The organism is Streptomyces sp. SID12488 (assembly GCF_010548275.1).
In the GTDB taxonomy this organism is placed as follows: Bacteria; Actinomycetota; Actinomycetes; order Streptomycetales; family Streptomycetaceae; genus Streptomyces.
In genome coordinates this window covers 1-57,671 of the sequence record NZ_JAAGLT010000042.1, presented here as the reverse complement: position 1 = coordinate 57,671, position 57,671 = coordinate 1, and the positions used below count along the sequence as shown (strand labels likewise).

Here is a 57,671-nt window from a genome sequence, read left to right as displayed (position 1 = left end):
TCCGTCGGCCGCCGAGGGCAGGTCGTCCGTGCGCAGGGCGTTCGCGCTGGGGTCCGTGGGGGCCGATCCGAGCCAGGCGTTGGCGCCCGCCGTGCCGCCGGCCGCCGGTGCGGCCCGGGGCGAGAGCGGACAGAGCGAGAGCGGACAGAGCGAGAGCGGACAGAGCGGGAACGGACAGAGCGAGAGCGGCGGGGAGACCCCGTCACGACCGGACACCTCCTCGGGCGGAGCGGCAGGCACCGGGGCGGCCGTGACCACGAGCGGGACGACCGCGGAGGGGGAGGCCGAAGCGAGTACTGCACCGGCCGCCGCACCGGCCGCGCAGCCGGAAGCGGTGGGACGCGGGCGTACCCAGGTGGCGTCGGCCGCGGCCGGGGTCGGCGGGTTCGGGGCGTCCGGTGGGGCGGCGGCACGCGGGGACGGCGAACCGCCGTCCGGGAATCCCAAGAAGCCGCTGCTCGCCGCCGCTGCCATCGCGGGCTCCATCCTGCTCGTGGTGCCGGTGCTGATCCTGGCCACGGGCGGCTCCGACGAGAAGAAGGACAAGGCCGCGGTGTCCGCGACGGACGCCGTCCTCGGGGACGACCAACCGGGCGCGCCGCAGGGCGAGTACGCCCCGGCCTCACCCACGGCCGACGCAACCGGGAAGGCCTCCGCCACGCCGAGCGGGAAGGCGACGGAGAAGGCGAAGCCCGTCGGCGCGGACGACGCCGTGGGCGCGGCGCCGGCCCTGACCGACGTCCCGGTCGTCAGCGCCCCGAAGGCGCAGAAGACACCGAAGGCGTCGGCACCGAAGAAGTCGACGCAGAAGACGTCCGGCACGACGACCACCAACTCCGGCTCGGTACAGCGTCAGCCGGCCGGGCCCGCGGTCGGCACCGCGGCCTACGCGGTCCTGCAACTGGCCGACCGCAACCCGGGCAAACACGTCTGCTACCGGGCCTATGTGACCGGCATGGGCTGGCAGGGCACGCAGTGCGACGGCGCCACAGCGGGCTCGGAGGGGCAGAACCGGCCCATCAAGGCGCTCAACATCGCTGTGACCGGCACCAACCGTGTGGACGCCAGTCCGTGGATGCAGGGCACCGGATGGAAGGGGCAGGATTGGAAGGGCGCGGCCGTCGGCGTCAACCTGACCATCGGAACGGCCTCGGACTCGGCCCCGAACATGGGCGGATTCGCCATCAGCGTGGACGGGGCCAAGGGCACGATCTGCCAGACCGCGCACATCCGTAACGGTGGATGGCTGGAAAGGGCGTGCGACACCCCCGAGACCAAGAACAACTACATCTTCGGCGGCACCCTGAGCGCGGACCTCTGGCTCGAAGCCGTCCGGTTCACCGTGTGACACCTGCCTGAGAGACGAAAAGCGCCCGCCGGATCGGTTCTCCGGCGGGCGCTTCCGCTTCACAGGGTGGCTCGGTGCCGTCTCACAGGGCGGTCCGGTGCCGTGCGGGACGGTTCTCCGGCGGCAGATCCTCGGGGAGCAGCGTCGTGAGGTCGTCGAGACTGGGCGTCAGGACCCCGCCCAGCCGGCGGGCCTGACTGGTCATCATGGACTCCAGCAACTGGCGGGCGAGCCGGGCGTTGCCGAACGAGCGGTCCCGGGGGATCGCGTCCACATGGGCGCGCAGCGTCGCGAGGGTGTCGGTGCCGCACTCGTAACCGGACGCGGCGGCGTGCCGGGAGACGATGGTCACCAGTTCCTCCGTGCTGTAGTCCTCGAACTGCACGAACTTGGAGAACCGGGAGGTCAGTCCCGGGTTGGAGGCGAGGAAGCGCTCCATCTCCTCGGTGTATCCGGCGACGATGACCACGATCTCGTCGCGGTGGTCCTCCATCAGTTTCAGCAGGGTGTCGACTGCCTCGCGGCCGAAGTCGTTGGAGGATCCCTCGGGGGTGAGGGTGTAGGCCTCGTCGATGAACAGCACGCCGCCCAGCGCGCTGGTGAAGACCTCCTTGGTGCGCTGCGCGGTGTGCCCGACGTACTGGCCCACCAGGTCGGCCCGGGCCACCTCCACCAGGGTGGCGCGGGGCAGCACCCCCAGGGAGTGCAGAAGTCTCGCGTACAGCCGGGCCACCGTGGTCTTGCCGGTGCCGGGCGGACCGGTGAAGACCAGATGGTTGCTGATCCTGGGCGAGGGCAGGCCCGCCGCCAGCCGCTGCCGGGCGTTGGACAGCAGGTTGACCAGGTCGGAGACCTCGTGTTTCACCGCCCCGAGACCCACCATGGCCGTGAGTTCGTCCATGGGGTCGGCCGCGTCGTCCGCCTGCTGGGGAGATCCGTCCACGGCTGCCGCCGCCGCGTCTCCCACGTCCTGCGGCAGCAGCAGGCTCAGGTCGCTCTCGGCGGGGTCGGGCATGGACGCGAGCCGGAACGACTGCCGGTCCACCATCTCCTCGAACACCCCGCGGGCGGCCCGGCCGTTGCCGAAGGAGGCGTCACGGGTCATCCCCTCGAAGCGGACGGCCAGTGCCTCCCGGGTCAGCGGCCCGAGTTCGTACCGGTTGTGGGCGCACATGCTCTCGGTGATGGTGACGAGTTCGTCCACGGCGTAGTTGCCGAACTCGATGGTCCGGGTGAACCGGGAGGCGAGGCCCGGGTTGGCGGACAGGAACGACTCCATCTGCTCGGAGTATCCGGCCGCGACCACGACCACGTCGTCGCGGTGGTCCTCCATCAGTTTCAGCAGGGTGTCGACGGCCTCGCGCCCGAAGTCGTTGGAGGATCCTCCCTCGGGGGTGAGGGTGTAGGCCTCGTCGATGAAGAGCACGCCGCCCAGCGCGCTGGTGAAGGCCTCGGTGGTCTTGATGGCCGTACCGCCGATGATCTGGGCCACCAGGTCGGCCCGGGCGACCTCGACCAGATGCCCGCTGCGCAGCACGCCCAGGTCCGCCAGGATGCTCCCGTACAGCCGGGCGACGGTGGTCTTACCGGTGCCTGGGGGGCCGGCGAAGATGAGATGCCGGCTCATCGAGGGCACCGGCATGCCGAGCCGGCGCCGGCGTTCCGCCAGCTGGTTGAGGTTGACCAGGGTGCTCACCTGGTGCTTGACGTTGGCCAGACCGACGAGCGACTCCAGCGCGGCCAGCGGGCCCTCCGGCTCGGGCTCCTTCCCGGCCGGCCCGCCCGGTGCTCCGCTCCCGCCCTCGGCCGTCTCGCCCCAGCTGTCCGGCGCGCCGTTGTCCGCGCTGGTCAGGAAGTCCACCGAGAGCCGGTCGCCGGAGCCGCCCTGCCGCAGCCCCGCCCCCCGGTTGCCGCGCACCACGCACCGAGTGACGGAGACGGGCTCGTCGCTGTCGACCCGTATCCCGTCGCCCGTGCTGCCGGTGACCTCGCAGCCGGTGAGCGTGGCCCGCCCGCCGCGCGACACCTGGATCCCATGGGCCTTCGAACCGCTCACCCTGACCCGGTCCAGCGTGGTCTCCGCGCCGTCCCGGACGCTCACGCCCGCGTCGGCGCTGTCGCTGATCTCGCAGTCCCGCAGGGTGCCCCGGCCGTGCTCGCCGACGAGTACGCCCGAGCGGGCGGAGGACCGCATCACCGTGTCGCTGACCTCGGGGTCGGCGTCGTCGTCGATGCTCATGGCGCAGCCGCCCGCGGACTCGATCTCGCAGTGCTCCAGGCGCCCGCGGCCGTCGTCGCCGAACTCGATGCCGTGGCCGCCCGCTCCCGTGATCCGGGCGCGGCGCAACAGCGGGTTGGCGGAGGAGCGGACGGAGATGCCGACCCCGGCCGCGTCCAGTACGTCGAGACGTTCGAACTCGGCGGTGGAGTCGTCCGCCAGGAGCACCGCCCCCGAGGCGTCGGCGCAGTCGCTGACGACCGTGTCCCGCAGCAGCGGGGCACTGCCCTCGACGACCCGGACGGCGGGCTGCGCCGAGCTGTGGAACTCGCATCCCTCCAGGGTTCCGCGCGAGCGGTCGAGGACGAGCAGTCCGCTGTGCTTGGTGCGCCGGGTGACACAGCGGCGCAGTAGCGGGTCGGCCCCGCCGGAGATGACGATGGCGCTCTGGGTGATGGACTCGAACGTGGTGTCCTCGATCTCCGGGCGGGAGACGCTGGTCACGAGCAGGCCCACCGAGGTGTGGTGGACGGTGGACCGTACGACCCGGGTCGAGCTGTGGCCCTCCAGGGCGATGGCGGGCTTGTCGGTGCCGGAGATGTCGCAGCCCTCCACGGTGCCCCTGGCCTCACCGCTGGCGAGGACGCCGTTGGCGCGCGCGCCGCGGATCCGGCAGTCGCGGATCAGGGGACGGGCGGTCTCGCCGATGACCACCGCGGAGGTGCCGAAGTTCTGGAACACGCAGTCCTCGATGACGCTCTCGGCGTCCGAGGAGTCGACGATCCCGGCGCCGCCCGGGTTGCTGATCTCGCAGCCGCGGGCGGCCAGCGAGCCCGTGCCGCGCACCAGCAGGGCCGTCCACCCCGAGCCGGTCACGGAGCAACCGTCGAGGGCGGCCTGGCCGGCCGGTACGTCCACGACCGCCAGTTCCTTGTCCCGTCCGCGCAGGGTCAGACCGCTGAGCATGACGGCGTCGGCCATGAGGCTGACGGCGGTGCCGGCGCGGGGGGAGATCTCGACAGCTCCGCGCTCGCCCTCGGCGACGATCGTGACCCGGTTCCTGATCACGAGGTTCTCGGCGTAGCGCCCGGGGCGTACCCGGATCACCGCCCCGGTGCGCGCCTGGGCCAGTGCCTCACCGATCGTCTGGAAGGTGTCCGTCCGTTCCGGGCAGACCGTGAGTATTTGCCGTGCCACGCGCCTCGAACCTCCTCGTTTTTCTGAGTTTTTGCCCTGGTCTGTGCGCAATTGGAGTATGTCATGCGCATAACAGATGTATGATGCGAAGCATCATGAAATACAGGTTTGTGCGTCCCGTGCTGGCTGCCGCCGTGGTCCTGCCGTTCATCTGCGTGCCCGCCGTCGCGGAGGCGGCCGACGGTCCGGGCGTCACGCTGCTGCCGCCACTGCCGCTGCGGCTCGGTGCGGACAGTCCGTGCACCGCGGCTTCGAAGGAGACCGCCACCGCCGCGGCGTGGTCCCAGATCACCCTCGGGCTGTCGCGGGCCCAGCGGATCTCCCGGGGGGCCGGGGTGACGGTCGCGGTGGTCGACACCGGTGTCTCCACCGGCGTACCCAGCCTGTCCGGGCGGGTGACGGCCCTCGGCGGGGCCGACGAGGACTGTGTGGGACACGGCACCTTCGCCGCCGGTCTCATCGCGGCCGCCCCGGAGACGGGCAGTGGTATCACCGGCGTGGCCCCGGAGGCCAGGATCGTCGCCCTGCGGGGGACCGACGACCGAGGTGTGCCCTCGGTGCAGCGCGTCGCCCTCGGAATCCGTACGGCGGCGGACCGGGGCGCGCGGGTCATCTACGTCGGTCACGCCCTGGACACCGGAAAGGCGGAGCTCACCGACGCCGTGGCCTACGCGGCGGGGCACGACGCGCTCGTGGTCGCCCCCGCGGCTCCGGACTCCGTGCCCAAGGAGGAACTCGGGCCGGACGGGGCGATGCCGGAGGGGCCGTACTGGCCGGCCGCCGCGCCCGGTGTGCTGGCCGTCGTGGACTTCGGGCCGAGCGGCGTCCGGCAGCAGCACGCTCCGCCCGCCTACGAGCCGGACCTGTCGGCGCCCGGCAGCTCCATGGTCAGCGTCGGGCCGAAGGGCTCCGGCCACTACATCGGCTCCGGCGCCTCGCTGGCGGCGGCCGTCACCGCGGGCGCGGCGGCACTCGTCCGGGCGTACCACCCCGGGATGAGCGCCGCGGAGGTCTCCGCGCGACTGCTCGCGACCAGCTATCCGTCGGACACCCCTCGGCTCGACCCCTACGCCGCGCTGTCGGTCGTACCGGAGGAGGGTGAGGTGGCCGCCGGGCAGCAGGCCCCCGCACACTTCCCGGAACCCGCGGACGCCGGTCCCCGGAACCGGGCCCTGGCGATCGCGGGTGCGGGACTCGCGGTGGCGCTGCTGGTCGCGGCCCTGGCCGCGGTACTGCCCCGAGGCCGTGCCAGGAACTGGCTGCCGCCGGGCCGTCAGCCCTAGCGGACCGGTGGCGGGGACCCGACAGCCGGGCAGAAGCGCGACAGACCCCCGTGCCGCACGGAACGAAGCGGGAACGTGTCCCGCCTCCCCGAGGCCGCTCGCCCCCTGCCCGGTCGGGGCGCCGGGACTTGTGGTGCCCGGCGTCCGTGCCTGTCGTGGTGCGGGTCCGGGTGCGTCCTGTACGGGAGGCCGCTCCCGGTGCGACGACGGCGGGCTCACGTCGGGCACTTGACGACCCGGCCGGACGGACCCGGTGCGGGCGTGGTCTTCCCCGGCCATGGTGGAGCGGTGGTCGGTGTCCTGGCCCGCCCCGGCGGGCCGGGGCAGTCCGGGAACGGCGCGACCGCACGCGACGATCCCGGCCCGGACCGCTGCCCCGCCCCCGTCGGCGGCAGCGCGAACCCCCGCCCGCTGCCGGGAGCCGGGCGGGTGCGCTGGGCGGGAGGGGCGGGGCATCAGGGGGTGTCCTCCAGCTGGGGGGTCTGGATCTGGAGGGTTTTACGGCGGGCGATGCGTACGGCCCGGCCGGGGATCAGCTCGCGGCCCTTCACGCTGCCGAAGAGATACCCCTCGCTCGGCGGGCAGGACATCAGCAGGCCCGGCGTGTTGACCTCCTGGAGCCTGCGCATCAAGGACTCGTTGAGACCGCGCCCGGCGCCTGCCGAGGAGCGGGCCACGATCAGGTGCAGGCCGACCTCGTGGCCGAGCGCGAGATGGTCGAGCAGCGGGGCGAACGGCTGTGTCATGGGCCCGCTGCCGACCATGTCGTAGTCGTCGACCAGGATGAACAGCCGCGGCCCCTGCCACCAGTCGCACAGCCGCATCCGCGACGGCGCGATGTCCTCGCCCGGAACCCGCCCCCGGACCGCCCTGGCCGCCCCGTCCACGAGGTCCTTCAGCATGTCCAGGGACACGGCGTTGCCGAGCCGGTAGCGCTCGGGGACGCTCTCCACCAGCTCGCGCCGGTAGTCCACCGTCATGATGCGGGCCTCGGCCGGGGTGTACCGCTCGGTGATGCCCCTGGCGATCACCTTCAGCAGGTTGGTCTTGCCGGACTCCGTGTCGCCCACCACGATCATGTGCGGGTTCTCGGCGAAGTCGTGCCACACGGGGGCGAGTTCGTTCTCGTCCAGGCCGATGGCGATCCGCAGACCGAGGTCTCCCTCCGGCTCCGGAAGGTCGGCCACGGGCAGGCGGGCCGGCAGCATCCGCACCCGGGGCGCGGGCGGCCCCGCCCAGTTCTCCCCGATCGCGGCGATGAGACCGGCGACGCCGTCGGCGAGGTCGTCGGCGTCCTCGACCCCGTCCACCCGCGGCAGCGCCGACAGATAGTGCAGCTTCTCACCGGTCAGGCCCCGCCCGGGGCTGCGCGGAACCGCCCCCGCCTTGCGGGAGTCGATCTGGGAGTCCATCGGATCACCCATCCGCAGCTCCAGCCGGGTGCCCGTCTGGTCACGCACGGAGGACGACAGTTCCACCCAGCGGGCCGTGGTGATCACCAGGTGGACGCCGTAGTTGAGTCCGCGGGCCGCGAGCGCGTTGAAGGTGGGGATGTGCCGGTCGAAGTCCTGGCGCACGGTGGACCAGCCGTCGACGACCAGGAAGACGTCACCGTGCGGCTCGTCCGGGAACTCGCCCGCCGCGCGTCGCTTGCGGTACGTGGGCATGGAGTCGATGCCGTTCTCCAGGAAGAACCGCTCCCGCTTGCCGAGCAGCGTACTGACCTCGGCGATCACCCGGCCCACCCGCTCGGCGTCCACCCGGGCCGCCACCCCGCTCATGTGCGGCAGCTCATCCAGGGCGGCGAGGGTGCCACCGCCGAAGTCCAGGCAGTAGAACTGCACTTCACGCGGGGTGTGGGTGAGGGCGAGCGCGGTGATGAGGGTCCTCAGCAGGGTGCTCTTGCCACTCTGCGGGCCACCGGCGATGGCCACATGACCCCCGGCCGCCGAGAGGTCGACGGTCAGCAGATCGCGGAGCTGGTCGAACGGCCGGTCCACGATGCCCACCGGTACGGTGAGCCGGCCCCGCAGCGGCCAGTCGGCGGTGGTGAGGCCGTACCGCGGATCCGGGGTCAGTGGGGGCAGGACCTGGTCCAGGGTGGCCGGGCTGCTGAGCGGCGGCAGCCAGACCTGATGGGCGGGCGGTCCCGCGTGTCGCAGCCGGTCGAGCGCCACCGACAGCAGCGTCTCACCGCTCTCCGTGTCGGGGCCCTCCGCCTCCGGTTCCTCTTCCTCCTCGCCGCCCCCGCCCGTCGCGTCGGGGTCCGCGAGGGTCCGCGGCACCACCCATTCCGCCGTCCACGGCACCACCTGACGCGCCACCTGCGCCTGGACGACCGCACGGCGGCGTTCGTACGGGCCCGACACATACGCGGCACGGAAGCGGGTCAGCGCGTCGACACCGCTCTTGAGGAAGCCCGCGCCCGGCTGGGCGGGCAGCTCGTAGGCGTCCGGTACACCCAGCACACCGCGGCTCTCCATCGCCGAGAAGGTACGCAGACCGATCCGGTACGACAGATGACTCTCCAACTGGTGCATGCGCCCCTCGTCCAGCCGCTGCGAGGCAAGCAGCAGATGCACCCCGAGCGACCGCCCGAGCCGCCCGATCATCACGAACAGCTCCATGAAGTCCCGGTGCGCGGACAGCAGTTCGCTGAACTCGTCGACCACGACGAACAGACTGGGCAGCGGTCGCAACGGCACCCCGGAAGCCCGCGCCTTCTCGTACTCCAGGGCGGAGGTGTAGTTCCCGGCGGCGCGCAACAGCTCCTGGCGGCGTATCAGTTCACCGTGCAGGGCGTCCTGCATACGGGCGACCAGCGACACCTCGTCGGCGAGGTTGGTGATGACCGCGGAGGTGTGCGGCAGTTCGTCGAGGCCGAGGAAGGTCGCGCCGCCCTTGAAGTCGACGAGGATGAAGTTCAGCGTCTCGGAGGAGTTGGTCAGCGCCAGGCTCAGCACCAGGGTGCGCAGCAGCTCGCTCTTGCCGGAGCCGGTGGCCCCGATGAGCATGCCGTGCGGACCCGTACCGCCCTGCGCGGACTCCTTGATGTCCAGCTCCACGGGCCTGCCCTCACCGCTGACCGCGATGGGGACCCGGAGCCGGGACGCACCGGTGTGCCGCTCCCACAGCGTGGCCGGCTCGTGCCGGTGCAGATCGGGAATGTTCAACAGGGCGGTCAGCTCGACGTCGTTGGAGAACGGCTTGGAGTCGCCGCTGCCGACGGTCATCCGGTAGGGCGCGAGCAGCCGGGCGAGCGCCTGCGCGCCCACCGGGCCCAACCGGTCGGGCCTGCCGAGCGCCGTCGACTGTTCCTTGCGGTCGCGGTCCGTGCGCACCAGCGCGACGCTGTCCTCCTCCACCTCGAGACGCAGAGTGGTACGGCCCGGCTTCCAGGCCAGGGCTCCCGAGAGGTCGAGCACCACCGCGTTGCGGAACCCGTGGCCGTCCAGGCGATGGCCCGCGGGAACGGTGCAGCCGTCGATCACGATGACCGTGTACGGCTCCTCGCGCCCCGGCACCGCCTCGGGATCGGCGCCCGGGCGCTCGAGGAACTCGGCACCGAGCAGGCCCTCCAGCTCGTTGAAGGCCGAAGTGATCATCCGGACCGGCCCGGCACCGTCCTCCTCGTGCCGGTGGAGGCTGTGCGGGAGCCATTTCGCCCACTCCCACTCGGCCCGCCGCTCGTCCGACACACACAGCGCGATCCACAGGTCGTCGGGGGAGTGGAAGACCGCCAACTGGCCGAGCAGGCCGCGCACCAGACCCCGTATCCGCTCCTCGTCGCCGCGGAAGAGCACCTTCGACCAGGCCCGCAGATAGATCGCGATGGGCTGGTCGCGCACGGTCGAGTAGGCCCGGGTGAAGCTGCGCAGGGCGTGCGCGGACAGCGGTTCGAGGTCCTCGACGGGTTTGGTCGACAACGGGGTCAGCTTCATTCCGATGCGCTGGTCACCGACGCCCATCCGGACCTCCGCGAAGTCCTCGTCGGACGCCCGGCGTTCCCACAACCGGGTGGTGCGCACGAAGGAGGACAGCGCGTCGGGCTCGGGATGGCGCCAGGACAGGGCGCGCTGCTGCTCGACGATGGTGGCCCGCACCTTGCGCCGCGTCTGGCGCAGATAGCGCAGGTAGTCGCGGCGTTCGCCCTTCATCCGCTGCTTGCGCTCGCTGTTGCGCTTCATGACCTGGCCGATCATCATCGCCGCCGAGGCGATCACCATCATGCCGAGCGCGATGTACATGAACCCACCGCTGGACTTCGCCATACCGGGCCGCATGAACATCAGCATCATGGAGACGGACATGAGCGCCATCGGCAGGTACGTCCACACCGCGGAACTGTCCGGCACGACTTCGGGAAGTGTCGGCGGCTCCTGAAGACTCAGGTCTCCCGACGGCAGTTCCGGACCTTTGCGGCGTGCCGGCCTGCGGAACAGGATCACGCTCAACGAATGGCCTCCTCGAAGATGTCGCAACAATTTCCGTGGCAACTCCGCGACGCAATCCGGCGTTTACCGGAGTCGCCGAAGTGAAAGCGGGACGCCTCGCATTGCGCATGAAGTCAATTTGATGAAGTAGAGTCCCGCGCCATGCCGCAGATTCTCCGAATGGACTCTGTGGAACGCTGTATGGGACGTTGTATCTTCAGCGGGATTCCAGCCACCGCGTGTCTCGCGGTCCGCCAGAAAGCGTGAACACGAAACCCATGACTGATATTCAGGCGGCAAGCCTGTGCCGCGTCACCGTACGTGCCCCGGCCAGGACCGTCGACCTGGCCGTACCCTCCGACGTCTCCGTTGCCGATCTGCTGCCCACAGTGATCGGGTACGGCGGCGACGACTTGGAGGAATCCGGCCTGGAGCATGGCGGTTGGGTCCTGCAACGCCTCGGCGGCCCACCGCTCGACCCCGAGAGTACCTTGGACTCCCTCGGCCTGCGCGACGGTGAGGCCCTTTGTCTGCGCCCGCGCACCGAGGCGCTCCCGGAGGTCCACCTCGACGACCTGGTCGACGGCATCTCCACCACCATGCAGCAACGGCCGCACAGTTGGAGCGCGGAAGCCAGCCGGCGTCTGCTGCACGGCATGGCCGTCGCCACCCTCACCCTCGGCATCGTCTTCCTGGCCCTGCCCGGAACGGACGGCCGGCTGCGGGCGCTCGTGGCCTCGGCCGCCGGACTGCTGCTGCTCGCCGGAGCGGGTTCCGCGACCCGGGCCGTCGGCGACTCCGGGGCGGGCTCGGTGCTCGGCCTCATGGCGGTTCCCTACTTCGCGCTGGCGGGCTGGCTGCTGCCCGGCGGTGAGCTGGGCGGTGCGGACGGTGACGCCGTGCTGGGCGCACGGCTGCTGGCGGCCTCCGCCGCCGCCGGCGGCGCGGCGGTGCTGGCGCTGGCCGCGGTCGGCACCTACCCGGCGCTGTTCCTCGGCACGGCCTCCGTCGCCCTGGCGGGGGCGCTCGGCGCCGCACTGGTCATCCTGGAACTGGCGCCCGAGCAGGCCGCCGCCGTCGTCGCCGTCGTGGTGGTGCTGTTCGGCGGCTTCGTCCCCTCGCTGTCGTTCCGGCTCTCCGGCATGCGGATGCCGCCGCTGCCCACCAACGTCCAGCAGTTGCAGCAGGGCATCGACCCGTATCCCGCCTCCGACGTCGAGGCCCGGGCGACCCTCGCGGACGGCTGGATGACCGCCTTCTACACGGCCATCGGCCTGATCTGTCTGCCGTGCCTCGCGGCGCTCGTGACCGAGCCGGGCCTCTCCGGAGTGCTCACCGTCGTGGCCCTGTCGCTCCTTCTGCTGCTGCACAGCAGGGGGTTGGGCAACGTCTGGCAGCGGCTCGCGCTGACCACGGCGGGTGTCTGGGGCACGGCCCTGCTGCTGTTCGTCACGGCCCGCGCCGGCGGTCCGCAGGACCGGCTGACCCTGACGGCCGGTCTGCTGGCCCTGGCGGCCACGATCACGATCGCCTCATGGACCGTGCCCGGGAGGCGGCTGCTGCCGTACTGGGGACGCGCGGCCGAGTTGCTTCACTCGCTCGCCGCCATCAGCCTGCTGCCGCTGACGCTCTGGTCGATGGGCGTCTACGGCATGCTCCGCGGCATCAACGGCTGACCGGGAGAAAGCGACCATGCACAGCAAGCGTGATCAGGTACAGGCGCATCTCTTCGTCATGGGGAGACTGGCCTCGGCCATGCTGAGGTCCGAACCCGACGAGCCGGAGAGCCCGTTGGGCAGAACCAACCGCGGGGCCGCGATCGGCGTGGTCATCGCCGTGCTGGTGTGCGCCGGGGCGTTCGTCTTCGGGCTCATCAAACCGGGCGGCAACGACTCCTGGCGTACGTCGCAGGACCTCATCGTCGACAAGCAGACGGGGGCGCGCTACCTCTACCTGGGCGGCCGGCTGCACCCCGTACGCAACTACGCGTCGGCCCAGTTGATAGCCGGCGAAGCCCTCGGCGTCACCACAGTGGGGACCTCCTCGCTCGCCGGCACACCGCACGGGACGCCCGTCGGCATCCCGGACGGCCCGGAGGCGCTGCCTGGCACCGGTGACCTGGACACCCGGCCGTGGCTGGTGTGTTCGGGCCTGCTGTCGAGGACCACGGGCGTCGTCACGGCGACCACCGCGCTCGTCATCGGCTCCGAGCAGCCCCAGGACGTGCAGGGCGGCCGGCAACTTGGCGGTACGGAGGGCCTGTTGGTCGCCGGGCCGGACAAGAACACGTATCTGCTGTGGCAGGGCGGCCGGCTGCGTCTGGACAAGGCGGCCAACGCCGCCGGGGCCCTGGGCTACGGGAACGTCACCCCGCGCCCCGTTTCGTCCGCGTTCCTCGACGCCTTCCCACTGGGCCCGGACCTGGCCCCGGTGCAGGTGCCGGACCGGGGCGCGAACGGACCGGCGCTGGCGGGCCGGAGCACCAGGGTCGGGCAGGTCTTCCGGGTCGACGTGCCCGGCGCCGAGCCCCGGTACCACGTGCTCCAACGGGAGGGACTGGTGCCGCTGACGGCGACCGGGGCGGCGCTGCTGCTGGGCGACCCCCGGACCCGTGCGGAGGCATACGGCAGTGCCGCGGTGTCCGTGGCGACGCTCGGGGCCGACGTGCTCACCGAGCACCTCGCCCCAGGGGCCCAGGAGTCGGCGGCCAGTACGGCGCGGCTGCCGGAGGAGCCGCCGGAGGCGGTTGCCGTCGCCACCGGCTCCGTCGCGTGCGCGGCCGTCGACTCCGCCGGGGGCGCTGTGCGGGTGGGCACGTCCGTGCTGCCCGTGAGCGCGCTGCCCGAGCCCGTGCTGCCACCGGCTCCCGAGGTCGTAGCGGGCTGCCTGAAGGTCGACGCCATCGCCGTGGGTGCCGGAAAGGGCGCGCTGGTCAAGGTGGTGGGCGCCGGCGGCAGCGCGCTCGGCGACACGACGTACCTGGTGACCGACGAGGGCGTGAAGTACCGGCTGCTGTCCCAGGAGGGCGTGAAGGCGCTTGGCTACGACGCCGTGGAGGCGCGGCCGATGCCGTCGCCGATGCTGGCCATGCTGCCCAGTGGCCCCGACCTGACACCCGAGGCGGCCTCCTCGGGGGAGGCACGGGTGACTCTGCGGTGTCCCTAGCGCGGTCGCGGCACAAGACATAGCGGGCGTAGCGGGCGTTGGGGAGAAGCTGCTCGGCAGTGAATGCCCGCGCGGGAAAATTCTCCGCTTCTTTGCGGTCACTTTGCGGTCACTTTGCGTAATTCCGCGTGAACTGTCGTGCCGCGGGGCAGGGAGGTAATGCCCGGTCTGTCCGGATGGAATTACGCCGATGCTCAGCTGAGCGGCGTGAATTCGGATTCTCCGCTCAACTGAGCATTCGGGGACGGCGGTTCGGGCTGTTGTGGCGGCTCGGCGGCAGATTGCCAAACAAGTTGGCGCGTGCCTAGCATCCCGGTATCTCATGTCCTGCTGAGTCGGTGAGTGACCGCGGGGCCAACTTGTCTGCCCGCAAGTGGTAATGAGGTCCACAGCTCGGTGGTTGTCGCCGAAAGGAAATTCCCCCATGACCATGCAGCAGTCCGAAGAACAGGCGACCCGCGGCGGAATCAGGGTGCTGGAGCAGGCGTTCACCTCCATCCAGCAACGTCAGCAGGGTGTCCAGGAGACCGCCGCGGATCTCTCGACCAAGTACGGAGGTCAGGACGGCGGGAAGTTCAAGTCCCTGCTGGAGCAGTGGGACGGGCATGTCGACACCATCCTGGTCAACCTGGACCGGATGGTCGACGAGCTCAACAACACCCTCACGGAACAGGGCCTGACTCAGGGTTCGTCGAGTGACGCGATCGACCAGGAGTACTCCCGGTCCACGCAGGTCTTCGACGAGCTCAACGGATACAACGCGGGTGGCGTCCAGAACGGCACCAACCCCAACGCCTGACCGGGCTTCACCCCCCATCGCACCCGCGGCGAATCGAGGATTCTGATGGATTTCAGCGAAGGCTACATCCACCACGACTACGGCCAGGCCGAGAGGTCGATGGCGGACATGCAGGACCAGTCGGACGCGATCGCCGGCATCATCGAGCAGCTGAACCAGGATCTGGCCGCGCTCAAGGAGACCTGGATCGGTGACGACCGGGACGTCTACACCGACGTCCAGGCCAAGTGGGACGGCGCCGTCACCAACATCAGGACCCTGCTCCACAACCACTCCGGGCTGCTCGAAAAGATCTCCGCCGACTACCGGCACTCGGAGCAGAGCCGCACGCAGCGGTGGGGAGAGATCCGGATCGGCAGCCGCTGACCCGTGCGCAACGGCTCCCCGCCTCTCCCGTGCTCGACGGCACGGGAGGACACCGGGCGGAGCGGGGCCGGAGAACCACCGGGCGCCGTCGGCCTCAGCTGTTCCGGGCGCCATCGCGGGCACCGGGAACGGCCGAGGCCGACGGCGCCCCACGCATGGATGAACTCAGATCTCTCGGAAGCCCGTTGTGCGGGATCACTCCGGTCCCGGCGCCGCACGGAAGGGGAACGACGTGGCCGACGTCACGGTTCTTGACAGCGCATTTCTGAAGAAGTTCATCGAGGGCCACGTCGAGGACTTCGCGGCGGCCCTGGCTCAGATGTTCAACGACGACGCGGTCGAGGGCGACGCGATCTCGGTCATCTCCAAGGGTGTCCCGACGAACACCACGATCACGGCCACGAGTCCGCTCATCCTCGGGAGCATGGCCGCCGGTCAGGGCAAGGGGGGCAAGCTGAACGAGGTGATCCAGATGTCGGCGGGCGAGGTCTTCCGGATCCTGGAGGAGCAGACGACGCTCTTCGAGGACGTCCAGGAAGCGCTGTGGGCGACCATCGCCGAGCTCAACAAGGTGCAGGGGTCGAATCTGGAGAAGATCCCGCTCGACGACTTCATGGACATCTTCGAGGACGTCGACAGCGACACCAGTGGCGGCGAGGAAGAGTAGGACGGCCCGAAGCAGGGCCGGTATTCCGGTTTTCCTGTACGCCCCTTTTCTGTGCGCCCTTTTCCTTTACGCCCTTTTTCTGTACGAGCCCGTGGAGCACGGTGATGGCCGACTCGAGTGACGTCACACACAACAACGACGACAACTGGAAAGTTGCGGTCGCCATGCTCACCGGGTTCGACGTGGGTGACCGGACCAAGGTGTTCGAGCACCTGAAGGGGAACGACGAGATCCCGCTGATGCACGTGCGGCTGGACAAGGCGGGCGGTCCCGACTACGTCCACGGTTTCATGACCTCGGGCGGCTGGCAGCAGCTCAACACCGACTTCATCATGCCGTTCTACTCCAGCGGCGGGAGCGACGCGGACGCGGGGACGTACCTCAACAGCTACCGGGCGCACATCACCCTCCTGGGCACGGTCGGGAAGGCTCCGCCGAGCGGGGACGACGTGATCGGTGGCGGTTCGCACACCAGCAAGGTCCTGAAGGACAAGGGGGGCTGGAACAAGGAGGGGGAGGCGGTCAAGTGGGACAACGCCGCCCTGAGCCAGTACGTCCACGGCTCCATAGCCGCCCTCCGGCAGCTGACCACGTTCTACACCACCCACGGCTTCAGCCACAGTGGCGTTCCGGTGAACGACAGCTCCTACGTCGACCTGCTGTCCTTCACCGAGACGGCCAAGTCCTTCGACCGGGCCGTCAAGTTCTTCCGTACCAGCGCCGACACCATCGAGCTGTGGGACAGCACGGACATCGGTGAGGGCAGCCAGTCCTGGGACGGCACGTCAGCAGCCGTCTTCAAGGCGCTCATCCACAAACTGGCGCGGAACTACGAGGGTTACGCCGACCAGATCAACAAGGGCGACGCCGACAGCGCCTCCGCCACCATCGACAACCAGATCGTGGTGTCCCGCCCCGGCCAGGCGCTCGCCGCCGCGCAGTGGGAGCTCTACAACCAGGCGCTGATCCTTGAGTCGAAGTGGCAGTCGTGGAAGGCCATGAGTAATCCGCAGCGCTGGCTGTACGACATGTTGCAGGACGCCAGGTTCAATCTTTTTGATCAGTACGACAAAACCGATATCGAGACCATTTCAGGTGAAGGTGTCTACGCGAACTATGTGGTCGCGAAGGAGGGCTTCGCGGACACGATCACGATCTACGGCACCTCCTACGGCCCGCCCAACGACATGGAGACATGGAAGAAGATCGGCGCCGAGGCTGTGCGCCGCTGGGACCAGTCCGTCAAGGACTGGCTCGCTGCGGCCGGCTCCGATGCCGTCGTGGCCATCAGCAAGGCCCTGGGCGAGGCCCAGGACGCTTTCGACACCAAGCTGACCGAAAAGGATAAACGGCCGCTTTCGGAGATCGCGGCGAAGGAAGTGTCGGACAAGGAAAAGAACGACGCGAAGGCCGAGGCGGCGGCGGCCAAGGTGCAGGCCGACAAGGACAAGGCGGACGCGAAGGCCGAGCGGGACAAGGACAAGGCCGAGGCCGACAAGGACAAGGCGGACGCCAAGGCCGAGCGGGACAGGGACAGGGCCGAGGCGGAGAAGGACAAGGCGGACGCGAAGGCCGAGCGGGACAAGGACAAGGCCGAGGCGGAGAAGGACAAGGAAGAGGCCAAGGCGGAGGCCGCGAAGGACAAGGCTGAAGCCAAGGCGGAACAGACCGCCGCGAAGGCCGAAGCGGCGAAGGAGAAGGAAGAGGCCAAGGCGGAACAGACCGCCGCGAAGGCCGAGGCGGAGAAGGAGAAGGAAGAGGCCAAGGCGGAGGCCGCGAAGGAGAAGGCCGAAGCCAAGGCGGAACAGGAGGCGGCCAAGGCGGAGGCCGGGAAGGAGAAGGAAACGGCGCTCGCCCAGAACGCGGAGGACCGGGCCGAGGCCAAGAAGGCCCAGGCAGAGGCCAAGGCCGACGCGGCCGCGCAGCAGGCGCTCGCCCTCCTGCAGGCGAAGAAGCAGCAGGAGGAGCAGGAGAAGGAGAAGGCTGAGGCGAAGGCCGAGCAGGCCGCCGCGAAGGCCGAGGCGGAGAAGGAGAAGGAGGAAGTCAAGGCCGAGCAGGAGAAGGAGAAGGCTGAGGCGAAGGCCGAGCAGGAGGCGGCCAAGGCCGAGGCGAAGACGGAGAAGGAGGAAGTCAAGGCCGAGCAGGAGAAGGAGAAGGCTGAGGCGAAGGCCGAGCAGGAGGCGGCCAAGGCCGAGGCGAAGACGGAGAAGGAGGAAGCCAAGGCCGAGCAGGAGAAGGAGAAGGCCGAGGCGAAGGCCGAGCAGGCCGCGGCGAAGGAGGAGGCGGAGAAGGAGAAGGAAGAGGCCAAGGCGGAGCAGGCGGCCGAGAAGGAAGAGGCCAAGAAGGCTCAGGCGGAGGCCAAGGCAGAGGCCGAGAAGGACCGCGAGACGGCCCTCGCGCAGAACGAGCAGGACCGGGCCGAGGCCAAGCAGGCGCAGGAAGCGGCCAAGACCGAGGCGGCCGCGGAGAAGGCCGAGGCCAAGGAGCAGCAGGAACAGGCACGGCGCGAGTCCGTAGTGGAGCAGCTGCAGGCCAAGGAGGACGCCGAGCAGGCCAAGGCCGACGCGCAGGCGGCCTACGAGCAGGAGAAGGCCGACGCCCGCGCGGAGCGCGCGGCCGCCGAGCAGAAGGCCGACCAGCAGCAGGCCGAGGCGAAGCAGGAGTACGAGCAGGAGAAGGCCGAGGCCCAGGAGCAGCGGGAGCAGGCGCAGCAGCAGGCCGACGGGGACCGGGCGGAAGCCCGGCAGGAGTACGACCGTGAGATAGCGTCCGGCACCGACGAGCAGACGGCCCGCGACGAGTACGACCACCGGATCGCCGAGATCGACGCCGCCGAGCACGACGCCCTCCAGGACGCAGACGCCAAGGAGGCCGACGCCAAGGCCGAGTACGAGGCCGACAAGGCGGACGCCGAACAGGACCGGCAGCAGGCCAAGGCCGACGCCGAGCAGGCCCGGAAGGACGCCAGGGCCGAGTACGACCAGCGGATGGGCGACATCCAGGCGGAGTACGACCGGACGGCCGGCACCCCCGACAAGGACATCGACGAGCTGATCCGCCAGCGCATCGCGGACCTCCCACAGCCCCCCGACCTCTCGGCGTACAACACGCCGGGTGCCGGCTCGGGCTATTCCTCCGTGTTCAACGACAACCTCTACAACGGGGACGACCTGACGTCCGCGCTGGGACGCCCGCAGAGCGACGGGAGCCTCGCCGCCGCGTCCGACGGTTCGACCGGGGGTTCCGGTTCGCCGATGATGCCGCCGATGATGCGGGGTGGGGGCGGCGAGGGCGGTGGCGGGTCCGGCGAGCGGGTCCGTAACGTCATCGAGCCCGGTGTGGCCCGGACCGGCCGGGCGGCCACGGCGACCGTCGGGGACGAGGAGCACAGCGTGGTCCCGAGGGGCACGCAGCAGACCTCCAGCAGCACGCCCTTCATGCCGCCGATGGGCGGCGGCGCGCCCGGGGGTGGGGGCGGTCAGCAGACGGAGAGCAGTGACCGGGAGCGGACCACGTGGCTGCCGGAGGACGAGGACGTGTGGGGCACCGACGAGGGCGGCGCGCCCCAGGCCCTGGGGCGGTGACCGGCCGGCGGACCTGCCGCCCGACAGTCCGCCGGCCCGACGACCTGACAGCCCGACCGAACCAGTGAGGAGACCGCGTTGAGTCAGCCGATCGAGGACCGTGTGGCCAAGGCGATGGCCCACCTCAAAGCCACGGAGGAAGCCGCCGCCAAGGCGCGCGGCGAACTGGACGCCGCGTCGGTGACTGCGCGTTCGTCCGACCGGTCGGTGCGGGTCGTGGTCGGGGCGAAGGGTGAGATGACGTCCCTGGAGTTCCTCGACGGCCGCTACCGCACCATGGCCGCCTCGCAGCTCTCCGCGTCGGTGCTGGAGGCCGCGAACGCGGCTCGTGCCGAGATGGCACGCCGGGTCGTCGACACGCTCGAACCGCTCACCAGGATGTCCGTCCGGGGGATCGTCCCGGCGGACCGGGCGGGAGTCGACTGGGACTCGATCTTCGGAACGCTGATCAGCGAGACCTCCGTGGACCAGGGGTCGACGGCGGCGAGCCGGTTCCGTGACGAGATCCACGAGGACGACGACGAACCCGCGACCCCGCCCGGTGGTCGCGGCGGTGCGGACAAGCGACAGGGGAGTGTGTAGCCATGGCTGCTCGTGAGTACTCGGCCGAGATCTCGGTGATCCGGGCCGCTTCGGGGGGCATCGGAGCCCTCGCCGGGGGCGGCGAGCACATGGTCTCCGACTTCGAGGCCGGGGTCGCCGAGACGGTCGGCTGGTGGGGTGATGAGGGCGGTGACGACCTCTTCGCCGATCGGATGGGTGAGCAGTGCCGTAAGGAGGAGGCCCAGGTGATCGAGACGGCGACGTCGATCACCGGCTTCGTGAACGCCCTGTTCGACGCGGTCGACCAGGAAGCCGACCACGTGCAGCGGCCGCAGACCCTCGCGATGGACGACATCGACGCGCAGAGCCTGCAGAGCGAGGAACGCCGCTAGATATGGCGTTCATGTTCTCTCCCGCCCTGCGGGAGTTCATCGAGATTTGGGTGGGCGCCAACGTCGCCACCGGCAACGAGGACAAGGGCTATGCCAGCCGTAATCCTTACAGTCGGCTGGCGGACGACATCGAAGCCTTCTCCGACGCGATGCTGGCTGCGATCTCCGCAGCCGGGAACGCCCTGCCACCCGCGATCGCCCAGGCGTTCGTCGCCGCGCTGAAGACCTTCGTCGACGACGGCGGTACGAACCACCTCGCCGACTTCGCCAAGGAACTGCGGGAAATCGGCCGTCGGCGGGTGAACAGCTCGATCACACTCGCCGAGGGCAAGTACCAGGTCCTCATCGAGTTCATCCTGATGAACATCGAACTGGCGCTGATCGCCGCGCTCGCGGTGTTCACCGGCGGTACGTCGCTGACCGAGCTGGCGGTGGTGCGGTCGCGTACCGCGCTGCAGATCCTGCTGATCGTGCAGCGGATGGGACACGCGGTGCCCACCCCGCTCTCGATGGTGCTCGAAGCGATCCAGGAGGCGTTCGTTACCTTCGCCGCACAGGTCATCTCGATGTCCGCGGCGGACCCGGAGCGGCGGCGTACCGATTTCGACTGGAAGGACATCGGACAGTCGGCGGTCGCGGGGGCGCTGGCGGGGCTCTTCAGCGAGGCCTTCTCCCATGTGACCCGGCCCTGGATCAACAACCTGTTCAAGGACAACCGGCTGTGGAAGGAGGTCTTCGAACTCCCCGCCGCCTTCGTCAACGAGGGCCAGGCCGAAACCTTCGCGGAAGCGTTCACCAAGCTGTTCTTCACGGGCACGTTCTCCATCAACCCCGGCACGTTCGTGAGCGCCGGAACCAGCGGGGTCATCTTCGAGGCCGCGTCCGATCTCGCCGGGGGTGGGGGGAAGTGGATCCACGACAAGTTCCTCAAGGACCTCGACTTCTTCAAGAACCACCTCAACACCGTCACGAACAGTGACAGCGACAGTGCCGGCAGCGGCGGCAGCTGGAGCCCAACGCCCCGTCCTGACACGGTCTCCAGCCACGACACCTGGAACGACCCCGGTCCCACCGTCCCCATCATCGGTACGGCGACCGGAAACGGGGCAAGCGCCCATGTGCCCGCCCCGTATGTCTCGCCGTACCGGCCGGACATCGACGGCGCGGCCGACATCGACTACTCGAACGACGCGGACGACACGGCGTCGACCATCAGCGACTTCCGTGACACCAGCGATTTCAGCGACGTCAGCGATGCCTCGTCCGTCTCGGACTACGACATCGACGAGTACGGGCCGCAGGGCGTGTTTGCCGACGGAGGCACCGGTGGTGCGTACCAGGGCGGGGCGACCGGTCCGGGGGTGACCGTCGGGGGCAAGCCGGGATCCTCCTACGGCTCCTCGAACGCCGAGGGGGAGGACACCACCCCGCTGCCCGCCGTCGACGAGATCGCTCTGCCCGTGGCGGAAACGCCGAGCGGCGAATCCGTCTTCTCCACGCTCAACCCGTCGCAGACCACGCTCCCCGGGTACGACCCGACGGCCGGGACCCTGCCGCAACTGCCCTCCACCGTGGGCTCCAACGCCCCCATGCCGGCGTACGCCCCGGCGGCCGGCTCCGGCTACCAGGAACCCGACAGCCTCCTCACCGGTGACGAGGACTCTGTCCTTGCCGAGGAGGAGTTGCCGGACCCGGTGGCCGATCCGTCCGCCGCGCACCAGCAGACGGCGCCGGATGCCACCGCGTCGGTGAAGGCACCCCCGACCGCGGCCGACGTCAACCGAGCCGGCCAGGCGGACGACCTCATGCAGGGGCAGGGGCAGGGGCAGGGGCAGGGGCAGGGGTCGCAGTCGGAGCTGGAGTCGCCCGACACCGCCGTGGCCCCGTCCGGGTCAGCCGCTCTCCGCCCCGAGACGGGTGTTCATCTCCCCGCCCCTGCCTCGGGCACCACGGCCGAGCGCGGACGGGCGGACCTGGAGGAGAACCCCTACACCACCGACCGGCCGGACGAGTCGGCCACACCTGTACCACTCCAGACCCTCACCGCGCCTGCCGCCCCGCCTGCGGCCCCGTCGGCCACCACGCCTGCCGGTACGACCGTCGGCGCTTCCCGTCCCGGGGACCCGCAGGCCGCCGGACAGCAGCAACGGCCACCGGTCGACACCCGCGTGGTCGACGGCCCCGCCGAATCAGGGCTGCCGTCCTCCCCCGAGACCGGTACCCCCTCGCCCGAGGAGCCGGGACGGCACACACCGGGGTCGAGTGCCGTATCCGACATCCCGGAACCGTCTCCGTCCCCGTCGGGGGAGGACGTGCCGCCCTACCGGTCGGTGCGGACCGAGTCCGACGAGATGCCGTCGATCCCCCCGAGCGGCGACACGACGATCCCCCGGCCGCAGGACGCGTCGGCGGACTCCGGCCCCGTGCCGGCGCCATCGGAATCCGATCCCGCTCATCCGGCGTCGTCCGCGTCGCTGCCCGTCGGAGAGACGGCCCCCCCGGCGGGTCCGCGGCTGCGGCCGGGGCCCGGACGGCGTGCCGAGGTTCTGCAGGCGCCCCAGGTGCAGGCACACTCCGCCGACGTGCCCGAGGAGTCGGCGACGTCGGGCTGGGGCATGCCGCGCGACAACCAACTCCGGTTCCAGGCGTTCGCGGACCAGCGCGAGCTGGTCATCGACGTGCGGCCGACCAACGTGGACTCGGTGAAGTGGCTGACCCTGGGTGCCCTGCCGAAGCCCGCGGAAATCAAGGCGAAGACCATCAACGCCCTGGACGTCCGCCTCGGCGCCCGGGAGGAGAACCGAGGACTGGTCGGCTTCTTCGAACCGCGTCTGCCTGAGGGCGTGTCCACCGACGACCCGGTCCGGGCGCGTTATCAGCAGCGGCTGAAGGAGTACGAGTCGCTGCGGGGTCAGATGGACGAGCTGAGCCGGGCGGGCCAGTACCGGACGGTCGACGGCGTGGTCCACGCAGTCACCGACGACGGCACCCGCAGGCCGCTCACCGGCGACCACGACATCTTCCGGATCACCAGACTCGACGGCAGCTCCGTACCGAGGGAGGAGTACGAGGCGCTCGTCGAGGAGATGAGGAACTCCGGCATGGGCGTCATGCACGGGGCACTGCTTGAGTGGGTTCCGCAGGACGCCTTCGGCCAGGAGATCTACGACACCCTCAGCGCGGCCCACAGGGTGGACGGCGGGGAGTCGTTGCTCCGGTTCGTCCCTCGCCGGCAGTCCTCGACCGTCGCCTACTCGGACAGGGCGTCCGAGACCACGCCGGCCGCGCCGCGTACGACGTCGATGGACGAGAACATCCCGCCGCTCTACGCGGACGACCGGACCGAGGACGGCGCGGGGGACGAGACACGGGCCCTGGACACCCAGAGTGCCTACGCCGATGCCGGCGCACACCGGTCCTCCTCCCGTACCTCGACCGCCTACGAACCGAACGCGACGTCCGGGACGTCGCCCGTTCCACCGCCCGCCGATGACGTGAAGCTGGACGTGGGCCGCCGGTTCAGCGCCCTGATGCGGGAGATCGGCCACCCAGTGGTCCTCGCGGGCGGGGCCCGGGGCAGGGTGCAGTTCGAGAACCCGCGCCCCCTCGGCACCCTGGAGTTCCAACTCCCCACGGAGGCCGGCCGGTTCGCCGATGTCGTCAACGAGGCCATCGCCCGGCGGTTCCCCGGGGTGTCGCGGAACACCCTGCGCGTGAGCGAGGACGGACGCTCGCTGACCGGTGTGGTCCGGGGCACGGAGATCAGCATCGGCACCGCCCCTCACACCTCCGCCGACTCCACCGAGATCGACGGCTTCACCGTCCCCTCCGACATCGAGTCGCTGGCGGACACCGCGTACACGCTGGCTCTGGCCACCGATGGGCAGCAGCGGGCGAGGGATCTGTTCGACCTGCTGTGGGGGTTGTCGCAGGCCCCGGCCGGCGACGCGCTCCCGGCCGCCCGGCTGGAGGCCCTGCGCGACGACGCCTACCGTGCGGCACTCCCCGCCGGGGCCGCCCCCACACTGGCCGTGCGGCTCAGCGAACTGCTGGACGGGGTCGCGCGAAACGCCGACGCCCGCAGGGAACACGAAGCGAAGTGGGCGGCCCTCGGCGCCGTAACGAACGACCTGAGGTGGCTGAACGACGAACTCACCACCCTCGCCGACGCCTTGCGCGCCACCGACGCGGTCGCCTCCGACCCGGTCCGGCAGTTGGCGTCGCGGCTGCCCGGAATGCCCGAGGCGGACCGCACCCGCGAACTGGCGCTGCTGTCACCGGCCGAACGGGAGCGGCTCGCCTCCGACCCGGCCCTGACGGACGCGCTTCGGAGGCTGCCCGTCGAGGAGTTCGCCGAGGCGGCCGCCCAGCTGATGGTGCAGATACCGGCCGGGGTGGACCAGCCGGTCTCGGCGCGCCGAGAGGCACGGACGCAGATCGCGCGCATGCTGCGCGACCCGGACGTCACGGCGAAACTGCTGAGGAACGGCGCCCGCGTGATCGTGGTGCCCAGGAGCGAGGCGATCACCACACTGGACCCGTTCCGCCATCTGGTGGGGCAGGCCAGGCGGGACGGCCGTTCGTGGGACGAGATACGCGGCATCGGCCTGCTCACCGCGGGGGTGACGGAGGAGAACCTCCTCGGCGAGACCACCACCGTTGCGGGGGCCGCCGCCTACGCGGACGGGTACTCCACGACCCTCCACGAGTTCGCGCACACGCTTCACCAGTACGGGCTGAGCGAGGCGGAGCAGCAGCTTATCCACGACGCGCACCAGAAGCTCCTGAAGGAGTACGGCGCGCTGTACCCCGACGGAGCGCTGTACGGCATCGACGGCGAGGGACGCCGCACGGGGAACAACTATTCGAGCCGCGACGAGCTGGAGTTCTTCGCCCAGCTCACCAACGTCTACCTGCGGGCCAACCTGGGCAAGGACCCGTACACCAGGGAGACCCGCCAGAACGGCGGACCGGACTGGGTCGGCAGGCACACGCCGACCCTGTTCCCGCTGCTCCAGCGGCTGTACGGCGCGAAACCGGAGGACGTGTACGCGGGGACGGTCAACCCCTTCGACGCCACCCAGGAAGAGAACGAGGTCTACGAGGCCTTCCGGGCGCTGTGGGACGAGGCGGAGGGCACCCACGTGCCCCAGCCCCACACCCCGGCCCCGGTGCCCGTGCCCCGGGTCCGCCCGGCCGGCGCGGTCACGGACGCCCCCGCGCCGCCGCCCGGCGGCATGGCGCCCGCGCAGTGGGACGCGCTGACGGCCGCTCTCCTGGAGGTCTTCGGCCGGGACGCCGCCGCGAACCCCGCCTTCCCGCAGACGGTGAACACGCTCGCGTACCTGGACGCGGCGCGCAGGGGCGACCGGCACTTCGGCGAGGGACCGATCGACCTGCGGGGCATCACCCGGCGCGTCCTCCAGCTGGCTCCCGGCGCGCAGGTGACCCCGGACCTCGTCTTCCAGGCACTGTCGGTGGCGGGCAGCGCGGCCAGGCGGGGCCGGGCCCGGAGCCTGGCCGCGGTGGCGGCGTACCAGCTGGAGCGGTCGGGGGCGCTGGCGCCCGCCACCGGGCTGAAGGGTTCCGACGGCGTTTTCCAGGGACGGAACCTGACGGGACGGCCGCTGAACCTGCTGCTGGACCGGACGGGCGTCCAGGGCAGCACCGGCGCCGTCAGGCCGGGCCCGGTGCCGTGGGACGAGCCGGCCTACGCGGTGGTGGCGGAGCGGGCGCCCTCGGGTCTGATCCTGCTGGACAACGGCCAGCGGAACCCCGTGGAGGTGGACGAGGACCTGCTGATCGAGCTGGTGGCGCACGACCCCGAGCGGGTCGCCGGCGTCCCGGTGGTGCTGCTGCTGAAGGACGTCGGTGAGCTGACGGCGCGGAAGCTGGCCGACCGGACCGACGGGCGGGTGTGGTTCACCGACGGCGCCTTCCGGCTGCAACCGGTGGCCGACGGCAGCGCGTGGCACCAGTTCGTCCTCCTGAACACCGCCCCGGGGACGGTTCCCCGGGGGACGTGGCTTCCCGCCGATCCGGGGCTGGTCCCGGACGATCCCGACGCCCTGGTGACGCTCGCCGACGGCAGGCAGGTCAGGGAGGACGACCTGTCGCAGTACACCCTGACGACCATCGATGGAGACGAGCTGACCGGACGGGCCTACCTCAGCCCGCAGGACGTGGCGCGGTGGGAGAACGGCATGCGCCAGCTCTCCGCCGTCGAGCACTACGTCGATCTGCGACTGGGGCAGTCGGCGGACGACCCCACGCGGGAGAGCGGACTGCGGACGCTGCCCCGCAGCCTGGCCGACGCGTACATCGCCGTGGGCCACGGCGGCGGTGGCGACCCGGGTGTGCCGTCGCGGAGCACCGGCGAGCGGTACCGGCTCGGCGACGAGGGGTTCGCCACGCTGCTCAGCCGGCGCAGGAGCCTCCAGCGGATGCCCCGGCAGAACCCGGTCTGGATGCTGTGGTGCGAACTCGGCCAGGTGCGGCCGGGGCACGACCGGCTGGAGTCGCCGCCGACGGCCCAGTTCGTCGCGAACTCGACCGGCCGCGACGGATACACCTCGGAGGCGCGCCAGGGCTGGCAGGCGCCGGCCGACGGCGTGCGGCTGATCAAGTACGACGATCCTGACCAGCCCCAGTACCGCTACCGCAGGTTCGTTCCCGAACCCGTACCCGCCGCCCTCGCCCAGCTCGCCGGCCTGGCCGGCCTGCCCGTGGACACGCCGCGCAGGACGACCCGGGCCCTGCGGTGGGTGCGGGCGCTGCGGGAGACCCACGGCGTCGATATCGACACCGACCCCGGCCGGGCCGCGGAGTTCCAGAACCTGATCCGGGGCTTCGGCGCGCTGGAGGCGCTGCGGGTGAACACCCCGGGCAACCCGGACACCGGGCCGCTGACCTGGCGGTCGCTGGAACAGATCGTGGGCCGCTACGCCCAGGGCCAGGGCTGGGACCACTCGCTGACCGCGAACGCGCTGGAACACGTGCTGTACCAGGCGCAGGTGGGGGGCCTGGCCCAGCAGTCCGTGGTGGTCGCCACCGCCCCGTCGGCACCGGCGGCTCCGCCCACGACGACCCGGCCGCCCGGCGACCCCGACGAGGTGACTCCGGACGAGCTGGGGCCGGACGACGTGGCCCCGGACGACGTTTCCGAGGTCACCGAGGCGGGCCCGAGCGGCACGCAGGACCAGGATCAGGACCAGGACGATGACCAGGACCTGGACCTGGACCAGGCGCAGGACCTGACCGCCCCGCAGACCGGGCAGACCCCGCTGCCCGCCCCCCGCCGACTCTCCACGTACACCCTCGTCTACGGCTCCCAGCACGACGGCCACGTCGGCCTCGTCCTGCACGAGCCCACCCCCGCCGCAGTCCTCGACGGCCTGTACGGGCAGATCGTCGACGCCCTCGGCGTCGAGGAGGGCAGCGCCGACGCCGCCTCCCTGCTGACCCAGCTCCGCGACGTCCTGAGCGCGGAGGAGGTCGAACGCAACCGGCCGGAGCTGCGCAGCACCCAGGGCCACCGGATCACCGTCCGGCACGGGGGCCGGGAGCGGAGCGTCGACGTACGGCTGGCGCACGAGAACGGCAGGAGGTCGGCGAAGTATGCCGAGAACGCCGTGGCGGTCCCCGACGTCCAGATCGAGCAGCGCGCCAAGGGAAGCCAGACCTCCTCCGCCACCGAGGGCTGGGGGAACAACCGCAACAGCGCCCTCCCGTGGACCCTGATCCGCCTGGCCACCGGTGCGGGGCCGCTGCGCCTGAGCGACGTCACGGTCGCGGTGGCCGCGACCCACAACCAGATGGCCCAGTCCGTCACCGTCGGCGAGTCGCTCGCGGTCACGAGCAAGCAGCGGGCCTCGGACCCGGCGCGCCCGATGGACTTCGACGGGCTGTGGCAGGTCCGGGTGGACACCCCCCGCGAGCAGATCGCCAACTGGCTGCCGGAGCGGTCGCACGGCCCGGTCACGCTCTGGGTCCCCGAACACCGCGTCTACGACGACGGCACCGACCCGGCGGACCTGCCCGAGCCCGCCGATCCGGGCGGCCTGCCGCTGTGGGGTGTGGAGAGCGTGGGAGAGCCGCGCCGTCTGCTCACCGAACTCCTCGCCGACCCGGCCTTCGCCTCGCTGGCCGAGCAGGACGAGGGATCGGCGCAGGAGCTGGAGCTCTTCCTGGCCGAGGAGATGCTGGGCGGCACCCCGCAACTCCAGTCCAGCGGCGGGGTGTTCTCGCCGACGCTGATGGACACCGACGGCAACGCGATCGGCGTGCTCGAACTCCGGGCGCGCATCGAGCCGGGACAGCCGACGATGAAGAGCCCCGACGGCAAGTTCCTGCTGGAGACCTGGTTCACCCACGGCGCCAACACGGACCTGTCGGTGAAGTTCACCAGCGGGCTCGGCGTCGAGGGCACCGGCGGGCCGACGTTCACCACCGACCACACCCCCGGGCACCCGGACGCGACGGCGTCGTTCGGCGGCAACCTGCTGGGCAAGGCGGGCGTCAACTGGCAGGTGAACGAGGGCCACAACGCCTCGGGCGGCGCGAGCCTGATGCACGGCCTCTACACCAAGAGCAGCACGCTGCTCACCCCCGGCCGGGTCACCTACGACGTGACGCTGCACCGCGCCGGGGGCGGCGAGGTCAGCGGCACGTTCGGGCCGTGGGACGACGGCCTGCGGCTCCAGATGGCCCAGCGGACCACCCAGGAGGGGCACCGGCCGGCTCCGGAGGAGCTGCGGGAGCTGCCCGAGCACCTGGAGCACCTGGACAGCATCGGGTACTCCGAGACGCCGTTGCAGGTCGAGGGGGCCGACGGGCTCTTCGACCGGGCGAAGGCGTGGCTCTTGCGGGAGGGGTTCCTGCCGCCGGCCGAGCACCGGGACTCGTCCCTCCCGCTCCGGCTCGACGAGCCGCTCCGCCAGGCGCAGTTGGCCAACCTGCGGCAGCTGGGCAAGCTGCGCAGCCGGTACGGTCTGGCCACCTCGACACCGGAGGCGGTGGACGGCGGGCGCCCCGTCTGGTTCGAGCGGCCGAACGCCGTCACCGGCACCCGCCGGGTGCAGCTGCGGTTCTCCGCCCTGCGCGACACCGCGCTGCCCGCCGAGCACACGCGGCGGCTGCCCGACGTCTTCCAGGTCGGTTTCAGCTCGTCCGAGTCCGGTGGCGGGCGGCAGCGCGGCACCGCGCTGGGCGGTGCGGCCGGCTTCGGCGGCGGGGTCAACATCCCGCTCGCCGACGGTGCCGGGACGCTGAGCACCGGCCCCGACTACACCGGGTCCGGGCAGATCACCGACACGGTGTCCGTCGGCGGTGCGGTCAGCTTCGAACAGCTCGCCATGACGAACAAGAACGGCAGCGAGATCTTCCGGGTGCCGGCCAGGCTCGCCCTGGACCTGTACGAGGACACCGACGACCAGCCCCTCGTCCGCTTCGCCGACCTCGTCACGGAGGACGGTGCGGACGACACGGACGCGGCGGACACCGACGCCGTCGTCGCGGCCCCCGACACCGCGGACCTCGACGCCGTCGTCGTCGCCGGGGACGGCGCGAACACCGACATACCCCTGCGCGACCTGACCGCCGCGCCGCCGCACACCGTGCCCGGCAGCATCTCCCTGCTGGTCCCGCACTACCGCACCCGCCCCCCGAGCCGGAGCCTCGTGCCCGCCGGGCCCCGGCCGCCCCGGCACACGATCCGTCAGCTGGTCACCGACGGCGGCCCCCTGGACGACCTCATGCGCCTGGGCATGGTGGACGCGCACGGCCGCCCGCTCCCCGACATCAGCCGGATACCGGAGCGCACGGTCGTGCTCGACATCCGTGCCACCGCCGCGCTGATGGAGACCTTGAGCCGGGTCGTGGCGGGGACCTATCCCGGCAGTCCGGGGCCCGGTGCGTTGGCCCGGGCGGCACGTCGTACCGCCTCCGGATTCTCCGGCGCGGCCGGCCTGGTCAGCGGGGCCGCGCAGCGGACCGCCGACGCGGCGAAGAGCGTTGTCCCCGCCCGTCTCGCCGGCCCCCTGAACCGCGCCGGCACCGTGGCGAACCGGGTGGGCTCCCCCCTGGCGCAGGCGGCCCTCGTGCCCTACAACTGGGCCGCGGCATCCTCCCGGTGGACGTCGGAGGCGCTGGTGGGCGCGGCGAAGAACGACCCGGGCACCGTCGGGGCCGAGGCCCGGCACGCCGGGATCCGGCCCGCCCAGCTGCTCTCCCGGGCGCAGCAGATCTTCGGGGGCCGCCATGTGGTGGAGGTGACGCTGCCGGGCATGGCGGCGGACCAGGTGATGATCGTGGAGATCCGGGGCTACCTGAGCAACCCCCGCCACCTGGGTTCCGAGGACATGTACTCCGAGCAGGACGCGGGCACGGCGGACACGGCCGGGCGGCAGCGGGCCACCGGCCTGGTCCGGCAGGGCAACCTCGGGGTCACCGGCCTGCAGACGGCCCCGGCGGACTCCGCCGACCTGGTGCACCAGTTCAACCCGAGCGGCCGGTACAGCTACTCCCGGCGCACCGACGACACCCGCGCGCTGAGCAGCGCGACGAAGATCACCCGGGTCCCCGTCGAGGCGGGGGTCCACCATCTGATCGGCACGGACGCCACGCTGCTGGTGACGGTCACGCAGGGTGTGCGCAACGCGGCCGGGAACGCCGTCGGACTGGGCGGCCAGGCCCCCGTGGAGCTGGCGATCGACCTGTCGCACGCGGTGACCTTCCTGACGCCGGAGACGGCGCTGGCCCGCTACGCACGGTGGTTCCACGGGATGGCCGGGTTGCCGGCCCTGACGCTGCCGCCGCCGAGCGTCCCGCTGCCCGACGGGTTCACCCGTACCGGCCGGCTCGGCGTCGCGACCGTCCTGTCGGTGACCCAGCTGGACAGCACGACCAGCCGCATCGAGCGCCGGGACCGGCTCCGCCGGGAACTGACCGGGCTGATCGAGAACGAGGCGCCGGGTGTCACCCAGCCGGGGCACGCCGCGTACCTGTCCGTCGTGGACCCCGCGATCGGCCGGCATGCCGACCCCCTGGCGCTGCGCGTCCTGCCCGGCCGGGGCGAGGGCGGCACCCGGTTCGAGTTCGTGCACGTCGCCTACGGCGGTGCGCGACTGGTCGAGGTGACCGTCAGCTCCGCACCCCTGATGCGGACCCCGGCGCTGCGCGGCCTGCTCGGCCGCCCGGCGGGCGAGGGCAGCGGCCTGGAGCACGTCCAGGCGCACACCCCGCAGGCGAGCTCCACCGCCGCCGCCACCAGCTGGACGCACCAGACCGCCGCCAACGTGGTCTCCCGCTACCCGCGCCCCGGTGTCACCGGCACCACGGACCGCGAAGGCCCGTCCGTCGCGCTGACCAACGCCCGCTCCCGCACCCGGCAGACCGGCTTCTCCGCCGAGGACCGCCAGTGGTCGCGCACCGACAGCGTCGCCGACTTCGACGACATCGACTACGCCTTCACCGCCTCGGTCCGTTCCCAGCTGATCGCCGAATGGCCCGCGAACATCCCCGGCGGGCTGATCCAGGCCGGGATGCTGTCCTTCACCGGCCTGGACGGGGACGTCGCGGCCCGGCTGATCGAGGGGGCTCGCCGCCTGCTGCGGGGACGGCCGGTCGGCTCGGTCACGGTGCCGGGCGCGGTGGCGCTGCGGTTCGCCGGTTCCGAGGCCGTCACGCCCCTGGTGCACGACGGTCCACGCCCGCCCGCGCTGCTCACTCAGGACCCGCTGACGATGTCGCCGCAGCAGGCGCTCGCCCAGGGCACGCCGCCGTTCCCGTCCGGCTCCCGGCTGGTGCCGACCTGGGCGGCCCCGGTCCAGGACTTCAACGCCTTCCCCCAGCTGACCGAGGCCCTGCACACCGTCGCACCGGAGCTGACCGCCGCCTGGGGGCTGCCCGCCGGCGCCTCGGACGAGGCGGCCGCCGCCCGGCTCGGCGAGCTGGTCCAGGCCGGTGACATCAGCGTGGACCAGCCCCGCGCGGCGGCGGGCCTGACGCCCCGGATGCCCGGCAGCTGGCCGCTGGAGACACCCGGAGCGGCGCCCGCGCTGTCGGTGTCCCTGCACAACCCGAGGCCCGTCACGGACGGCGGTGACTTCGCCGTGGACCGGGTGCGGACGCACACCCGTACGGCCACGTCCTCCTCCTCGGCGGGCAGTTCCTTCGCGCTGACCCAGCTGGGTACGTACAGCCTGGAGGCCGGCAACCTGCAACTGCTGGGCGCGAACGTCCCCCTGGCGGCCCAGCAGCCGCACACCGTGTCGACCAACACCGGTGTGACCGGCACCCGTTACGACCGCATGCGGACCGGCCACTCCACGCAGCCCACCGACCGGCGCGGCACCCGCAGCTACGAGACGCTGGTCGACACGGTCGTCACGGTGGCGGGACCGGAGGGCGTGCGGTACGTCACCGGGACCTCCACCGTGCGGCTGATGGAACGGGACGTGCTCGGCTTCGGCGTCACGCCGGCGCGTCCCGACGCGCAGGTGTACGACCTGCCCGCGCTCCTCGCCGGCCAGGACGCGGAGGACCTGCGGGACTGGGCGCGGCACCCGGTCACCGACCTGCCGCAGGCGCTCGCCGACGGCCTCGACGCGACCGACGCGTCGGCCCAGCTGTGGCTGGCGCTCGGCGCCGACCCCGACGGGAGCCGGCTGGCCCGCGCCCTCTTCACGGCCTCCCGTACCGCCGTGCTGTCCGGGAAGCCGGTCGAGCTGGTGGTGCGCACTGACGACGGGCTGCGCCACTGGCCGTTCGCGGCGGACGGCACGCTGACGGACGGCACGGATGCCACGGGCGCCGAAGCCATAGCCGTCACTGCCGCCACCGCCACCGCCACCGATGACACCGACGCCACCGACGACGGGGCGCGGGCGCTGCGCACCACGGCCGCCGCGTACACGGCGGCGGTGGCCGCCGAACGGCAGGCCGTCGTCGACGAGCAGCAGCTCCTGCTCGACCGGGACACGGCCGAGCAGACCCTGCGCCGGACGGAACAGCAACTGGTGGACGCCACCACCGAGCACACGGCGGCGGTGACGGCCCATCAGGACGCGGTACGCGACGCCGGGCTCGCCCGGGAGACCGCCGCCGGCGCGGTCCGCGAGGCCGAGGCGGAGCTGGCCCCGGCCGAGCAGGCCGTCCGGGACGCGGAGGCGCTGCCCACCGAGGAGCAGGTGGCGTCGGCCCGGCTGGTGTGGCGGCAGGCGCAGGCCGAGGCGGAGAGCATTGAGCGGATGGCCGACGAGAACGGCCCCCAGCCGGGCCTCCCGGAGGCCGAGGAGCGGGCCGCGACCGCCCAGGCGCGGTGGCTCGACCTCCAGCGGCGGCACGAGGGCCGGTCGGAGGCGCTGAGCGACGCGCAGGCCGCGCTGACCACCGCCCGTACGGCGGTGGAGACCGCGCAGGAGAGCCAGGAGCAGGTCCGGCAGGACACCGACCGTGCCGTCGCCGACGCCCGGGGCCGGGAGCAGCGCAGGGCGGGGGCGGTGACCCGCCGGACGGGGCTCCGCGACGAGGCCCGGACCGAGCTGGACGGGATCGAGCAGACGCTGCGGGACACCCGGCAGGAACGGCAGACCCAGGTCAGGGCCCAGCAGCAGGCGTGGCGCGGACTGGTCGCCCTGGCGGGCACGCTGGACACCGCGCGGCGCGCGGCGGGCACCGGTGACGGCGGGTCCATCCGGGGCTCGCTGGCCTCGGAGCCCGCCCGTCGGCCGGGCCGCCGCCGGCGGCCGACCACGGCCGGCCCGGTCGCCCGGGCCATCCCGGTCACGCCGGTAGCGCCGGCCGCCCCGGCCGGTCCCGTCGGCCAGGACGGGCGCGGGACGACGGAGCCGGCCGGTCGGCAGGGGGCGGACCCGCAGCAGGACGGCGTGTCGCAGCCGGTGGTGTCCGACCCGGCCGGGACGGAAGAGCTCTCTCTCTTCTCGCCACCCGCCGGCCCGCCCGCCGCCGTCTCCTCCGCCTCCACCACGGGGCCGGCCACCGCTCCGGTGCCCCCGACCGCGTCGGCCGCCTTCGCCGGTGCCGCCGATCCGCTGCTGTCGGCGCCGACCCTGCTGGCGGGCCCGTCGGGGCCGGGCCAGGGCCGCAACTGGACGGCGAAGACGGTGACCCGGGTGCGGCCCGGCCGGACCCGGGTGATCGAGACGCGGCCGGGCGAGCCGCCGAGGATCACCGCGGAGGAGGACGCGCCGTGGCCGGACACGGCGTACGTCGTCACGGCGGACGGTGACCCGGGCGGTCTGCGGGTCCGCGACGGCCGGGTGCTGGACACGGCGACGCTGGCCCAGGTACTGGCCGCCGACCCGGAGCTGGCGCGGCGGCCGAAGGACGTGCCGGTGCTGCTGGCCGTGCCGTACGCGCAACGGACCCTGGACCTCCAGTTGCTGGCCGACCTGCTGGGCCGGCCGGTGTTCGGCCCCACCGGTGACGGCCGGCTGATCGGCGACGGGACGGGGAACGCGCACCTCCCGGTGCTCGTCGACCGCGCGGCCGACCAGCCGATCGGTCTCTGGACGCCGTACGAACCCCAGGCCGTCACGCTGTCGTACGTGGACCGGGAGTGGACGTCGCTGGAAGGCGTCACCTTCCGGGACAGCGACGTCGACAGCCGGCCCCTGGTCTCCGACGGGAGCAACCAGCGGTTCGGCCGGATGTCGGTGCAGGGCGGGGAGGCGCGGGAGACCGAGCGCCGGTTCAGGACGTACCTCGACATGCGGCGCCTCGTGCACAAGATCCCGGCCGGCGACGGCCACCAGGACGTCGAGGTCGAGACGCGGACCCCCGATCCGGCGGTCTACGTCTACGCCGGGCACGGGAGTCCGGGCCGGCTGACGCTCGCCCTCCGGGACGGCCGGACCGTGCGGCTGGGCAAGCAGGACGCCGCGCGGTACGTCTCCGGGCTGCGCGAGGTGCGCCAACTGCCCCCGGGGCACAGGCTGTACCTGGAGGTCTGCTGGAGCGCGTCGGACGCCGACCCGCGCCAGAACCACTCCAGGAACGCGCCGCAGCCCCATGTGGACGACCCCTGGGCCGACGTCCCGTTCGGTCAGTACGCCGCCAACGAGAGCCGGCGGGAGACCAGTTCGTCGACCCGGCAGACCGGCATGGACAGCAGGGACCGGGTGCTGATCGCCGCGGCCGACGGGCAGCGGGGGCGCCGGGTCACGTTCCGGCCGGAGCCGCTGGAGTCCGAACTGGACGGACTGGCCCGGGAGACGGGCCTGCACAGCGGTACGGGTCCGGTGCCGCCGCGAACGCGTGCCACCGCGCTGCGGCTGGTGCGCGGGCTGCGGGACCACTTCGGCAACGGTGTCGAGGACGACCGCGGTGTGCCGGGCGGCCGGTACGAGCGGCTGCTCCGGGGCATCGGCGCGCTGGAGACGCTGCGCGCCAACGACCCGGCGCTCAGCGGGGTCACCCCGCTCCGCAAGGACATGGTGTCCTTCTACGCCCAGCAGCACAGCGGGGGCATCGCCGACCCGGCCACCGTCGAAGCCCTGCTGGACTTCGCCCGGGCCCGGGTCGCTGCGGATCCCGGTGCGCGGCTCGGCACGGCGCTGCCGGCGCCCGCCCTCACGGTGACCCTCAACGAGCTGGCCACCTCCGGCGAGGCCCTGCTGCGTATCGTCCAGGGGCTGCCCCCCGGGGTGGCGCCGAGCCCGGGTCAGGTGGCGTCCACCCTCTGGGCGACGGTCCGGGCCGCGCAGACGCTGTTCAACGAGATACCGCCGGCGGACCGGGAGGCCCACGGCCGAGGCGTGCTGCACCTCGCCGACACGGACCCGTGGGACCTGTCGCAGCAGAAGCGGATCTGGGCCCTGACCGCCCAGGCCCTCGCCGAGGGCCTGGACGTCACCGACCGCGACCGGCTGGCCGCCTACCACCTGAAGCAGGCCGGGGCGTTCGGCCCGGCCGCGCTGCTGTGGCAGGGGCAGAACGTCCAGGGCACCCGCTGGAGCGACACACCTGCGCCCCACGGCGTCGACTGGCGCAGCGTGCTCCGGACGGCCCAGGCGCCGCACGGGACCACCACCACCGAGCAGGACGTGCCGGAGTGGGCCGAGAAGGGCAAGCCCCAGCCCATCCTGAACCTGGTCAACGTGGACCGGGCCGGGAACATCGTGCTGCACCTGCCCGGCCGCGCCCCGCTCGTGGTGTCCGACAACGAGTTCCTGGCCCTGCTGGACCTGGACCCGGCCCTGCGCACCACGCCCCTGGGCACCCCCGTCCTGTTCCTGACCTCCGGCCCCGGATCCCTGCGGCCGGAGCTGGTGCAGCGGTTCTCCCAGCGCACCGGCCGGCCCGCCCACGGCTACAGCGCGCCCATGACGCTGACCGCCGCCGATCCGGCGGCCCCGCTCGCCATCGTCGCCCAGCCGGACCCGGCCACCGGGGCCCCGGGCACCTGGACCCGGACCACCCGGCAGCCGACGATGCCCTCCGCGGGGCCCTCGGAGTCCATCACTATCCTGGCCCCGTCCGATCCCGTGGACCCGCTGCTGTCGGCGGGGACCCTGCTGGCGGGCCCGTCGGGCGTGCCGCAGGGCCGGAACTGGACGGGCAAGCCGGTGCGCCGGGTGCTGCCCGACCGGGTGCGGCTGTACGAGACCCGGCCGGACGTGGCACCGGTGATCGTGTCGGAGGAGGACGCACCGTGGCCGGACACGGCGTACGTGGTGGCGGGCCAGGGTGAGGACGGGGGAGTGAAGGCCCCGGACGGCCGGGTGCTGGACGTGGCGGCGCTGGCCGACGTGCTGGCCGCCGACCCGGAGCTGGCACGGCTGCCGAAGGACGTACCCCTGGTGCTGGCCGTCCCGGGCATGGGCACCGAGTACCTGGACGGGCTGGCCCGCCGGCTCGGCCGGAAGGTGTGGGCGCCCAGCGGTCACGGGCGCCTGATCCCCGACGGGACGGGCGACGCGCACGTCCTGGGGCTGGTCGACTCCGACGCGGCCCTGCCGTACGGCCTCTGGGTGCCGTTCGACCCGGCACCGACGACGTCGGCGCCGTTCGAGGACCGTACCTGGACGGCGCTGGACGGCACCCCGTTCCGTGACAGCGACGTGTACACCCGGCCCCTGGTCACGAAGGGCCACGAGCGGTACGGGCGGATCTCGATCGCGGACACCGACAACCTGCGGCGGCGGGAACAGCGGTTCCGGAACTTCCGGGAGATGCGGCGGCTCGTACACGTGGTGCCGGCCGGCGGCGACAACTACTACGGGCCGGCCGAGGCGGTGACACCGGATCCCGCGATCTACGTGTTCGCGGGTCACGGCAGGCCCGGTGTGCTCGCGCTCGTGCTCAGGAACGGCAAGACCGTGCTGCTGGGCAAGCACGACGCCGCGCGCTATGTCGCCGGGCTCCGCGAAGTCCGTGAGCTGCCGGCGAAGCACCGGCTGCACGCGGAGGTGTGCTGGAGCGCCTCGGACGGCGACCCGACCCAGGAGCACCTGAGCACCGCTCCCGCACCGCATGTCGACGATCCGCTGGAGGACGTTCCGTTCGGTCACCTGCTGGCCAACGCGAGCGGACGGGAGACGTCGGCGTCCACCCGGTCGACCGGCCTGAACGACGACGACCGGCTGGTGGTGGACGGCGCCCGTGGCGAGCGGGGGCGCCGGATCACCTTCCGTCCGGACCCGTCGGATGCCCAACTGGACAAGCTCGCCCGCGACATGGACCTGCACCAGGGGCCGGGCGCGGTGCCGCCGTCGACCCGCGCCACCACGCTGCGGCTGGTGCGGGCCCTGCGGACCGCGCTGGGCAGCAGGTTCGAGGACAACCCGTTCCGGTACCGGCAGGCGCTCAAGGGCATCGGCGCGCTGGAGAAGATGCGGGCCAACGACCCCGGGCTGCGGCACCGGACCCCGCTCCGGCTCGACATGCTGGACTTCCTGACCCGGGCGTACACCGGGAAGGCCCCGGACGAGGCGGGCCATCTGGCCCTGCTCGCCTTCGCCCGGGACCGGATCGCGGCGGAGCCGCGGGCCCGGCTGAGCGAGGCGATCGACCCACCCGCCCTGCGGCTGACGCTCGGACAGTTCGCCACCAGTGGCGAAGCCGTGGTGCGCGCCGTGAAGGTACTGCCCGGCAACACGCCGCCGGCTCCCCAGGAGGTCGCGTCCGCCCTGTGGGCGACGGCCCGTGCCGCGCAGCGGCTGGGGCAGGTGCCGGGGCCGGACCGGGAGGCGTTCGGCCGCAAGGTGCTCCACCTGACCGACGGCGACACCTGGGACCGGGCGAAGCAGGAGACGCTGTGGGCGCTGGCGGCGACGGCCGTCGCCGAGGGGCTGGATGTCACCGACGGCAACGTGCTCGCCGCGTACCACCTCAGGCAGGCCGGTGCGTTGGGCCCGGCCGGTCTGCTGTGGCAGGGGCAGAACGTCCAGGGCGTCAACTGGAGCGGCACACCCGCGCCCGCCGGCGTCGACCTGAGCAGCGTGCGCCGGATGGTGAAGGGGCCCGGCGGGACCACCAGCACCGAGCAGGTCGAGCCGGACTGGGCCGGCAAGGGGAAGCCCGCGCCGCTGCTGAACCTGGTCCAGGTGGACCGGGCCGGGAACATCGTGCTGCACCTGCCCGGCCGCGCCCCGTTCCCGGTGTCGGAGGACGAGTTCCTGGCGCTGCTGGACCTGGACCCGGCACTGCGTACGACGCCGCTGGGCACCCCTGTCCTGTTCCTGACCTCCGGTCCCGGGGCCCTGCGGCCGGAGCTGGTGCAGCGGTTCTCGCAGCGCACCGGCCGTCCCGCCTTCGGCTACAGTGCGCCGCTGCTGCTGACCGCCGGCGACCCGGCGGCCCCGCTGAAGATCCTCGCCCTGCTGGATCCGGCCACCAACGCCCCGGGCCGGTGGACCGGGGCCATCCGGCAGGCGGCCTCGGCCACTCAACCCACGGCCTCGTCCGACCCCGACGTCTTCGCCCCCGCAGACCCCGCCGACCCGCTGCTGTCGGCGCGGACCCTGATGCCGGGTGCGCCGGGTACGCCAGGCCAGTCGGGTCCGTCGGGCCCGTCCGGTGCGGGTCAGGGCCGGAACTGGACGGGCAAGCCGGTCAAGCAGGTGCGGGCCGGCCGGGTGCGGGTGATCGAGACGCGGCCGGACACGCTGGCCAAGATCGTGTCGGAGAAGGACGCGCCGTGGCCGGACGAGACGTACGTCGTCGCGGCCGACGGCGCCCCCGGCGGGGTGCTGGTCCGGGACGGCCGGTCCCCCGACGGCCGGGTGCTGGACACCGAGGCGCTGGCCGAGGTGCTGGCCGCCGACCCGGAGCTGGCGCGGCTACCGAAGGACGTACCGCTGCTGCTGGCCGTACCGTTCGCGCAGCAGACCCTGGACCTCCAGGCGCTGGCGAACCGGCTGGGCCGCCGGGTGGTGGGGCCCAGCGGTGACGGGCGGCTGGCCGGTGACGGGTCCGGGAACGCGCACCTCCCGGTGCTGGTCGACCGCGCGGCCGACAAGCCGGTCGGAGTCTGGGCACCCTACGATCCCCAGGACACCACGCTCCCGTACGAGGACCGGGAGTGGACCGCGCTGGACGGCACCACGTTCCGGGACAGCGAGGTGGACACTCGGCCCCTGGTCTCCGACGGGCACAAGCAGCGCATCGGCCGGATCTCGGTCAAGAACCGCGAGGAGCTGCGCCACTTCGAGCAGGCGTTCAAGGCGTACCTCGACATGCGGCGGCTCGTGCACAAGGTTCCGGCCGGCTCCGGCACCGTGGACGCCGAGACCGAGCAGGTCAGTCCCGAATCGGCGGTCCACATCTACGCCGGCCACGGGCATCCGGGCCGGCTGACGCTCGCCCTCCGGGGCGGCCGGACGGTGTGGCTGGGCAAGCGGGACGCCGCGCGGTACGTCGCCGGGCTGCGCGAGGTGCGCCAACTGCCCCCGGGGCACCGGCTGGAACTGGCGGTCTGCTTCAGCGCGTCGGACGGCGACCCGCGTCGGCAGCACCCCGCCGCCGCTCCGCTGCCGCACGTCGACGACCCCTGGGCCGACGTCCCGTTCGGTCAGTACGCCGCCAACGAGAGCCGGCGGGAGACCACTTCGGCGACCAGCCAGACCGGCATGACGTACACCTACCGGGTGCTGACCGCCACGGGCGGCGGTGAGCGGGGGCGCCGTGTCACGTTCCTGCCCGAGCCGCTGGAACCCGAACTGGACGGGCTGGCGCGGGAGGCGGGCCTGCACGAGGGTACGGGTCCGGTGCCGGCGGAGACGCGCGCGACCGCGCTGCGGTTGGTGCGCGGGCTGCGGGACCTCTTCGGCAACGCCGTCGAGCGGGACCTCGGTGTGCCGGGCGGGCGGTACGAGCGGCTGCTCCGGGGCATGGGCGCGCTGGAGACGCTGCGGGCCAACGATCCGGCGCTCAGCGGGGTCACCCCGCTCCGCAAGGACATGGTGTCCTTCTACGCCCAGCAGCACAGCGGGGGGACCGCCGACACCGCCGCCGCCCACGAGGCCCTCCTCGACTTCGCCCGGGAGCGGATCGCCGAGGACCCCGACGCGGAGCTCAGCACCGAGGTGCCGGCGCCCGCCCTGACGGTGACCCTCAACGGGCTCGCCACGTCGGGCGGGGCGATCCTGCGTGCGGTGCAGGGGCTGGCCCCCGGGGCGGCGCCGAGCCCGGGGCAGGTGGCGTCCACCATGTGGGCGATGGTCCGGGCGGCGAAGCTGCTGTTCAACGAGTTGCCCCCGGCGGACCGGGAGGCGCACGGCCGCGGTGTGCTCCATCTGCCCGACACGGACCCGTGGGACCTGCCGAAGCAGCGGCAGCTCTGGTCCCTCACCGCCAAGGCCCTCGCCGAGGGACTGGACGTCACCGACCGCGACCTGCTCGCCGCCTACCACCTGGAGCAGACCGGCGCGTTCGGCCCGGCCGGTCTGCTCTGGCAGGGGCAGAACGTCCAAGGCGTCTACTGGAGCGACACACCCGCGCCGGAGGGGGTCGACTGGCGCAGCGTGCGCCGGATGACGAACGGGCCGGGCGGGACCACCACCGAGACGGTCGTGCCGGAGTGGGCCGAAAAGGGCAAGCCCGAGCCCTTCCTGAACCTGGTCAACGTGGACCGGGACGGGACCATCGTGCTCCACCTGCCCGGCCATGACCCGCTCCCGGTCTCCGAGGACGAGTTCCTGGCACTGCTGGACCGCGACCCGGCGCTGCGGACCACGCCCTTGGCTACTCCCGTCCTGTTCCTGACCTCCGGTCCCGGGTCCCTGCGGCCGGAGCTGGTGCAGCGATTCGCCGAGCGCACCGGCCGGCCCGCCCACGGCTACAGCGCGCCCATGACGCTGACCGCCGCCGATCCGGCGGCCCCGCTCACCATCCTCGTCGGCCTGGACCCGGCCACCCGGGCCCCGGGCCACTGGACCATGGCCACCCGGCAGTCGCCGCCCGCGGATCCCTCGGGCCCCACCGGCATCGTGCGGGCGCCCGGCCCCGCGGACTCGCCCGACCCCGCGGACCCGGCCGCCGTACAGCGGACGGACCCGGACGGAACCGACCCGCTGCTGTCGGCGCGGACCCTGATGCCGGGTCCGTCGGCTGCCGGGCAGGGCCGGAACTGGACGGGCAAGCCGGTCGAGCGGGTACGGCCCGACCGGGTCGGTGTGCTGGAGAGCCGGCCGGACGTGCCGGCGAGGATCGTGTCCGAGGAGGACGCGCCGTGGCCGGACGAGACGTACGTCGTCGCGGCGGACGGCGCCCCCGGCGGGGTGCTGGTCCGGGACGGCCGGTCCCCCGACGGCCGGGTGCTGGACACCGAGGTGCTGGCCGAGGTGCTGGCCGCCGACCCGGAGCTGGCGCGGCTGCCGCAGCACGTGCCGGTGCTGCTGGCCGTGCCGTTCGCGGAACGGTCCCTGGATCTCCAGCTGCTGGCGAACCGGCTGGGCCGTCAGGTGGTGGGTCCCAGCGGTGACGGACGGCTGGTGGCCGACCCGTCGGGGAACGGGCACCTCCCGGTGCTGGTCGACGGCGACGCGAAGAAGGCGGTCGGCCTCTGGGCGCCCTACGATCCGCTGCCCACGACGCTGCCCTTCGTGGACCGGGAGTGGACGGCGCTGGACGGCACCACGTTCCGGGACAGCGACGTGGACACCCGGCCCCTGGTCTCCGAGGACCACGAGCGGTTCGGCCGGATCTCGGTGGTGGACGGCGAGGGCCTGCGGAAGTACGAGAGGTGGTTCAAGACCTACCTCGACATGCGGCGGCTCGTGCACGAGATCCCGGCCGGCGCCGGGCGTCAGGACATCGCGGTCGAGGAGGTGACCCCTGATCCGGCGGTCTACACCTTCACCGCACACGGAAGTGCGGGCCTGATGGTGCTCGTCCTCCGTGACGGCCGGAAGGTGCGGCTGGGCAAGGAGAACGCCGCGCGGTACGTCGCCGGGCTGCGGGAGGTGCGCCAGCTGCCGCCGGGGCACCGACTGGGCCTGGAGGTCTGCTGGAGCGCCTCGGACGGCGACCCGCGTCGGCACCGCGGCTCGAACCGGCCCGTGGCGCACGTCGACGACCCTTGGGACGAGGTCCCGTTCGGTCAGCTCGCCGCCAACGAGAGCAGGCGGGAGACCAAGGCGTCCACCCGGTCGACCGGTGTCATGAGGGGCGCTCATGTGCTGACCGCCTCGGCCGACGGTGAGCGGGGGCGCCGTGTCACGTTCCTGCCCGAGCCGCTGGAGCCCGAGCTGGACGCACTGGCCCGAGCCATGGCCCTGCATCAGAGGCCGGGTGACGTGCCGCCGCAGACACGCGCCACCACGCTGCGGCTGGTGCGCGGGCTGCGGCACGTCTTCGGCAACACCGTCGAGAACGACCGCGGTGTGCCGGGCGGCCGGTACGAGCGGCTGGTCGAGGGCATCGGCGCGCTGGAGACGCTGCGGGCCAACGACCCGGCGCTCAGCGGGGTCACCCCGCTGCGCCAGGACATGGTGGCCTTCTACGCGAAGCAGCACAGCGGGGGGACCGCCGACACCCCCGACACCGCCGCCTACGAGGCCCTCCTCGACTTCGCCCGGGCCCGGGTCGCCGCCGACCCCGGCGCACAGCTCACCACCGAGGTGCCGGCACCCGCGCTGGTGGCGACGCTCAACGAGCTCGCCACGTCGGGCGAGGCCATCCTGCGCAGCGTCCAGGGGCTGCCCCCCGGGGTGGCACCGAGCCCGCGGCAGGTGGCGTCCACCATGTGGGCGATGGTCCGGGCCGCGAAGCTGCTCTTCAACGAGATACCGCCGGCGGACCGGGAGGCGCACGGCCGCGCCGTACTCCACATGGTCGGCACGGACCCCTGGGACCTGTCGCGGCAGAAGCGGATCTGGGGCCTGACCGCCAAGGCCCTCGCCGAGGGCGTGGACGTCACCGACCGCGACCGGCTCGCCGCGTACCACCTGAAGGCGTTCGCCTTCGTCAAGGTCAACCTGATGAAGCGGGGGCAGCAGATCCAGGGCGCCAACTGGAGCGGCACGCCCGCGCCCGAGGGGATCGACTGGCACACCGTGGACCGGGTGTTCCAGGGGCCGGACGGGACCACCACCGAGAAGGTCGTGCCGGAGTGGGCCGGACCGGGGAAGCCGCTGCCCCTGCTGAACGTCGTCCACGTGAACGAGGCCGGGAACGTGGTCCTGCACCTGCCCGGCGGGCCGCCGATCGAGGTGTCCGACGACGAGTACCTGGCCCTGCTGCGCCTGGAACCGGGCATGCAGACAGCCAACCTCGAACAGCCGCTCCTCTTCCTGAGCTCCGGCCCCGGGGCGCTGCGGCCGGAGCTGGTGCGGCGGTTCGCCCAGCAGAGCGGCCGACCCGCCTACGGCTACAGCGCGCCCCTCACGCTGACCGCCACCGACCCATCGGCCCCGCTCACCATCGTCGCCGGTTTGGACCCGGCCACCCGGGCCCCGGGCGAGTGGATCCACGCCACCCGGAAGGCGCCGCAGCTGCCCACCCGGCCGCCGGCCTCGGCGCGCGTCGTCCCGGTGTTCGACGCGGCGACCGTGCGGCAGGAGCAGGCGGGCACCGCGACGGACGGGCACGGCGTCGACGCGTACGGGTTCGACGCGTACGGGGACTTCGACGACGGCCTCGCGAAGCCCGCCCGCGCCAGCGACGCCACGGACGCGGGTCCGGTGACGTCCCCGCCGGTGACGTCTCCGCCGGTGACGTCCCCGCTTGAGGCGACCGGTCCGGAGGCGGACGTCCTGCGGGCGGGCACCGCCGCGAGGCGGCAGCCGACCGCCCCCACCACGCGGTCGGAGTTCTTCGCGGAGCCTCCAGCGCCCTCCGCGCCGTCGGCACCACCGGTGAACGCCCCCGTGCCCGTCGCCGTGTCGGGCGCCTTCACCGGCCCGAACGATCCCGTGCTGGCGCCGCGGACCCTGCTGACGGGACCCTCCGGCGGGCCGCAGGGCCGCAACCTGACGGGGCAGCCCGCCGCCTGGGTGCTGCCCGGGACGGTGCGGGTCGTCGAGACCCGGTCCGGCCGGCCGCCGGTGACCGTGTCGGAGACGAACGCGCCGTGGCCGGACGACTCGTACGTCATCTGGGCCGAGGGCGGCAACGGGCGGGTGCACCTGCCCGACGGCCGGGTGCTGGACGCGGAGGGGCTGGCCGACGCGCTGGCCGCCGACCCGGTGCTGGCCGGACTGCCCGCGCACGTGGAGGTGGTGCTGGTCCTGCCGGAAGCGGGGGACCAGCAGCTGGACATGCTGCGCGCGGCGGCGACCCGGCTCGGCCGCAAGGTGTGGGGGCCGAGCGGCGAGGCGCGGCTGGACGCCGACACCGCCGCCGGCGGCCACCGTCCGGTCGTCGTCGACGGTGACGCCGACCGGCCGTACGGCGGCTGGGTGCCGTTCGACCCGCCCGCCACGACCGTGCCGCCGGAGGACCGCGCGTGGACGGCACTGGACGGGACGACGTTCCGCGACAGCGACGTGTACAGCCGCCCTCTGGTCGACACCGGCCACGAGCGGTTCGGCCGGCTGGCCGTGTCCGTCCAGGACCACCTGCGGAAGCGGGAGGAGTGGCTTCGCGGGTTCCGTCACCTGCGGCGCCTCGTGCACTACGCCCCCGCCGGCGGGGGCCTTCAGGAGGAGCGGTCCGAGACGGTCACCCCCGACCCGGCGGCCTACGTCTACGCCGCACACGGGGAGCCGGGCCGGCTGGGGCTGTCGCTGCGTGACGGCGGGACGGTGTGGCTGGGCAAGCGGGACGCCGCGCGGTACGTCGCCGGGCTGCGCGAGGTACGGGAGCTGCCGGTCGGCCACCGGCTGCACCTGGAGGTCTGCTGGAGCGCGTCGGACGGCGACCCGACGCAGGAGGCGCACCCGTACCACCTCCCCGCGCCCCGGGTCGACGATCCGCTGGAGGACGTCCCGCTCGGGCAGTACACCGCCAACGAGAGCAGGCGGGAGACGTCGGCGGCCACCAGGCCGACCGGTGCCGCGGCCGATCGGCGCAAGGTCTTCGACGCGGTCGGCGGCGAGCAGGCCCGCAGGGTCACGTACCGCCCCGAGCCGCTCGACCACGAACTGGACGAGCTGGCGCGGGACGCGGGTCTGGACACGGTCCCCGACGCCGAGCCGGCGGAGGTGCGGGCGACCACGCTCCGCCTGGTGCGGGCGCTGCGGACCGCCTTCGGCAACGGGATCGAGGACGACCGGGGTGTGCCCGGCGGCAGGTACCAACGGGTGCTGGAGGGTATCGGCGCACTGGAGCGGATGCGGGCCAACGACTCCGTCCTGGGCGGGCTCACGCCGTTCAGGGCGGACATGCTGGACTTCCTCACCGAGCAGCACAGTGGCCGGGCCCCGGACGAGGCCGGGTATCTGGCCCTGCTCGACCACGCCCGGGACCGGGTCGCGGCCCGGCCCGGTGCCATGCTCCGGGCGGAGCTGCCGTCGCCCGCCCTGCTGGCCGCCCTCGGCGCCTACACCGACCAGGGCGAAGCCGCGACGCGCTACGTCCAGGACCTGTCCGCCGGCACGGCTGTGACGCCCCGGCAGGTGGCCTCCACCGTGTGGGCGATGGCCCGCTCGGCCGGGACGCTGTTCGGCGGGACACCGGAGGATCTTGAGGTGCTGGGCCGCACGGTCCTCCGTATGGGCTTCGCCGACCCCTGGAACCGGACCGGGCAGCAGCGCCTGTGGGCGCTGACGGCGAAGGCGACGGCGGCAGGCCTGGACGCCTCCGACGACGACGTGCTGGCCGCCCTCCACCTCAAGGAGAGCGGTGCCTTCGGACCGGGCGCCCTGCTGACGCGGGGACCGGAGGTCCAGGGCGTCAACTGGAGCGGCACTCCCGCGCCCGAGGGCGTCGACTGGAGCCTGGTGCGCCAGGGGCACCCGTCCGGCGGGGCCGCCCCCCAGCCGGTCCGGCCGGTCTGGGCGGCCGGGGGGAAGCCCGCGCCGGTGCTCACCCTGATCGAGGTGGACAAGGCCGGAAACCTGGTGCTGCACCTGCCCGGGCAGCCTCGCCGCACGGTCTCCGACCGCGAGTTTCTGGCCCTCATGGACCTCGCCCCGGGGCTGGCGGCCATCCCCCTGGAGCATCCGGTGCTCTTCCTGACCACCGGCCCCGGAGCCCTGGACCCACGGCTGACGGAGCAGTTCTCCCAGCGCACCGGGCGGCCCGCTGTCAGCTACCGCGGCCCCATGACGCTGACCACCGCCACGCCGTCCGGTCCGCTCGGCATCGTCACCCTGCCGGATCTGGCCACCGGGGCCTTCGGCGGATGGACCGAGGCCCACCGCCGGCCACGGAATCCGCTGGCCCGGTCCTCGTCGGCGGGGTCCTCGTCGGTGGAGAACGCCGAGGGCGCGCCCTCCGGCGCCCCGGCCGAGACCCTTTTGGGAGCCGAGTCCGTTTACACGCCCGGTGACTACCGGCGCACCGGACCGTACGCCGCCGAACTCCACGGCACGGCGTTCGCGCTGCACGCGCCGCGGCCGCCCGCACCGGGTGGCGGGACGGTCGAAACCCTGCTGCTGGCCCTCCGGTACGCGGCCCCCGCCGCACTGACGGACGTGCTACCGGACACCGGCACCGGCACGCACACCGGCACCGACACCGACCTCGCGGGGCTCCCCTTCCGTGCCTGGCTGGAACGGAACGTCACCGACGCCGACCTCGCGCAGGCGCCGACGCTCCCGCTGGACGGGGGCCGGATGATCCCGCTGGAACTGCTGGACGGGATCGGAGCGGAGCTCAAGGCCTCCCAGCGCTCGGTGGAGGCGGTCCTCCTCGGCGACCGACTTCCGGCGTCGGGCGTCGCCCTTAGCCCGGCCCAGCGTTTCCGGCTGCTGCTGCGGGACTCCTCGTACGGAGGGGCGAACGGCGCGGAAGCGCTCACGGACGCGGTGCTGGCGACGGTCCCCCGTATGCTCGGCGTCGAACTGGCCGTGGTGGGTCCGGACGGGCAGGTGACGTTCCACGGCCCCACCCCGGACGACGACACGGCGGCGGAGACACCGCCCGCCCTCCTCGTACGGGACGGCGACAGCTACCTCGCCGGCCTCCCGCACGGCCCCGGTGGCACCACCGGCCCGGGCGTGGCCGGGCTGATCCGGGTGCTGGAGGCCGTCGCCTTCGCACCGCCGTCCGTACGGCGCCGGCCGCCCGGCACCCCGGACGGGCCGGCCGACCCGGAAGCGGCGGCGTGGCTCGCCGTCCACCGTGACACCCTGGAGGACCTGCGGGATGTCCTGACGGCACTGGGGCCCGACGTCGTACCCGACGTCGTACCCGACACCGAACTGCTGGAGCGCCTGGCCGACGAACGGCTCCGCACGCGGCACCTGGAGCCCGGCGGCTCCCTGGCCGAGAAGCTGCACCGAATACTGAACGACCGTGCACAACACGCCGACGGTGAGACCGTCACCGTCGACACACACCGCACGTGACCCGCCCCCCCCGCACATCGATGGAGTCTGATCCCATGACGAGTCCTTCCGGCCCCCCGGCCGACGAGCCGCAGAACCCCGCGGAGGCGGACCCCACCGGGCCCCAGGGCGGCCCCACCTCGGTACTCAAGGGCCAGGAGGGCTTCCGGGAGCCGCCCGAGGACTACGTCAAGGCGGCGAAGGTGGCCCCCGACCACTGGCTCTCCGTCATCGACCGCCACTGGAACGGCGACGAGGACGAACCCCCGCCGCCCTGGGCGAGCCTCGGCCGCTGGCGCAGCGACGCGAACGGCGAGATCGTCGAGTGGGAGGAGAACCCCGACTACCGCCCCTCCCCGGACTCGTACGGCTGGGCCCCGCCGGTCAGCCCCGTGGACGCCGCGCTCCAACTGGTCGCCACCGGCTACGCCTCCGAGGAACTCTTCGCCCTGATGCTCGCCGACGCCGAAGTGGCCGTCTGCGTCGACGAACACGGCGACCTGGCGGTGACCGACGCCCAGGACGGCACCGAGGCCGTGCCCGTCTTCTCCACCTCCCCCCAACTGGACGCGGACCGCCTGCCCCCGCACGAGGTGATGTCGGTGCCCGCCCTGCTGGAACGGCTCCCGGAGGGACGAGAGGTGCTGTTCCTCAGCTCCTCCGCCCCGGTGGGGCAACTCGTCACGGTGAGCGCGCTGCGGGAGAGCAAGGCCGACCTGGAACGGTACGAGGCGGAGGGCGGGGACGAGTTCCCCGAGCCCGGCCGGTCCGCCGCCCGGCCGGACGCCGTCACGGATCTGCCGGACATCGCGACGCTCGAGGACCGGCCCGACTTCCTGACGGACGATCAGTGGACGGCGACTCGGACAGCGCCCGGCGGCCCGGAGGCGGGGACCGCGACGGAGACGCAGACAGAGACCGGGACGGACCGGAACGGAAGCTGACCGAGCCGGGAGAGCCAGGAGAGCCGGGCGGGGCCTGACAGGCGTGGACGAGCCGAACGGCGCCTACGTCGCGTCCAGCGTCACCGTGAAGGAGAAGCGGTCGCCGCGGTAGTGGATGACGGCGACGTCCAGGACCCGGCCCGTCCCGTCGTACGCGACGCCCGTGTAGTGCAGGATCGGGCTGAGCAGCGGGACCTGGAGCAGCCGGGCCGTCTCCGGGTCCGCGAGGCGGGCCTGGACGGTGTCCGTGATGCGGCTGATGTCCGCACCCGCCACGTCCCGCAGCACCTTGGTCATCGGCCAGCGGAGCAGGTCCCGCCGGTCGATGCGCTCGGCGAGTTCCGGGCGGACGTAGTTGCGGGCGTGGTTGGTCGGTTCGCCGGTCTCCTCGTCGCCGCGCAGCCGGTGGTACGTGGCCACCTCCACGAGATCCGGGAAGTACTCGGCGAGTTCGGTGGGCACGGGCGCGCTGCCGTGGCCGAGGAGTTCGGTGGTCATGCCGGACTGCTGGGCGACGATGGCGTCGACCGAGCCCAGGAGCCGTACGGGAGTGCCTTGTCGGGCGTCCGGCTCGATGAACGTGCCGCGCCTGCGGTGCCGGCTGATCAGCCCCTCGTCCTCGAGTTCCTTGAGCGCCTGGCGCATCGTCAGCACACTCACGCCGTAGTGACCCGCCAACTGCTCCTCGGTGGGCAGCCGCAGCGGGTCCCGCGCCGAGCGGCCGAGGATCGAGGCGCGCAGGGACTGCGAAACCTGGTACCAGAGCGGCAGTTTGCGGTTCAGGACGATCGAGTCCGGCGCGAAGGAGGTCACGGAGGTATCCGTACCGGTCGGCAACGCTCAGTGCAACGGCCGGAAGTGCCGCTGGAGGCCCGACCACACGTCGTCGTACCCGGGTTGCAGATGTTCGGCCCGCGCCGCCTGTGCCGTCAGGGTCATCGGCCACCGTGTCTCGAACATGAACGCCAGTCCGTCGTCGACCTTCTGGGGCCGCAGCTCGGCCGCGCTCGCTCGGTCGAAGGTCTCCCGGTCGGGCCCGTGCGCGGACATCATGTTGTGCAGCGAGCCGCCTCCGGGCAGGAACCCCTCAGCCTTCGCGTCGTACGCGCCGTCGATCAGCCCCATGTACTCGCTCATCACGTTCCGGTGGAAGTACGGCGGCCGGAAGGTGTCCTCGCCCACCAGCCAGCGCGGCGCGAAGACGACGAAGTCGATCCCGGCGAGCCCCGGCGTGTCCGACGGCGACGTGAGCACCGTGAAGATCGACGGGTCCGGGTGGTCGTACGAGAGGCTGCCGAGGACGTTGAAACGGCGCAGGTCGTAGGCGTACGGGACATGGTTGCCGTGCCAGGCGACGACGTCGAGCGGGGAGTGGTCGTAGACGGCCGTCCAGAGGTTGCCGCAGAACTTGTTGACGACCTCCACCGGACCCTCGACGTCCTCGTACGCGGCGACCGGCGCCCGGAAGTCCCGTGCGTTGGCCAGCCCGTTGGCGCCGATCGGGCCGAGGTCGGGGAGCCGGAAGGGGGTGCCGTAGTTCTCGCACACGTAACCCCGGGCGGTGGTGTCGGTCAGCTCCACCCGGAAGCGCACCCCGCGAGGGACGAGCGCGACATGGCCGGGCTCGACGAACAGCGGCCCGAACTCGGTGCGCAGCAGCAGCCCGCCGGTCTCCGGGACGATCAGCAGCTCCCCGTCGGCGTCGCTGAACACCCGCTCCATCGAGGAGTTGGCGTGGTACAGGTGCACGGCCATGCCGCTGCGCTGCGTTGCGTCGCCGTTGCCGCCGAGGGTCCACAGGCCCGCCAGGAAGTCCGTCCCGGCCGGGGGCTCGGGCAGCGGGTCCCAGCGCAGCCGGTTCGGATCGGGCACGGATTCCGTGAAGGGTGCCGTGCGGATCGAGCCATTGCCGATGGGTGTGAACGGGGGATGCGCGGCCGAGGGGCGGATGCGATACAGCCAGGAGCGGCGGTTGTGGGCGCGGGGCTCGGTGAACGCCGTACCGCTGAGCTGCTCGGCGTAGAGGCCGAGGGGGGCGCGCTGTGGCGAGTTGCGGCCCTCGGGCAGGGCGCCGGGAACGGCCTCCGAGCTGTGCTCATTGCCGAAACCGGTGAGGTGTACAAGCCCCTCGGCCGCCTTCCGCGCGTCCCCGCTCATCCGTGCTCCCTCGCTCTCCGTCCCTCATTCCTATGCTTCACCGTAGGATTCGGCGTTCGCGGGCGCAAGAGGGGAAAGTGAGGGGTGAGGTTCACCCGGTCGGCAGGGACCGGCATGATGAATCCCGTGCCCCCAGCGACCTCGCTACGTCGTGCGCCCGTACAGCGGCGCAGTGCCGAACGGCTGACCAGAATCCTCGACGCCTGCGCCGACCTTCTCGACGAGGTCGGCTACGACGCCCTGAGCACCCGGGCGGTGGCGATACGCGCCGGCGTCCCCATAGGCTCCGTGTACCGCTTCTTCGGCAACAAGCGCGCCATGGCGGACGCGCTGGCCCAGCGGAACCTGGAGCGCTACATCACGCGCGTCACCGAGCGCCTGGCGCAGCAGACCGGGGGCGGCTGGCGCGAGGCCATGGACGCCGTGCTCGACGAGTACCTGGCCATGAAACGGACCGCGCCGGGTTTCTCGCTCGTCGACTTCGGCAACCAGATCCCGGTCGGCAAACGTGACGCCGGACCCAACCACCGCGTCGCCGACACCCTCACCGCCCTTCTCTCCGGCGTCCTCGCCCGTGAACCTGACGACGATCTGCGCCGCATGTTCCTGATCGCCGTCGAGACCGCCGACACCCTTGTCCACCTGGCCTTCCGGGTCGCCCCGGAGGGGGACGAGCGCATCATCGCGGAGGCGCGGGAGTTGCTGCGGGCGTATCTGGCGCGGGCGCTCGACTGAGGTTCCCGGCCAACTCGCCCGGCTCGCCCGCACCGGCCGAGGCGGGTGTGCGCAACCCCTCCCCTCCATCCGTACCGGTCGGTATGCTCGACACCATCCGTGCGTCACCGTTGCCGCCACCCCCCACCCGGGAGGACCCGTGTCCAGCCCCACCGACTCCCGAACCGAATCCCGCACCGCCCTGCGTGTCTGCCCTCTCTGCGAGGCCACCTGCGGACTGACGCTCACCATCGAGAGCGGCCGGGTCACCAGTGCCCGGGGGGACCGCGACGACGTGTTCAGCCAGGGGTTCATCTGCCCCAAGGGCGCCTCCTTCGGAGCCCTCGACAGCGACCCCGACCGGCTGCGGACCCCTCTTGTGCGACGGGACGGCGAGTTGCGCGAGGCGAGCTGGGCGGAGGCCTTCGACGCCGTAGCCGCCGGCATCCGGGGCGTGGTCGAGCGGTACGGGCCGAACTCCGTCGGAGCCGTCTTCGGGAATCCGAACGTGCACACCATGGCCGGGGCCCTCTACCCGCCGGTCCTGCTCGCCGGCCTCGGTACGCGCAGCGTCTTCACCGCCTCCACGGTCGACCAGATGCCCAAGCACGTCTCCAGCGGGCTGCTCTACGGAGACGCCAACGCGATCCCCGTACCCGACCTCGACCACACCGACCATCTGCTGCTCATCGGCGCCAACCCCCTTGAGTCCAACGGGAGTCTGTGCACGGCGCCCGACTTCCCCGGCAAACTCAAGGCCCTCAGGGCACGCGGCGGCACGCTCACCGTCATCGACCCGCGCCGCACCCGCACCGCCAAACTCGCCGACCGGCACATCGCGATCCGCCCCGGGACGGACGCCCTCCTGCTCGCCGCGATGACGTACGTCCTCTTCGACGAACACCTCGTCGACCTCGGCGAGTTGGGGCCGCACGTCCAAGGCGTCGACGAAGTGCGGGCGGCCGTAGGGGACTTCACGCCCGACGCTGTCGCCGAGGCCTGTGACGTGGACGCCGACACCATCCGTACCCTCGCCCGTGAACTCGCCGCCGCGCCCACCGCCGCCGTCTACGGCCGCATGGGCAGCTGCACCGTCCTGCACGGCACCCTCGCCAGCTGGCTGGTCGACGTCCTCGACATCCTCACCGGCAACCTCGACCGGCCCGGCGGCGCCCTCTTCCCGCAGGCGGCCACGGACCGGACACCCCGGCCGGCCGGACCCAGCCACGGGTTCACGCTGGGCCGCTGGCACTCGCGGGTCGGTCAACACCCGGAGGCCAAGGGCGAGTTGCCGCTCTCCGCGCTCGCCGAGGAGATCGACACCGCCACGGCCGAGGGCGAGCCGATTCACGCCCTGATCGTCGTCGCCGCGAACCCCGTCCTCTCCGCGCCCGACGGCAACCGGCTCGACAGGGCGCTGGACTCGCTCGACTTCATGGTCAGCGTCGACCCCTACCTCAACGAGACCTCGCGCCACGCGCACGTCGTGCTGCCCCCGCCCCCGCCCTCGCAGAGCCCCCACCACGACTTCGCCTTCAACACCCTCGCCGTCCGCAACCAGGTCCGCTACAACCGCCCCGCCGTCCCCCTGGAACCGGGACGCATGGCCGAGACCGAGATCCTCGCGCGGCTGATCCTGGCCGCGACCGGCATGCACGGCGCCGACCCTTCCGCCGTGGACGCCATGGTCATCGACCAGACCCTCGGCAAGGCCGTCAAGGAACCCCACTCCCCGGTCCACGGCCGCGATCCGCAGCAGCTCGCCAAGGAACTCGACGGCGACACCGGTCCCGAGCGCCGCCTCGACCTGATGCTGCGCCTGGGCCCGTACGGCGACGGCTTCGGCGCACGACCGGACGGTCTGAGCCTCGCCGAAGTGCTCGCCCACCCGCACGGCATCGACCTCGGGCCGCTCAAGTCGCGCCTGCCGCAGCCCCTGAAGACGCGCAGCGGGAAGATCGAGCTGCTGCCGCAGCCCATCGCCGACGACCTGCCGCGACTGCGCGAGGCCCTGCGTGAGCGCCCCGCCGGGATCGTGCTGATCGGGCGCCGGCATCTTCGCTCCAACAACAGCTGGATGCACAACATCCCCGCGCTCACCGGCGGCACCAACCGCTGCACCCTGCACATCCACCCCGAGGACGCCGCCCGCCTCGGCGTGCTCGACGGAGCCCCCGTGCGGATCAAGGGCGCCGGGGGAGAGGTGGTGGCCCCCGCCGAGATCACCGACGTCGTACGGCGCGGGGTCGTCAGCCTGCCCCACGGGTGGGGGCACGACCGGTCCGGGACCCGGCTCGCGCACGCCGCCGTCGACCCCGGTGTCAACGTCAACCAGCTCCTCGACGGCAGCCTTCTCGACCCGCTGTCGGGCAACGCCGTACTCAATGGTGTACCCATCGATCTCGCCCCAGCAGGCACAACGCTGTGACCTGGAGTTTTGCGCTTATTGCTCGCACGTCAACATCTTGTTAAGACTTGTGGGGCCGACCTAACGTCAACGCACTGCCGACTCCGGTGGGAGTTCAAGGGCGAACGTTAGGTAACCCACTCATGTTGACCATTCTGGGCTTCACGATGATCGCGACCTTCCTGGTCCTGATCATGCTGAAGAAGATGTCGCCGATCGCGGCGCTCGTACTGATCCCGGCACTGTTCTGCGTCTTCGTCGGGAAGGGCGCCAAGCTCGGTGACTACGTCATCGACGGCGTCACCAGCCTCGCCCCCACCGCGGCGATGCTCATGTTCGCGATCGTCTACTTCGGTGTGATGATCGACGTCGGTCTCTTCGACCCGATCGTCCGAGGGATCCTGAAGTTCGCCAAGGCCGACCCGCTGCGCATAGTCGTCGGCACGGCCATCCTCGCGGCGATCGTGTCCCTCGACGGCGACGGCTCGACCACCTTCATGATCACGGTCTCGGCGATGTACCCCCTGTACAAGCGCCTCAAGATGAGCCTCGTCGTGATGACCGGCGTCGCCGCGATGGCCAACGGCGTGATGAACACCCTGCCCTGGGGCGGCCCGACGGCCCGTGCCGCGACGGCCCTGAAGCTGGACGCCAGCGACATCTTCGTCCCGATGATCCCGGCCCTCGCCGTCGGCCTGGCCTTCGTCATCGCCCTCTCGTACGTCCTCGGCCGCCGCGAGCGCACGAGGCTCGGCGTGCTCACGCTGGACGCGGTCCTGGTGGAGGACCCGGAGCGGGAGCGGGAGTTGGACCAGGAGTCGGAGACCGTGCTAGTCGGCGCCGGTTCGGGCGCGAAGTCGGCCGGGGGATCCGGTGCGGGCAACTCGGCCGCACCCACGGGCGGTTCGGGTGCAGAGAGCATCCGTGACGACGGCATGGACGATGACGACGACCGGATGCTGAAGGTCCTCGACCCGAACCGCACCACCCTGCGCCCCAAGCTCTACTGGTTCAACGCGCTCCTCACGGTCACCCTGCTCACCTCCATGATCATGGAGTGGCTGCCGATCCCGGTGCTGTTCCTGCTCGGCGCCGCGCTCGCCCTCACGGTCAACTTCCCGCACATGCCCGACCAGAAGGCCCGCCTCGGCGCCCACGCCGAGAACGTCCTCAACGTCTCAGGCATGGTCTTCGCCGCCGCCGTCTTCACCGGCGTCCTCACCGGCACCGGCATGGTCGACCACATGGCCCGCTGGCTCGTCGACAACATCCCCGACGGCATGGGCCCGCACATGGCCTTCGTCACCGGCCTGCTCAGCATCCCGCTCACGTACTTCATGTCCAACGACGGCTTCTACTTCGGCGTCCTGCCGGTCCTCGCCGAAGCCGGCGCGGCCCACGGCGTCTCCCCGCTGGAGATCGCCCGTGCCTCCCTCATCGCCCAGCCCCTGCACATGTCCAGCCCGCTCGTCCCGGCCGTGTACGTCCTCGTCGGCATGGCGAAGGTCGAGTTCGGCGACCACACGAAGTTCGTGGTCAAGTGGGCAGTACTGACCTCGCTGGCCATCCTCGGGGCGGGCATCCTGTTCGGCATCATCTGATCCGCGTCATCCGACTCGCGTCCGATTCGCGTCCGAACCGCAACTGATCCGCGCATCCGTCCGGAAGGACAACACCATGAGGCCCGGTGGGAACCGCGGCTGGCTGCTCCGCCTCGTCATCGCCTTCAGCTTCACGCAGGGGGCGGTGTCGATGGCCCGGCCCGCCGTCTCCTACCGGGCCCTCGCGCTGGGCGCGGACGAGCGGGCGATCGGCGTCATCGCCGCCGCGTACGCCCTGCTTCCGCTCTTCGCCGCCGTACCGCTGGGCCGCCGCACCGACCACGGCCGCTGCGCACCCCTGCTGACCGTCGGCGCGCTGCTGGTCTCCGGTGGGTGCGCTCTCGGCGCGACCGCGGGCTCCCTCGGCACGATGGCCGCGTGGAGCGGAGTGATGGGCCTCGGTCACCTCTGTTTCGTCATCGGCGGTCAGTCGATCGTCGCCCGCCGGTCCGCCCCGCACGAACAGGACCGCAACTTCGGCCACTTCACCATCGGCGTCTCGCTCGGCCAGTTCATCGGCCCGATCGCGGCGGGCGCGCTGATCGGCGGCCACGACATGGCGGCCACCAGCGCCCGCGCCCTGCTGGTCGCGGGCGGGGTCGCCGCGTTGTCGTTCACGTCGTTGTGGCGCGTCGAGGACCGTACGGCCGTCAAGTCCCTTACGGAGCAGGGTGATCGCGTCCCCGTGCACCGCATCCTGCGTACCCGGGGCGTCCCCGCGGGCATCTTCGTCAGCCTCGCCGTGCTGTCCGCGACCGACATCCTCACCGCCTACCTTCCAGTGGTCGGCGAGCACCGGGGCATCGCACCGGCGCTGATCGGCGTACTGCTCGGACTGCGCGCTGCGGCCACCATCGCGTGCCGCCTGGTGCTGACGCCCCTGCTGAGACTGCTCGGCCGGCGCCTGCTGCTCACCGTGACCTGTCTGCTGGCGGCGCTGCTGTGCGCGGGGATCGCGCTGCCGGTGCCGGTGTGGGGGCTGGCCATCATGCTCGCGGCACTCGGCTTCTGCCTGGGCGTCGGACAGCCGCTGTCGATGACGACGGTCGTCCAGGCCGCCCCGGCCGGCGCCCGCTCCACCGCCCTCGCGCTGCGCCTGACCGGCAACCGGCTCGGCCAGGTCGCCGCGCCCGCCACGGCCGGTCTGGTCGCCGGGGTCACGGGTGTGGCGGCACCGTTCGTGATGCTGGGCGCGCTGCTGTTGCTGGCGGCGGGGACCGCGGTGCGCTCGTCGGACCCTCAGGTGTCGGCGGAGAAGCGGGAGAGGGCCGGAAGGGTGATGTCCGACGGGGCGTAGGGCGGTGCTTCCGCCCTTGAGGGCGGAAGTGTGAAAGAGAGTCAGAAGAAGCGTGATTTGTGTGAAAATCATCTGACTCGGAGGAACCGCGCATGCCCACCTCTCTCCGTCCACGCCGGACCGGCGTTCGTACCGCCGCGCTCGCGGCCCTCACCCTCGCGGGCACCACCCTCATCGGGGCCACCGCCGTCGCCGCCCCCGGCGACAACGGAGACGTCAAGATCCACAAGGTGGGTACGCCCTTCAACGACCAGCGCAACGAGCCCAAGGTCTGCGACTTCTACCTCGCCGCGTTCAACTTCGACGACCTCCCCGACGGCCAGGACATCGAGTGGTCCATCGAGACCCAGCCCCTGGAGGCGAACGGCGCCACCCTCGGTGACACCCTCGACCTGGAGCCCGACGGCACCGGACACACCCTGCCCCTCGCGCTGCCGGACGGTCAGTACAAGCTGACGTGGAACATCGTCGGCGGCCAGGGCGCGGGCAAGCACAAGGTGTTCCAGGTCGACTGCCCGACCGACGAACCGACCGGGACACCGACCCCGACCGGCACATCGACCCCGCCCGGCGGGCCGGGTGGCCCCGGCGGAGGTCCCGGCGGTCCCGGCGGCGGTCCGGGCGGCCCGCACGGTGGGGTTCCCGCGGGCGGCGGCGGGGTCG

General features: G+C 72.4%; 21 protein-coding genes (1 of these 21 running past the window's edge). 17 read left to right on the top strand and 4 right to left on the bottom strand.

The genetic code is table 11. The annotated features are described in order from the left end of the window. A protein-coding gene (locus G3I56_RS38925) for a hypothetical protein (RefSeq protein ID WP_164417637.1) crosses the window boundary here: on the top strand, window positions 1-1,348 show its 3' portion. It extends 71 nt beyond the left edge of the window; the window shows 1,348 of its 1,419 coding nt (coding positions 72-1,419); its start codon lies off the left edge, out of view; the stop codon is at window positions 1,346-1,348. A gap of 82 nt (window positions 1,349-1,430) precedes the next feature. On the opposite strand, the gene G3I56_RS38920 is transcribed toward G3I56_RS38925, so the two are convergent. Further along, complete coding sequence (locus G3I56_RS38920) at window positions 1,431-4,763, bottom strand: right-handed parallel beta-helix repeat-containing protein (protein WP_164417635.1); 3,333 nt, start codon at window positions 4,761-4,763, stop codon at window positions 1,431-1,433. A 95-nt stretch (window positions 4,764-4,858) separates the two neighbouring features. Here G3I56_RS38920 and G3I56_RS38915 point away from each other — a divergent pair, with 95 nt between their 5' ends. Then, a complete protein-coding gene (locus G3I56_RS38915; RefSeq protein ID WP_239135364.1) occupies window positions 4,859-6,046 on the top strand; it encodes a S8 family serine peptidase in 1,188 nt (395 codons plus the stop codon). Between the two features lie 455 nt (window positions 6,047-6,501). Here G3I56_RS38915 and eccCa read toward each other — a convergent pair whose 3' ends face one another. Continuing rightward, on the bottom strand, window positions 6,502-10,500 hold the full coding sequence (gene eccCa / locus G3I56_RS38910; protein WP_203691688.1) for a type VII secretion protein EccCa: 3,999 nt from the start codon (window positions 10,498-10,500) through the stop codon (window positions 6,502-6,504). A 257-nt stretch (window positions 10,501-10,757) separates the two neighbouring features. Here eccCa and eccD point away from each other — a divergent pair, with 257 nt between their 5' ends. The 10 genes from eccD (at window position 10,758) to G3I56_RS38860 (ending at window position 48,832) form a co-directional block, all read left to right on the top strand. Then, window positions 10,758-12,155, top strand: coding sequence for a type VII secretion integral membrane protein EccD (gene eccD, locus G3I56_RS38905; RefSeq protein WP_164417633.1), 1,398 nt, complete (start codon window positions 10,758-10,760; stop codon window positions 12,153-12,155). Window positions 12,156-12,171: 16 nt separating this feature from the next. Beyond that, the gene (eccB, locus tag G3I56_RS38900; protein ID WP_164417631.1) at window positions 12,172-13,644 is read left to right on the top strand and encodes a type VII secretion protein EccB; all 1,473 of its coding nucleotides are present in this window, start codon (window positions 12,172-12,174) and stop codon (window positions 13,642-13,644) included. Between the two features lie 424 nt (window positions 13,645-14,068). Beyond that, the gene (locus G3I56_RS38895) at window positions 14,069-14,443 is read left to right on the top strand and encodes a hypothetical protein (protein ID WP_239135363.1); all 375 of its coding nucleotides are present in this window, start codon (window positions 14,069-14,071) and stop codon (window positions 14,441-14,443) included. Window positions 14,444-14,488: 45 nt separating this feature from the next. Next, entirely contained in the window at window positions 14,489-14,809 is a 321-nt protein-coding gene (locus tag G3I56_RS38890; protein WP_164417629.1) for a WXG100 family type VII secretion target, read from the top strand. Window positions 14,810-15,041: 232 nt separating this feature from the next. After that, window positions 15,042-15,476: a type VII secretion system-associated protein gene (locus tag G3I56_RS38885; protein WP_164417627.1), complete on the top strand. Its 435-nt coding sequence runs from the start codon at window positions 15,042-15,044 to the stop codon at window positions 15,474-15,476. A 104-nt stretch (window positions 15,477-15,580) separates the two neighbouring features. Continuing rightward, window positions 15,581-19,060 carry an AAWKG family protein gene (locus G3I56_RS44905; RefSeq protein WP_164417625.1) on the top strand — a complete coding sequence of 1,160 codons (3,480 nt, stop codon included), beginning with the start codon at window positions 15,581-15,583 and terminating at the stop codon, window positions 19,058-19,060. Window positions 19,061-19,138: 78 nt separating this feature from the next. Further along, window positions 19,139-19,642: a YbaB/EbfC family nucleoid-associated protein gene (locus G3I56_RS38875; RefSeq protein WP_239135362.1), complete on the top strand. Its 504-nt coding sequence runs from the start codon at window positions 19,139-19,141 to the stop codon at window positions 19,640-19,642. Between the two features lie 2 nt (window positions 19,643-19,644). After that, on the top strand, window positions 19,645-19,995 hold the full coding sequence (locus G3I56_RS38870) for a hypothetical protein (RefSeq protein ID WP_164417623.1): 351 nt from the start codon (window positions 19,645-19,647) through the stop codon (window positions 19,993-19,995). A gap of 2 nt (window positions 19,996-19,997) precedes the next feature. Next, window positions 19,998-47,909 carry a lonely Cys domain-containing protein gene (locus G3I56_RS38865; protein ID WP_164417622.1) on the top strand — a complete coding sequence of 9,304 codons (27,912 nt, stop codon included), beginning with the start codon at window positions 19,998-20,000 and terminating at the stop codon, window positions 47,907-47,909. Between the two features lie 35 nt (window positions 47,910-47,944). After that, a complete protein-coding gene (locus tag G3I56_RS38860; RefSeq protein WP_164417620.1) occupies window positions 47,945-48,832 on the top strand; it encodes a type VII secretion system-associated protein in 888 nt (295 codons plus the stop codon). 63 nt (window positions 48,833-48,895) lie between these two features. Here G3I56_RS38860 and G3I56_RS38855 read toward each other — a convergent pair whose 3' ends face one another. Continuing rightward, window positions 48,896-49,645 carry a GntR family transcriptional regulator gene (locus G3I56_RS38855; protein ID WP_164417618.1) on the bottom strand — a complete coding sequence of 250 codons (750 nt, stop codon included), beginning with the start codon at window positions 49,643-49,645 and terminating at the stop codon, window positions 48,896-48,898. Between the two features lie 27 nt (window positions 49,646-49,672). Beyond that, entirely contained in the window at window positions 49,673-50,989 is a 1,317-nt protein-coding gene (hmgA, locus tag G3I56_RS38850) for a homogentisate 1,2-dioxygenase (protein WP_164417616.1), read from the bottom strand. Between the two features lie 117 nt (window positions 50,990-51,106). Here hmgA and G3I56_RS38845 point away from each other — a divergent pair, with 117 nt between their 5' ends. From G3I56_RS38845 to G3I56_RS38825, 5 genes are all read left to right on the top strand, one after another. Further along, on the top strand, window positions 51,107-51,724 hold the full coding sequence (locus G3I56_RS38845) for a TetR/AcrR family transcriptional regulator (RefSeq protein WP_164417651.1): 618 nt from the start codon (window positions 51,107-51,109) through the stop codon (window positions 51,722-51,724). A 139-nt stretch (window positions 51,725-51,863) separates the two neighbouring features. Further along, the gene (locus G3I56_RS38840; RefSeq protein ID WP_164417614.1) at window positions 51,864-54,131 is read left to right on the top strand and encodes a molybdopterin oxidoreductase family protein; all 2,268 of its coding nucleotides are present in this window, start codon (window positions 51,864-51,866) and stop codon (window positions 54,129-54,131) included. Window positions 54,132-54,253: 122 nt separating this feature from the next. Next, window positions 54,254-55,711: a citrate:proton symporter gene (locus G3I56_RS38835; RefSeq protein ID WP_164417612.1), complete on the top strand. Its 1,458-nt coding sequence runs from the start codon at window positions 54,254-54,256 to the stop codon at window positions 55,709-55,711. Between the two features lie 76 nt (window positions 55,712-55,787). Then, entirely contained in the window at window positions 55,788-57,008 is a 1,221-nt protein-coding gene (locus G3I56_RS38830) for an MFS transporter (RefSeq protein WP_164417610.1), read from the top strand. Window positions 57,009-57,100: 92 nt separating this feature from the next. After that, a partial coding sequence (locus G3I56_RS38825; RefSeq protein WP_164417608.1) for a hypothetical protein occupies window positions 57,101-57,671 on the top strand: 571 nt, incomplete at its 3' end.

What these genes read in the sequence shown, in the direction of transcription:
- G3I56_RS38835 (WP_164417612.1), top strand. Translation starts at nt 54,254, where the DNA reads ATGTTGACCATTCTGGGCTTCACGATGATCGCGACCTTCCTGGTCCTG.
- G3I56_RS38890 (WP_164417629.1), top strand. Translation starts at nt 14,489, where the DNA reads ATGGATTTCAGCGAAGGCTACATCCACCACGACTACGGCCAGGCCGAG.
- G3I56_RS38870 (WP_164417623.1), top strand. Translation starts at nt 19,645, where the DNA reads ATGGCTGCTCGTGAGTACTCGGCCGAGATCTCGGTGATCCGGGCCGCT.
- eccD (WP_164417633.1), top strand. Translation starts at nt 10,758, where the DNA reads ATGACTGATATTCAGGCGGCAAGCCTGTGCCGCGTCACCGTACGTGCC.
- G3I56_RS38915 (WP_239135364.1), top strand. Translation starts at nt 4,859, where the DNA reads ATGAAATACAGGTTTGTGCGTCCCGTGCTGGCTGCCGCCGTGGTCCTG.
- eccB (WP_164417631.1), top strand. Translation starts at nt 12,172, where the DNA reads ATGCACAGCAAGCGTGATCAGGTACAGGCGCATCTCTTCGTCATGGGG.
- hmgA (WP_164417616.1), bottom strand. Translation starts at nt 50,989, where the DNA reads ATGAGCGGGGACGCGCGGAAGGCGGCCGAGGGGCTTGTACACCTCACC.
- G3I56_RS38845 (WP_164417651.1), top strand. Translation starts at nt 51,107, where the DNA reads ATGAATCCCGTGCCCCCAGCGACCTCGCTACGTCGTGCGCCCGTACAG.
- G3I56_RS38865 (WP_164417622.1), top strand. Translation starts at nt 19,998, where the DNA reads ATGGCGTTCATGTTCTCTCCCGCCCTGCGGGAGTTCATCGAGATTTGG.
- G3I56_RS38895 (WP_239135363.1), top strand. Translation starts at nt 14,069, where the DNA reads ATGACCATGCAGCAGTCCGAAGAACAGGCGACCCGCGGCGGAATCAGG.
- G3I56_RS38830 (WP_164417610.1), top strand. Translation starts at nt 55,788, where the DNA reads ATGAGGCCCGGTGGGAACCGCGGCTGGCTGCTCCGCCTCGTCATCGCC.
- G3I56_RS44905 (WP_164417625.1), top strand. Translation starts at nt 15,581, where the DNA reads ATGGCCGACTCGAGTGACGTCACACACAACAACGACGACAACTGGAAA.
- G3I56_RS38860 (WP_164417620.1), top strand. Translation starts at nt 47,945, where the DNA reads ATGACGAGTCCTTCCGGCCCCCCGGCCGACGAGCCGCAGAACCCCGCG.